At 48.8% G+C, this 47,246-nt stretch carries 47 protein-coding genes and 3 pseudogenes (1 of these 50 cut by a window edge); 30 read left to right on the top strand and 20 right to left on the bottom strand.

What is annotated here, in order from left to right:
* The 8 genes from BFC18_RS10090 to BFC18_RS10055 all read left to right on the top strand — a co-directional run.
* Nucleotides 1-807: reverse transcriptase domain-containing protein (locus tag BFC18_RS10090; protein ID WP_245680317.1), on the top strand; the 807-nt coding region annotated here is incomplete at its 5' end.
* Nucleotides 808-921: 114 nt separating this feature from the next.
* Nucleotides 922-1,761, top strand: coding sequence for an alpha/beta fold hydrolase (locus BFC18_RS10085; protein WP_070125419.1), 840 nt, complete (start codon nucleotides 922-924; stop codon nucleotides 1,759-1,761).
* Between the two features lie 122 nt (nucleotides 1,762-1,883).
* The gene (gene fadD / locus BFC18_RS10080) at nucleotides 1,884-3,536 is read left to right on the top strand and encodes a long-chain-fatty-acid--CoA ligase FadD (protein WP_070125418.1); all 1,653 of its coding nucleotides are present in this window, start codon (nucleotides 1,884-1,886) and stop codon (nucleotides 3,534-3,536) included.
* Nucleotides 3,537-3,595: 59 nt separating this feature from the next.
* Complete coding sequence (gene rnd / locus BFC18_RS10075) at nucleotides 3,596-4,756, top strand: ribonuclease D (protein ID WP_070125439.1); 1,161 nt, start codon at nucleotides 3,596-3,598, stop codon at nucleotides 4,754-4,756.
* 42 nt (nucleotides 4,757-4,798) lie between these two features.
* Nucleotides 4,799-5,095, top strand: coding sequence for a YcgL domain-containing protein (locus tag BFC18_RS10070; RefSeq protein WP_070125417.1), 297 nt, complete (start codon nucleotides 4,799-4,801; stop codon nucleotides 5,093-5,095).
* Nucleotides 5,095-6,096, top strand: coding sequence for a lytic murein transglycosylase (locus BFC18_RS10065; protein ID WP_070125416.1), 1,002 nt, complete (start codon nucleotides 5,095-5,097; stop codon nucleotides 6,094-6,096). Before BFC18_RS10070 ends, BFC18_RS10065 begins: the two co-directional genes overlap by 1 nt.
* Nucleotide 6,097: 1 nt before the next feature.
* Nucleotides 6,098-6,760 carry a fumarylacetoacetate hydrolase family protein gene (locus BFC18_RS10060; RefSeq protein ID WP_070125415.1) on the top strand — a complete coding sequence of 221 codons (663 nt, stop codon included), beginning with the start codon at nucleotides 6,098-6,100 and terminating at the stop codon, nucleotides 6,758-6,760.
* Complete coding sequence (locus tag BFC18_RS10055) at nucleotides 6,760-7,251, top strand: YcgN family cysteine cluster protein (protein ID WP_070125414.1); 492 nt, start codon at nucleotides 6,760-6,762, stop codon at nucleotides 7,249-7,251. The genes BFC18_RS10060 and BFC18_RS10055 overlap by 1 nt, the downstream gene beginning before the upstream one ends.
* A 73-nt stretch (nucleotides 7,252-7,324) precedes the next feature.
* On the opposite strand, the gene BFC18_RS10050 is transcribed toward BFC18_RS10055, so the two are convergent.
* From BFC18_RS10050 to BFC18_RS10025, 6 genes are all read right to left on the bottom strand, one after another.
* Nucleotides 7,325-7,876, bottom strand: coding sequence for a GNAT family N-acetyltransferase (locus BFC18_RS10050; RefSeq protein WP_070125413.1), 552 nt, complete (start codon nucleotides 7,874-7,876; stop codon nucleotides 7,325-7,327).
* Entirely contained in the window at nucleotides 7,873-8,394 is a 522-nt protein-coding gene (dsbB, locus tag BFC18_RS10045; RefSeq protein WP_070125412.1) for a disulfide bond formation protein DsbB, read from the bottom strand. Before dsbB ends, BFC18_RS10050 begins: the two co-directional genes overlap by 4 nt.
* Nucleotides 8,395-8,409: 15 nt before the next feature.
* Complete coding sequence (nhaB, locus tag BFC18_RS10040) at nucleotides 8,410-9,987, bottom strand: sodium/proton antiporter NhaB (protein ID WP_070125411.1); 1,578 nt, start codon at nucleotides 9,985-9,987, stop codon at nucleotides 8,410-8,412.
* A gap of 535 nt (nucleotides 9,988-10,522) precedes the next feature.
* On the bottom strand, nucleotides 10,523-12,712 hold the full coding sequence (amt, locus tag BFC18_RS10035) for an ammonium transporter (protein ID WP_070125410.1): 2,190 nt from the start codon (nucleotides 12,710-12,712) through the stop codon (nucleotides 10,523-10,525).
* 161 nt (nucleotides 12,713-12,873) lie between these two features.
* Nucleotides 12,874-13,323 (bottom strand): GNAT family N-acetyltransferase, encoded by a 450-nt coding sequence (locus tag BFC18_RS10030; RefSeq protein ID WP_070125409.1) that lies wholly within the window; start codon nucleotides 13,321-13,323, stop codon nucleotides 12,874-12,876.
* A gap of 159 nt (nucleotides 13,324-13,482) precedes the next feature.
* The gene (locus tag BFC18_RS10025) at nucleotides 13,483-13,905 is read right to left on the bottom strand and encodes a hypothetical protein (RefSeq protein WP_070125408.1); all 423 of its coding nucleotides are present in this window, start codon (nucleotides 13,903-13,905) and stop codon (nucleotides 13,483-13,485) included.
* A gap of 151 nt (nucleotides 13,906-14,056) precedes the next feature.
* Between BFC18_RS10025 and BFC18_RS10020 the strand changes: the two genes are divergently transcribed.
* From BFC18_RS10020 to BFC18_RS09985, 9 genes and pseudogenes are all read left to right on the top strand, one after another.
* Nucleotides 14,057-14,758, top strand: coding sequence for a response regulator transcription factor (locus tag BFC18_RS10020; protein WP_070125407.1), 702 nt, complete (start codon nucleotides 14,057-14,059; stop codon nucleotides 14,756-14,758).
* A 1-nt stretch (nucleotide 14,759) separates the two neighbouring features.
* On the top strand, nucleotides 14,760-16,172 hold the full coding sequence (locus BFC18_RS10015; protein WP_070125406.1) for an ATP-binding protein: 1,413 nt from the start codon (nucleotides 14,760-14,762) through the stop codon (nucleotides 16,170-16,172).
* A 69-nt stretch (nucleotides 16,173-16,241) separates the two neighbouring features.
* Nucleotides 16,242-16,799, top strand: a complete 558-nt coding sequence (locus BFC18_RS10010; RefSeq protein ID WP_070125405.1) for a DUF4136 domain-containing protein — start codon at nucleotides 16,242-16,244, stop codon at nucleotides 16,797-16,799.
* A gap of 71 nt (nucleotides 16,800-16,870) precedes the next feature.
* Entirely contained in the window at nucleotides 16,871-17,401 is a 531-nt protein-coding gene (gene gloA / locus BFC18_RS10005; protein ID WP_070125404.1) for a lactoylglutathione lyase, read from the top strand.
* Between the two features lie 158 nt (nucleotides 17,402-17,559).
* Nucleotides 17,560-17,679, top strand: coding sequence for a DUF7218 family protein (locus BFC18_RS22145; RefSeq protein ID WP_425388371.1), 120 nt, complete (start codon nucleotides 17,560-17,562; stop codon nucleotides 17,677-17,679).
* A 57-nt stretch (nucleotides 17,680-17,736) separates the two neighbouring features.
* Nucleotides 17,737-17,823, top strand: a pseudogene (locus tag BFC18_RS22035) (Rho termination factor); the annotation flags it as partial.
* Between the two features lie 297 nt (nucleotides 17,824-18,120).
* Nucleotides 18,121-18,831: a fatty acid metabolism transcriptional regulator FadR gene (gene fadR, locus BFC18_RS09995; protein ID WP_070125403.1), complete on the top strand. Its 711-nt coding sequence runs from the start codon at nucleotides 18,121-18,123 to the stop codon at nucleotides 18,829-18,831.
* 115 nt (nucleotides 18,832-18,946) lie between these two features.
* Nucleotides 18,947-19,306, top strand: a complete 360-nt coding sequence (locus BFC18_RS09990) for a phasin-related domain-containing protein (protein ID WP_070125402.1) — start codon at nucleotides 18,947-18,949, stop codon at nucleotides 19,304-19,306.
* Between the two features lie 71 nt (nucleotides 19,307-19,377).
* Complete coding sequence (locus BFC18_RS09985; RefSeq protein ID WP_070125401.1) at nucleotides 19,378-19,959, top strand: hypothetical protein; 582 nt, start codon at nucleotides 19,378-19,380, stop codon at nucleotides 19,957-19,959.
* A gap of 36 nt (nucleotides 19,960-19,995) precedes the next feature.
* On the opposite strand, the gene BFC18_RS09980 is transcribed toward BFC18_RS09985, so the two are convergent.
* Nucleotides 19,996-21,381, bottom strand: a complete 1,386-nt coding sequence (locus tag BFC18_RS09980; protein WP_070125400.1) for a hypothetical protein — start codon at nucleotides 21,379-21,381, stop codon at nucleotides 19,996-19,998.
* Nucleotides 21,382-21,406: 25 nt separating this feature from the next.
* Entirely contained in the window at nucleotides 21,407-22,888 is a 1,482-nt protein-coding gene (locus tag BFC18_RS09975; protein WP_070125399.1) for a patatin-like phospholipase family protein, read from the bottom strand.
* A 281-nt stretch (nucleotides 22,889-23,169) separates the two neighbouring features.
* On the opposite strand from BFC18_RS09975, the gene BFC18_RS09970 reads away from it, so the two are divergent.
* Genes BFC18_RS09970 through BFC18_RS09960 form a run of 3 tightly spaced genes read left to right on the top strand, consistent with a single transcriptional unit; the run spans nucleotide 23,170 to nucleotide 26,503 of the window.
* The gene (locus BFC18_RS09970) at nucleotides 23,170-24,387 is read left to right on the top strand and encodes a DUF445 domain-containing protein (RefSeq protein ID WP_070125398.1); all 1,218 of its coding nucleotides are present in this window, start codon (nucleotides 23,170-23,172) and stop codon (nucleotides 24,385-24,387) included.
* A 2-nt stretch (nucleotides 24,388-24,389) separates the two neighbouring features.
* On the top strand, nucleotides 24,390-25,067 hold the full coding sequence (locus tag BFC18_RS09965; RefSeq protein ID WP_070125397.1) for a TetR/AcrR family transcriptional regulator: 678 nt from the start codon (nucleotides 24,390-24,392) through the stop codon (nucleotides 25,065-25,067).
* Entirely contained in the window at nucleotides 25,067-26,503 is a 1,437-nt protein-coding gene (locus BFC18_RS09960) for a wax ester/triacylglycerol synthase domain-containing protein (protein ID WP_070125396.1), read from the top strand. The genes BFC18_RS09965 and BFC18_RS09960 overlap by 1 nt, the downstream gene beginning before the upstream one ends.
* A gap of 54 nt (nucleotides 26,504-26,557) precedes the next feature.
* Here BFC18_RS09960 and BFC18_RS09955 read toward each other — a convergent pair whose 3' ends face one another.
* A complete protein-coding gene (locus tag BFC18_RS09955) occupies nucleotides 26,558-27,277 on the bottom strand; it encodes a YceB family lipoprotein (protein ID WP_070125395.1) in 720 nt (239 codons plus the stop codon).
* Nucleotides 27,278-27,415: 138 nt separating this feature from the next.
* Between BFC18_RS09955 and BFC18_RS09950 the strand changes: the two genes are divergently transcribed.
* Entirely contained in the window at nucleotides 27,416-29,035 is a 1,620-nt protein-coding gene (locus tag BFC18_RS09950) for a GMC family oxidoreductase (RefSeq protein WP_070125394.1), read from the top strand.
* On the opposite strand, the gene BFC18_RS09945 is transcribed toward BFC18_RS09950, so the two are convergent.
* Nucleotides 29,004-29,618 carry a TetR/AcrR family transcriptional regulator gene (locus BFC18_RS09945; protein ID WP_070125393.1) on the bottom strand — a complete coding sequence of 205 codons (615 nt, stop codon included), beginning with the start codon at nucleotides 29,616-29,618 and terminating at the stop codon, nucleotides 29,004-29,006. The genes BFC18_RS09950 and BFC18_RS09945 overlap by 32 nt on opposite strands.
* 146 nt (nucleotides 29,619-29,764) lie before the next feature.
* Here BFC18_RS09945 and BFC18_RS09940 point away from each other — a divergent pair, with 146 nt between their 5' ends.
* Complete coding sequence (locus tag BFC18_RS09940) at nucleotides 29,765-31,789, top strand: NADPH-dependent 2,4-dienoyl-CoA reductase (protein WP_070125392.1); 2,025 nt, start codon at nucleotides 29,765-29,767, stop codon at nucleotides 31,787-31,789.
* A gap of 28 nt (nucleotides 31,790-31,817) precedes the next feature.
* On the opposite strand, the gene BFC18_RS21705 is transcribed toward BFC18_RS09940, so the two are convergent.
* The 5 genes and pseudogenes from BFC18_RS21705 to BFC18_RS09920 all read right to left on the bottom strand — a co-directional run bounded on the left by BFC18_RS21705 (nucleotide 31,818) and on the right by BFC18_RS09920 (nucleotide 34,676).
* Nucleotides 31,818-32,333: a nuclear transport factor 2 family protein gene (locus BFC18_RS21705; protein ID WP_342670039.1), complete on the bottom strand. Its 516-nt coding sequence runs from the start codon at nucleotides 32,331-32,333 to the stop codon at nucleotides 31,818-31,820.
* Nucleotides 32,334-32,381: 48 nt separating this feature from the next.
* A pseudogene (locus BFC18_RS22030) lies at nucleotides 32,382-32,525 on the bottom strand (LLM class flavin-dependent oxidoreductase); the annotation flags it as partial.
* 129 nt (nucleotides 32,526-32,654) lie between these two features.
* Complete coding sequence (locus BFC18_RS09930) at nucleotides 32,655-33,113, bottom strand: nuclear transport factor 2 family protein (protein ID WP_070125390.1); 459 nt, start codon at nucleotides 33,111-33,113, stop codon at nucleotides 32,655-32,657.
* Nucleotides 33,114-33,125: 12 nt separating this feature from the next.
* A pseudogene (locus BFC18_RS09925) lies at nucleotides 33,126-33,605 on the bottom strand (oxidoreductase); the annotation flags it as partial.
* 75 nt (nucleotides 33,606-33,680) lie between these two features.
* A complete protein-coding gene (locus BFC18_RS09920) occupies nucleotides 33,681-34,676 on the bottom strand; it encodes an LLM class flavin-dependent oxidoreductase (protein ID WP_070125388.1) in 996 nt (331 codons plus the stop codon).
* Between the two features lie 431 nt (nucleotides 34,677-35,107).
* On the opposite strand from BFC18_RS09920, the gene BFC18_RS09910 reads away from it, so the two are divergent.
* Nucleotides 35,108-36,019, top strand: a complete 912-nt coding sequence (locus tag BFC18_RS09910; protein WP_070125386.1) for a LysR family transcriptional regulator — start codon at nucleotides 35,108-35,110, stop codon at nucleotides 36,017-36,019.
* Here the strand turns inward: BFC18_RS09910 and BFC18_RS09905 are convergent.
* The 4 genes from BFC18_RS09905 to BFC18_RS09890 all read right to left on the bottom strand — a co-directional run bounded on the left by BFC18_RS09905 (nucleotide 36,016) and on the right by BFC18_RS09890 (nucleotide 39,242).
* On the bottom strand, nucleotides 36,016-36,888 hold the full coding sequence (locus tag BFC18_RS09905) for an alpha/beta hydrolase (protein ID WP_083273006.1): 873 nt from the start codon (nucleotides 36,886-36,888) through the stop codon (nucleotides 36,016-36,018). The two genes, BFC18_RS09910 and BFC18_RS09905, sit on opposite strands and share 4 nt — an antisense overlap.
* Before the next feature lie 77 nt (nucleotides 36,889-36,965).
* Nucleotides 36,966-38,075, bottom strand: coding sequence for a retropepsin-like aspartic protease family protein (locus BFC18_RS09900; RefSeq protein WP_070125384.1), 1,110 nt, complete (start codon nucleotides 38,073-38,075; stop codon nucleotides 36,966-36,968).
* Entirely contained in the window at nucleotides 38,072-38,530 is a 459-nt protein-coding gene (locus tag BFC18_RS09895; RefSeq protein ID WP_070125383.1) for an acyl-CoA thioesterase, read from the bottom strand. The genes BFC18_RS09900 and BFC18_RS09895 overlap by 4 nt, the downstream gene beginning before the upstream one ends.
* Entirely contained in the window at nucleotides 38,514-39,242 is a 729-nt protein-coding gene (locus BFC18_RS09890; RefSeq protein WP_425388370.1) for an FFLEELY motif protein, read from the bottom strand. Before BFC18_RS09890 ends, BFC18_RS09895 begins: the two co-directional genes overlap by 17 nt.
* Nucleotides 39,243-39,303: 61 nt before the next feature.
* Between BFC18_RS09890 and BFC18_RS09885 the strand changes: the two genes are divergently transcribed.
* The 6 genes from BFC18_RS09885 to BFC18_RS09860 all read left to right on the top strand — a co-directional run bounded on the left by BFC18_RS09885 (nucleotide 39,304) and on the right by BFC18_RS09860 (nucleotide 43,885).
* Nucleotides 39,304-39,975, top strand: coding sequence for an elongation factor P hydroxylase (locus BFC18_RS09885; protein ID WP_281182400.1), 672 nt, complete (start codon nucleotides 39,304-39,306; stop codon nucleotides 39,973-39,975).
* Nucleotides 39,972-41,099, top strand: coding sequence for an ATP-NAD kinase family protein (locus tag BFC18_RS09880; protein ID WP_070125381.1), 1,128 nt, complete (start codon nucleotides 39,972-39,974; stop codon nucleotides 41,097-41,099). The genes BFC18_RS09885 and BFC18_RS09880 overlap by 4 nt, the downstream gene beginning before the upstream one ends.
* 31 nt (nucleotides 41,100-41,130) lie before the next feature.
* Entirely contained in the window at nucleotides 41,131-41,439 is a 309-nt protein-coding gene (locus BFC18_RS09875; protein ID WP_070125380.1) for a YfcL family protein, read from the top strand.
* 191 nt (nucleotides 41,440-41,630) lie between these two features.
* Nucleotides 41,631-42,251: a FlgO family outer membrane protein gene (locus BFC18_RS09870; protein WP_070125379.1), complete on the top strand. Its 621-nt coding sequence runs from the start codon at nucleotides 41,631-41,633 to the stop codon at nucleotides 42,249-42,251.
* Between the two features lie 5 nt (nucleotides 42,252-42,256).
* Nucleotides 42,257-43,009, top strand: a complete 753-nt coding sequence (locus tag BFC18_RS09865; RefSeq protein WP_070125378.1) for a FlgO family outer membrane protein — start codon at nucleotides 42,257-42,259, stop codon at nucleotides 43,007-43,009.
* A gap of 3 nt (nucleotides 43,010-43,012) precedes the next feature.
* The gene (locus BFC18_RS09860) at nucleotides 43,013-43,885 is read left to right on the top strand and encodes a FlgO family outer membrane protein (protein ID WP_139138987.1); all 873 of its coding nucleotides are present in this window, start codon (nucleotides 43,013-43,015) and stop codon (nucleotides 43,883-43,885) included.
* Between the two features lie 193 nt (nucleotides 43,886-44,078).
* Here the strand turns inward: BFC18_RS09860 and mnmC are convergent, their stop codons facing one another.
* Entirely contained in the window at nucleotides 44,079-46,070 is a 1,992-nt protein-coding gene (gene mnmC / locus BFC18_RS09855) for a bifunctional tRNA (5-methylaminomethyl-2-thiouridine)(34)-methyltransferase MnmC2/FAD-dependent 5-carboxymethylaminomethyl-2-thiouridine(34) oxidoreductase MnmC1 (protein WP_070125376.1), read from the bottom strand.
* 252 nt (nucleotides 46,071-46,322) lie between these two features.
* Between mnmC and fabB the strand changes: the two genes are divergently transcribed.
* Nucleotides 46,323-47,246: the 5' portion of a beta-ketoacyl-ACP synthase I gene (gene fabB / locus BFC18_RS09850; protein WP_070125375.1), read on the top strand. The gene runs 291 nt beyond the window's last position; the window shows 924 of its 1,215 coding nt (coding positions 1-924); the start codon lies at nucleotides 46,323-46,325; its stop codon lies off the right edge, out of view.

Raw genomic sequence — 47,246 nt, 5'->3', positions numbered from 1 at the left:
ATCATAGAAAGCATTAAACGGCGGGTGCGTGATGGTAGCGTGCTGCGCTTAATCAGCCAGTTCTTAACAAGTGGGGTGATGGTTGAAGGCCATTGGCAGCAGACAGACACAGGGAGTCCGCAAGGTGGGGTAATCAGCCCCTTGATAGCGAACATCTATCTGGATGCGTTTGATAAGGAGATGATGCAACGTGGCCACCGCATAGTGCGCTACGCTGATGATATTCTTATCTTGTGTCGCAGTCGTTCAGCGGCAGAGAATGCGCAACGACAAGCGACCCAAATCCTTGAAGGTAAACTGAAGCTGACCGTGAACACAGAGAAAACCCACATCACACACAGTGATGCGGGTGTCAGGTTCCTTGGTGTGGAAATCGGGACGAAATATACCCGAATCCAAGCGAAGAAACTGGCATTGTTCAAAATGAAGCTAAAGGAGATGACAAAACGCAACGGGGGAAAACCGTTGTCACATGTCATCAACAGACTGAATCCACTGCTAAGAGGGTTCAGCCAGTACTTCAGGATTGCCAATGCCAGCAGGGCATTCAAGCAAATCGCGAGTTGGCTGAGACGCAGACTGCGCAGTGTTCAACTGAAGTTATGGAAAAAGGCGAGCCGCCTGCATCGCTGGCTACGACAGCGGGGCTACAAAGGCAAGTTCGCGTCCATGAGCATGACGAGTTGGCGCAGCGCAAGAAGCCCACTGGCAAGCTACGCGATGCCAAACAGCTGGTTTAACGAACTTGGACTGGTGAATCTGGAAGACGTTAGAACGGGAAATGTGCCCAGCAATTACGCTGGATAAACTGTACAGGAGCCGTATACGAGGCCCGTACGTACGGTTCTGTGAGAGGGATGAGGCGGTGATGCCTCACCCTACTCGATGTTATTTATTGCCGCATAGCTGGAGAGAATGGCGATGAAAGAAACAGAATTTCAACTGGGTGACATCAAACTATCAGCCTTGGATAACCAGGGGGCGGGCACGGTGGTGATAGGACTTCACGGCTTTCTGGATAATGCGGCTTCTCTTGCACCACTTGCCCCGTATTTACAGAACAGCCGGTTTATCGCGCTGGATTTAGCTGGCCACGGGCATTCTTCCCATCGTCCTGCTGGCGCGCATTACCATCAAGCTGATTTCCTGCAAGATTTGTATGCGCTGATCACAGAAAATGCGTTTTCAGACGTTATTCTATTAGGCCATTCCCTGGGAGGGATTTTGGCAACACTGTATGCCGCTGCTTTTCCCGACCAAATTAAAGCTGTTATTAGCATTGATGCCTGTGGACCACTCACAAAATCAGCGGACAGCAGTGCAGAACAATTGCGAGAATCGATTCAAAGTCGTTTTAAGAAGCGCAAAAACCGGCTAAATATCGTTGATTTAGAGGGTGCGGTTAAAGCACGATGTGCGGTATCAGATATTGATAAAGACAACGCCAGAGTGATTCTTTCCCGCAATCTCACGCAAGATGCATCGGGTCATTGTTTCTGGTCGAGCGATCCCAAACTGCGAACCAAGTCTACCCTGCGCTTTACTGAAGAGCAGGCCGAAGCGCTCATGCGAAATGTGCGTTGCCCGGTGTGGTTTGCTGCTGCGAGCAACAGCTTTAAGAAAATGCCGGATGTTTATAGCGTGCGTAAAGATTGGTTTGTTTCTAGCCAATGTGAAGTGTTTGAAGGGGGTCACCATATTCATATGGAAAAAACTGACGAAGTGGGGAGGGCAATTCGACAGTTTGTTGAACAATTGTAAACAGGAACGTTTATCTTTTTGTTGTCATCCTATAAGATACGCAACTAATCAGACCAGTTGTAAAATATTGGTTAAGCAGTATCTGTAAATCAACTATAAAAATAAACGTAACCGGAGGGTGTGTGGAAAAAATTTGGTTAGAGCATTACGACCCAAGTGTTTCGGCAGACATTGACCCTGACCGCTATGCCTCTATTGTCGATATCTTCGAGCAGTCTGTAACAACCTATGGCGATCAGGTTGCTTACATGAACATGGGGCACAGCATCACGTTCAGAGAACTTGATGAATTATCAGCCCAGTTTGCAGCCTATTTGCAACACAGTGGCCTGAAGCGAGGCGCTGCCGTTGCTATTATGATGCCCAACGTGCTGCAGTATCCTGTTGCCATGTTTGGCGTTCTCCGCGCCGGTTTAACCGTTATAAACGTAAACCCTTTGTACACTGCTCGGGAGTTGGAACATCAACTGAATGATGCCAATGCTCAGGCGATAGTGATTGTTGATAACTTTGCTGCCACGTTGCAGCAAGTGGTCGGCAAAACAAACCTTAAACATATTTATCGCACTGCCCTGGGTGATATGTTGCCTGCGCCAAAGCGTTGGGTGGTCAACCTGGGCGTTAAATATATCAAAAAACTGGTACCTGACTTCTCACTGCCTACTGCCGAATCTTTTATGTCGGCAGTAAAAGCGGGAGAAAAGCTAAGCTATCAACGTCCTGACATTAACGGTGACGATTTAGCCTTTCTGCAGTACACCGGCGGAACCACAGGCGTGTCTAAAGGGGCCATGCTGACTCACCGGAACATGATTGCGAATCTTGAGCAAGTTTCCGGTATTCTCGAAATCGTTATTGAGCCCGGTAAAGATTTAGTGGTTACCGCGCTGCCGCTTTATCACATCTTCGCACTGTTGGCGAACTGTCTGCTGTTCTTGAAGTTTGGCTGTCCTAATCTGCTTATTACTAATCCACGGGATATGCCAGGTTTTGTCAAAGAGCTGTCTAAACATCAATTCGCGATACTGCCTGGTGTAAACACCCTGTTTAACGGTTTGCTGAACACACCAGGTTTCAAAGAATTAGATTTCTCCCATTTCAAATTTGGTCTTGGCGGCGGTATGGCCGTTCAGCGTCCGGTGGCGGAGCGCTGGCAAGCTGTTACGGGAACGGTTTTGTTGGAAGGTTACGGTCTGACGGAATGTTCCCCAGTGGTTGCGGTGAACTCGCCTAAAATTAAGGCGTACAAAGGGGCCATCGGCATGCCTATTCCGTCAACAGACATTCGTCTGGTAGACGATGAAGGTAACGATGTGGCGCCGGGGGAGGCGGGAGAAATGCTGGTAAAAGGCCCTCAGGTGATGAAGGGATATTTGAATCGTCCTGAAGACACCGCGGAAATTTTAAAAGACGGCTGGCTGTCAACGGGTGACATTGCGAAGTCGGATGACGAAGGTTATTTCTATATTGTTGACCGTAAAAAAGATATGATTCTGGTTTCCGGATTCAACGTGTTCCCGAACGAGATTGAAGAAGTGGCAGCCATGCACGAAGGTGTTGTGGAAGCAGCTGCGGTAGGCATGCCTCACGATGTGAGTGGGGAAGTGGTGAAACTGTTCGTCGTGGCCAAAGACAAGAGTCTGACTGCCGAGCAGGTTATTGCCCACTGCCGCACGCATCTCACAGGTTATAAAGTACCGAAGAAAGTGGTATTTAAAGATGACCTGCCGAAAACAAATGTAGGTAAAATCCTGCGACGGGAATTACGGGATTAATCGCTCCTGCTCGAATAAACACTTGGGACAGCCGGCTACTTTGCCGGCTGTTTTATATGATGAAATATAAACTAATAACCGATGAAAAAGCGCTGAGAAGCGTGTGCGAAAAAGCGGCGGAAGCTGATGCGGTAGCCATTGATACCGAGTTCGTGCGAACCCGCACATTGACGCCTCTGCTAGGTTTGTTGCAGATGTTCGATGGCGAAAACCTGGTACTCATCGATCCGCTGGCGATTGACGATCTGTCTCCATTTGTCGAACTGATGGCCAACCCGAATGTGGTTAAGGTGCTGCACTCTTGTTCTGAAGATCTTGAAACGTTTCTGGCTGCCTTCAGCATGGTGCCTGCTCCCATTTTCGATACCCAGTTTGCCGCCAGTGTATTAGACATGGGGCCCACGTTGGGCTACGCCAGGTTGGTGGAATTGATGAGCAACGTGGTGCTGGATAAAGGTGAGTCTCGTACAGACTGGCTGGCACGTCCATTGCGCGAAGCGCAACTTAGCTATGCCGCCAACGATGTGCTTTACCTATTACCCGTTTACCGTCAGTTGGCTGAGAAAATTGCTCAGGTTGGTAAATACGAGTGGGTAACGCAGGAAATTGCTGCACTGGCAGAGAAAAAGAAAGCCCAGGTGCCTTTAGAGCAGGCATATCTGCATCTGAAAAATCTGTGGCGTTTAACACCTGAACAACTCACGGTATTTCGTCATCTTGCAGCATGGCGGCTAAAAGTGGCGCGGCAGAAGAATCTGGCATTGAATTTTGTGATTCGAGAAGGCCAGATGTTTGATATTGCTGTCAGAATGCCAGTAAGTCGAAGCGCGCTGAGTCGCACCGAGGGCTTGCAGCCCCAAACGCTGCGCCGCTATGGTGACATACTTATCAACCTGGTGGCTGAAGCCCGGGAGTTATTCGAGGATACGCCGGCTGACCGTAAGCTTGTACCTATACGCCGACTTATCGATTTTCCTGAATACAAGAAAAACCTGGCGGCAGTAAAACGGATCTGTGCGGAAGTGGCGCAAACACAATCCGTAACCGAAGAAGTCATAGCGTCGAAAAAACAAATCAATCAATTACTGAAATGGCAGTGGTTCGACTTAGATGAAACTCGATCGCAAGGTTTGTTACCAGATCTTCTCTCCGGATGGCGCCGGCCGCTGCTGGAGGAAAAACTGACCTCCCTGTTGGGCCCATTGGCCTTTGACAACTAGGCTTACGGCTTTCGAAAATACCGAATAAACCCAGGAAATTTTATGTTGTGTGCAGTGTATAAAACTCGTCGCAAAGAAGGCATGTATTTGTATGTGCCGGGCAAAAATGCCTTTGACGACGTGCCAGAAATTCTAATGCAAAAATTCGGCACTCCTGAATTAGTGATGCTCATTCCCCTTGATAAACGGCCTCAATTAGCCGGTGTGAGCAAAGCCGATCTCGAAGCCGCGTTAAAGGATAAAGGTTTTTATCTACAAATGCCGCCAAAGGAAGAAGACATGCTTGCGACCCATCGCGTAGAGCAGGGGTTAACCCCTGATGTGGATAACAAGCGCTAATGTTGTTCAATCAGACTAAACACTGCCTGATGGTGGCAGGTATGATGCTTTCGCTAGCCATACCCAGCGTGCGCGCCGAAGAAAAAACAGAAGCGGGTTTCAATGCTTATTTAGCCGACATCAAAACCGAAGCCGTAAATAAAGGCTTTGACGCCGCGTTGGTCGACAGTGCGCTGGATACCGCAACGTTCAGACCCACAGTGGTGAAAGCAGACAAAAATCAGCCGGAAAAGAAAATTACCCTGGATGATTACCTCGCCACCCGGGTACCAGACTGGAAAGTGAAGCAAGCACTGGATTTGTATAACCAGCACAAAGTGTTACTGGATGAAATCGGTGAGCAATACGGTGTACAGCCGCGCTTTATCCTAGCTCTGTGGGGGAATGAGTCTAACTTCGGCAAAATACAGGGTCGCTATCCGGTGTTTTCCGCACTGTTGTCGCTGGCTTATGAAGGCCGCCGAGAAACTCTCTTCAAAAAGCAGTTTTATGCCGCATTGGAAATTATTCAAGATGGTCACATTCACGTTGATGATTTAAAAGGCTCGTGGGCCGGCGCAATGGGACAAAGCCAATTCATGCCCACATCGTTTCTAACTTATGCTGTGGACTATGACGGCGATGGCAAAAAAGATATCTGGCAGACCCCTGCGGACGTGTTTGCGTCAATTGCCAATTTTTTGTCTAGTGAAGGGTGGAATGACGATTTTACCTGGGGGCGTCAGGTGAAATTTGTTGATGGCTATAAGGGTGAAAATGTTGGCTTAGGGAAAGCGGATTTTGTCCCGCTTGCAACTTGGCAACAACGTGGTGTGCGTAAATTTGACCTATCCAATTTACCAGATGCCGATATTAACGCGTCGTTAATTATGCCTGATGGCATCGATGGGCGACTGTATCTGGTTTACAATAACTTCCATACACTGATGAAGTGGAACCGGTCTTCCTATTTCGGCATTTCTGTGAGTTATCTTGCCGATCGCATTAAAAAAGGGCAATAGCATGTACCAGCATAAAACTTCAGATGGACAAGTCATTGATTTGCCAGTTACACGTGCGGTATGTATAGGCCGTAATTATCTCGATCACATTGCAGAATTAAACAATGCTGTTCCCGATGAAGCGTTGTTTTTCATGAAGCCGGCTCCCGCACTGTGCGATATGTCGCAGCCGGTAACAATTCCTGACGATTTAGGCGAATGTCACAACGAACTGGAACTCGCGGTTTTGTTGAATAAACCGCTGAAGAATGCGTCTGAAGAGGACGTGTTGGCTGCAATTGAAGGTTACGGTTTAGCGTTGGATCTCACCTTGAGAGACGTACAAAGTAAACTCAAGTCGCAGGGTTACCCGTGGGAACGTGCGAAAGCGTTCGATGGTAGCTGTCCTTTATCAGGCTTTGTTCCGGCGTCTACGTTTTCTGATCCTGCAGATATTCATTTTACCCTTCATATTAATGGTGAGATGAAGCAGCAGGGGCATACCGCTAAAATGATTCGACCTTTATTAGCGCTCATTGCCGAAATGTCGCGTGTATTTACGCTGACACCGGGCGATGTGATTCTTACTGGCACGCCAAAAGGCGTGGGTCCTTTAGTGGCCGGTGACAAGATTGAAGCTATTCTTGAGGGTGGCTTAACGGTTACAAGCCGGGTGGAAGCGTAATGGAACGTTTCTGGGAAACCAAATCGCTGGAAGAAATGAGTAACAGCGAGTGGGAATCGTTATGTGACGGCTGCGCAAAGTGTTGTTTGCACAAGTTCATTGAGGACGATGAGGCCGAAGAAGCTGCCCCAACAGACGTTATCAGTGAAGGCGAGGAAATTCATTACACCAATATCGCGTGCTCACTGTTGAACACCAAAACCTGTGCCTGTACCCGCTATGCCGAGCGAACTCAGTTGGTGCCTGATTGTGTAAAGCTAACGAAAGCAAACCTGAAAGACATCTTCTTTATGCCGCCAAGCTGTGCTTATCGTCGCCTGCATGAAGGACGTGGTTTGCCGTCCTGGCATCCGTTGCTGCATAAAGGCAAGAAAGCAAAGATGCATCAGCAGGGGATGTCGGTAAGAGGTAAAACGGTGTTTGAAACCGATGTCGATTTGGATGCCTTCGAAGATTACATCGCCAGCTGGCCATTAAAAGATATCGATTAATTACAGCGCTGGCTTCTTTCGAGGCAGAGCAATAGCGAGCAGTTTATTTAACTGCTCGCTTTATTCAATCATGCTATTCCGTTGTGACTGCATAAAGCAGTGCATTTCTTCCACTCACCCGTTTGCGTAAAAAACCCTCTTTTTCTGCCCCCAACTTTTCTGCCACCCGAAGGCTTGCCTTGTTGTTAGGTTCGATCAGAAGTTCCAGTCTGTGCAGGTTCATCTGAGTAAATGCCAGCTTTTTCAGTGCCTGACTTAATTGTACCGCAACGCCTTGTCCGCACGCCTCAGGGCGGATCCAGAAGCCAAGGTTAGCATTGCCATGCAGCGGGTGGATATAGTTAATAAAGCCCATGCCAAGACACTTTCCGTCCATCACAAGCAGGTAGGTAATGCCATAGCCGCTATCGCGTTGCGCTTTTAACGTCGCGATGCATTGACGGGCCTGCGGTAGGGTAACCGGGCACAGCGCAGTACCCATCCACGGACGTACGTGATTAATAGATAACTGTGCGGCTTCACAAAGCATCTCAGCATGCTTTTCACTGATCCGCTCAATACTAATTGGGCTGGCAGTGGTAGCAATAGCAGGAAGCCGGGAAGGGAGGGTTGATAAGTCGATCAAAAGGGTTTCTTGTCCAGAATACGGCTGCCAAACACGATTACGAATACGGTGGTGTAAACCCCGAAGATCACCATCATCCATTCAGGCATACCCAAACCGAACATGCGCCAGCCATCATCAAGACAATCGCCTTTCGCTTCAAAAATAGGCGGTAGCCATTCGTGCAGAGGCATAAATTCCGGGAAGTTAGGCACAATACCGCAGCGGGAAAAAAGGGAAAAACTATGGATGATTTCGTATTGCTCCTGGGCAATCATAAAACCCCATACTGAGGCTACGATCCAGCCAGCAAATGCGAGCATGCGGGTTACGCCGTTGTTCACGATTAATACCAGTAACGCCGACAGCATAATACTAATCACAGCGGTGCGCTGATAGATACACATAATACAGGGTTGTAAGCCGTTTACGTGCTGGAAATATAATGCGGTAGAAAAGAGCCCGAGGGCAGAGAGAAACAACAACAGCCAGGCGGGTTTGTGCTCCGCCTGGCTGCTAATCCATTGAATGACTTTCATTGTCCGATAATGACCTTAGTGCGATTCGCCACCCATCATCGGTGACGCAGTATGATGCTCAATAAGGTGCATATCATAAAGCCACTGGGTCGAGTCTGCCAATCCAAAATAGGTGGCTGCTAGTCCTACTAAGGTGAGTACAATGGTATAAGGCAGCGCCATCATCACCATTTTGCCATATGACAGGCGAAGGAGTGGGGCAATGGCAGAGGTGAGCAAGAACAGAAATGCCGCCTGACCATTAGGCGTCGCAACCGATGGCAGGTTTGTACCGGTGTTAATAGCAACCGCTAGCAAATCAAACTCGTCACGGGTGATTTGGCCTTCCTGAAGCGCAGCCATGACTTCTGTTATGTAAACAGAACCTACGAATACGTTATCACTCACCATAGACAGTGCACCATTGGCCAGGTAGAACATAACAAGCTGCATTTCGCCTTCGAATGACAGTACCCAATGGATAACTGGTTGGAACAGGCCCTGGTCGATAATAACGGCAACCACACCAAAGAAAACGCAAAGTAATGCAGTGAACGGCAACGCTTCTTCGAAGGCTTTACCCAAAGCATGTTCTTCAATGATGCCGCTGGCAGAGGTAGCCAGAACAATAACCGACAGGCCGATGAGACCCACAGACGCGAAGTGACCGGCAAGCCCAACAACCAGCCACACACCAATTAATGCTTGTACCGCCAGGCGCGCTTTGTCGCGATTCGTGCGGCCTTGGTCCATGTGTTTGTCGTAAGACACCAGAATGTCACGTACAGCTTCAGGTAACTTCGCGCCGTAGGAGAACAATTTTGCCTTCTCCAGAAACACGGTTGTGAGCAATCCACAAATAAACACAGGAACAGTGATTGGAGACATACGAACAAAGAACTCGCCAAAGCCCCAACTGGCTTTGTCGGCAATGATCAGGTTTTGCGGTTCACCTACCATGGTCATTACACCACCGAGTGCAGTACCTACTGCCGAGTGCATCATCAGGTTACGCAAAAATGCGCGGAAATTCTCAAGGTCATCGCTACCGAGTTGAACGTTGCCGTCGTCGGTGTGATCGTGGTCGTGGTGGAACTCTTTGCCCGATGCCACTTTGTGGTAAATCGTGTAAAAGCCTAAACCTACTGCAATGATTACCGCTACCACGGTGAGCGCGTCTAAGAACGCCGATAAGAAAGCAGAAGCAATAATGAAAGAAAGCGATAAGACCAGCTTGTTTTTTACCCTGATAACCAGTTTGGTAAACAGGAACAGCAGCAGGTCTTTCATGAAGTGAATACCGGCAACCATGAACACTAGCAGCAACAGAACCTCAAGATTAACCTCGATTTCGTGCATCATGTGTTCCGGCGAAGTCATGCCTATAAACATGGCTTCAATGAGCAACAGACCACCCGGCTGCAAAGGATAGCATTTCAGCGCCATCGCCAATGTGAAGATAAACTGGATTACCAGCACCCAACCAGCGGCGTATGGATCCACCATGAAAAGGAAGGGATTGATGATCAGAAACGCTACAATCGTTTTTTTGTACCAGTCCGGCGCATGTCCCAGAAAGTTCTTATAAAGCGCCATTGGTAGCGATGTTTGCATAGTTAATTTTCCTTTAACAACAAGTTGGCGGTGTGCCTGGCCCTATATTGATAATTATTCAGTGTAGCCGTTTTAAAAGACAAGTTATGGTTTTTAGTGGTTTTTTGTGACCAATGCCTTATCTGACATCTGACTCTACATCAAATTTTGACCCTGAGAAAGTCGGGCCAGATATCGATGTCGGCATGCTGCGGTGCAGCAGAGAAAGTGGTGGGTTGACCAAAATGCACCTAGTAATCGTAAGATTATTTAAACATCAATAAGTTACAAAAAAATTAATAAAAGCCAATTGGTTAACGAACAGGCAGACTGCTAGATATGTAAAATTAAAAAGAAATTCGGATAACTTTAATAACAATTCATTTACTGGCGAAAATGTAGCCGTAAAACGGGCGCAGACCCCGCCAGCTCTCACTTTTTGTAACGGGGTGCGTTACAAGCGTGCAGCTAATATCGACACTTAACTTAATGTTGCGGATTATGTTGTCCGCGCTAATTTTGTGAACATTTGTATGAGGTGTTAGTCATGTCGATGTTAGGCAAAGCGATATTGGCCAGATACCTTACCAAAAGTTACCGCAGCCCTTGATAGCGCCTCTGCTTCCTGTTTAATCGCCAGGCAATGATGGTGGTTCTCATCACTACCGTTTGAAATAGAGCGTAATAATTGCTCAGCATTTTCAACTGATGCCAATTGCGAATGCGTCGATTCAACAATTTTTTGGTTGAGTAAGGTTATCGCATCAATGTCTTCCGCCAGCTGGCGAAAAGAGTGAATCATGGTGCTAGCATCATCTGATGAGCGGGTGGCAATGGCTGCGCAACTGGACAATTGTTGTGCATTATTCAAACTTTCTCGTTGAAGTTGTTCAATTTCCATTTGAATTTTTTCAGTCGCGTCGTGGGTTTTCATTGCCAACTCTCGCACTTCATCGGAAACGACCGCAAACCCCCGGCCATTTTCGCCCGCACGGGCGGATTCTATGGCTGCATTCAACGCCAACAGATTCGTTTGCTCAGCAATTGATTGGATCAATTCAACCACGCTACCGATTGATACAATATGTTCTGACAAGGCTTGTGCACTCTTGCTAGATGCCATTAGTTCGTTGTGTAGGGTATGAAACTCATCGATAAATGATTGAATTCGCGTAATATTTGAAGAGGCTTGCTGATGACTGTTACGGGTGTTTGCTACCCCCTGATTGACAAGTTCATGAATTTGATTGGCTTTTTCCAGGATACTGCTGGTCATAGCACTCACAGAAGTCGTACTGTGTTTTTGTTCCGAACTGGTCGTTTCCGCATGATCGACTTCAGGTTTTACCTTTTCAACATGACTGAGAATGTCACTGGCCGTGGCAGACATCATGCGAATACTTTGTTCAAAATCGCCGAGTAACTGATTAAATGCCAGCGCGGTTTCTCCGGCTTCAGTGCCGTATTCTACTGGGGCACGAAGTGATAAATCCTTTTCTTTTACAATTTTGTCCATGGTTTGCATTGTGTCTAGCCACACGGTGCGGGCGCCATGTTCTACCACATTCAGACCTAAATCTTCATCACCACCTGAAACACGCAAATCATGAAGTTTGTTAAGAATGAAAAATACCAGGTATCCGAGTCCGAAAGCCCAGACAAAATAAGCGACAATACCGGTGACTTGCGTTGCAGCTTGAGAGAGGGTGCTGCCTGCAGGCAAAACTGAGGGATCGGCGAAGAATGCGAGTGCCAGTGTGCCCCATACGCCACCAAATCCATGAACTGCAATGGCTCCGACAGGATCATCGAGCTTAAATTGATAGATGAGCCAGTCTTCAGCGAAATATACGATGATGCCACCTAGCGCACCCACAATTAGTGCATAATTTGGTGAGATAAGCGCGCAGCCAGCGGTTATGCTAACCAGGCCTCCTAATACCCCATTTAGTGTTTTCTCGACGGCAATTTTACCCTTACCCAAGGCCGCCGCCATCACAATACAAGCAAGGCCACCGCCGGCAGCAGAGAGCATTGTATTGAGAATAATACCAGGAACAGCATCGTCGGCTGCTAATTGACTGCCGCCATTGAAACCGAACCAGCCAAAAAACAAAATAAAGACACCTAAGGTGGAAAGAAGCAAATTGTGTCCGGCAATAGGTTGCGGTTCTTTTTTCTCGTTGAACCGGCCTTTTCGTGCTCCAAGTACAATAACACCTGCCAGGGCTACCCATGCGCCTACTGAATGCACAACAGTAGAACCAGCGAAATCAACAAAGCCACGGGCTTCCAACCAGCCAACATGCTCAGCACCGGCAATACTGCCCCAAGCCCAGTGACCAGACACTGGGTAAATAATGGCACTTATCACAATGGTAACAATAAGATAGGCATTGAATTTCGCTCGCTCTGCTACCGCGCCGGCAACGATGGTGGCGGCCGTTCCGGCGAAAGTAGCCTGGAAAATAAAAAACGCAATCGTGGAAGGGGTGGTGACTTCGCTGCCCATAAAACCGGAAAACGCCACAAATTTCCCCCCGTCGCTGCCGAACATGAGAGCATAACCCACGCTCCAGAAGGCAATGACCGCTACGATGAAATCACTGACATTTTTTATTGCGACGTTGTAACTGTTTTTTGCTCGTACAAAGCCTGATTCCAACATGGTGAAACCTGCTTGCATAAACATCACTAGTCCAGCAGAAATAAGAACCCAAAGGATATCGATAGGTGCCAAATCCATTTTCAGAATTGTCCGGTTATAGAAGGAGAATTCTTTTTAGTGTAGAACAAAAAAAATACAGTGCGAGGGTTTGTTATTTTCCCGAATTACAACGTAAATCGAATTACTCTGTTAGCGTTGACGGTTGAATTTAGTTGGAACTAGAAGCACAAACACTGTGTTTATCTGACTCTCAGTTGCATCTCAACGCCATCTTCCTCATCTTCCCGGGTGACCACAAAGCCGAAATCGGCGTAGAAATTTCTCATTACATGATGGCCCGGCATGTAGAGGATTGAGATAATTTTACATTCCGGAATAGCACTGATTTCCTTAATAGCCAGTTCTGTGGCTTTTTTACCAATGCCTTGACCCTGAAGTTTTAGGTCTACCATAAACTGAGCGATATAAAACTCATCCGGCAAGCCTTCTTCCAACTCCTGATAATATTGCAGGAATCCAACAACTTCTTCGCCCCGATAAATGGCGCGATTTACATAATGATCGTAGAAACTTGATTCGGCAATCGACTCTGCATTGAGCGCCACATAGGCTTCCTGCTCTTTGGAGATTTCCAGTTCAATCACATCGACCCAATTGTCCAGCGTTACTTCCCGTAAACTGATTTCCATTTCAGCTCCCTTGGTGTAATTGTAATCAAACAGGGATATGGTGTTTCAGTTGAAGATTTCCAGTACTGGCATGAAGAAACTTAAAATGCTGTTTACAAACGAAAACGGGCCACCCAAGGTGACCCGCTAGTTTCATCTCACTTTTAATGAGGGCTGAGCTTACTGCTCTGCATCTGTTTTTGGCGTGTCTTCTGGCGCCGCATCACGCCAACGCTTACGCTCGCCCTTATCGCGTGGGCCTTTGTCATGACGACCTTCACCACGTGGACCGCCGCGCATATCTCTTTGTTCACGAGACATCATTTTTTGTAACATGGCCGTTTTCTGTTCGTCAGTGAATACCGTCCAGAATTCGTCGCGTAGCGCCTTTTGCTTCTCTTTAAGTGTCTCAAGTTTTTGCTTTTGCGCGTCGGTTAGCTCAATGTCTTTCATCATTTTGTGCATCATCGGCGGCACGGTTTGTTCCATACGATCCGCTTTGTCGTCGTCACTATTTGCAGCCAGCGCCAGCCCATTGATGCTTGCGCCCATGAACACTGCTGCGATGCTGACCAGACCAATCTTTTTAAGTGAACGTTTCATAATGTTCTCCTGGAAATTTGTTCAGCCTCTTATTGAGGACAGCTTCATACTAGCGCGCTGAATGTCACGAAACGTTAAGAAGTGCAAATCTGGTGTGAACATATGAAAAGTCAGGCATTATTACCCATGTTAGAGTAAAAACAGGGCGCCAATGAGCATTCTATTAATTGAAGATGATAAAGGTCTTGCTGAATTACTTACTGAGTTTCTCAGTATGTCTGGTTACGATGTTGTCCATTGTGCCGATGGTGAAGCTGGTTTGCAGGCCGCGCTTACCCAAACCGACATCGACTTGGTGCTGTTAGATGTAATGCTGCCGAAAATGAATGGACTGGATGTGCTCAAAGGCATTCGCCAGCAAAGTGAGTTGCCGGTTCTTATGCTCACGGCAAGAGGGGATGACTTAGATAAAGTACTTGGCCTGGAGTTGGGGGCAGATGATTATCTGGCAAAACCGTTCAACGACCGTGAACTGTTGGCAAGAATTCGGGCCATTATTCGACGGACCGGCGATAAGCCATCATCATCCTCAGATGCTGCGCGCGAAAACAAAAAAATGTTACTTCAAGTCGGTGACATTGAAATTGATACACAAAAAATGTCAGTCAGTTGTCATGGTAGCGAGATGGAGCTAACAGGCAGCGAATACGCCTTACTTAAGTATTTAGGAAGCAAGGCCGGCGAACTTATCAGCAAAGATGTGTTATCAGAAACTTGTCTTGGCCGCAGGCTGCAAGCGTTTGATCGCAGTATCGATACGCACATCAGTAACCTGCGCAAAAAGCTCAATGCAGTGAACTCCTCGGTGGATATAAAGAGCCAACGCGGCCGTGGTTACGGAATTTTCGTCTGATATGCGCTCCATTCGTAATTTTAATCTCAAGGTGTTGAGTTGGTTTTGGCTGACTATTCTGGTTTGCTTACTTTCTATTGCCATCCCTGCCTACATCATGCAGGAGCTTTCAGATAACTCTCATCTCACTTCCCGTGAAAACCACCTGCTGGAAAATTTTGCTAAAAAAATGAATGCTGTGGTTGCAGAAACAGGGGATAACCGCCGGGCAATCCGCTCACGTTATCGAGATCTGGATGAAAGAATGCCATTCCAATGGTTTATCATTAATGAAGAGCTTGAGATCGTTGCCAGCAGTGCGCCAGTAAGAGATTCGTTAAAGAGCCGTTTTGATAGCCGACGTTTCTGGTTATTTGCCCGCGGTGAACATCCACGCGACATCAACATGGAATGGACACGCATGATTGGGCCCGCGACACTGAGTTCTCGCCCCGATTGGAAGCTCATCTTATGGCGTCCTGAGCGGCCACGCCCAGAAGACATTTTTCAGGCAATGCCTTGGTGGTTAATGGCGTCAATCTTTGTACTTGTGACTTCTGTAATGAGTTGGCTATTGGTGCGCTCAATCGCTCGCCCGTTAAACCGGCTAGGCACAGCCTTCTCAACCGTGGGAAATGGCGGCTTGTCTCATCGTATTGAGTTCGATATTGCCAGCAGTAAAGACAGTGAGTACGCATCTTCTGCGCCTTTCACCCGGCTTTTTGCCCAGTTTAATGAAATGACAGCGAAAATTGCTGCTCTTATTCAAAATCAAAAACGTCAGAGTGCCGATATTTCACATGAGCTTAGAACGCCGTTAACCCGACTGCAAATGACCTTAGCGTTGGTACGCCGCAAATGTGAAGATCCGGCATTATTCTCTTTGCTAGAGCGTGCTGAGCGGGAAAATGAACTACTTAATTTACATATTCAACGGCTATCCGACCTAACCACCATGGAGGCGAGGGCGATTCAGCAGGGCATGGTAACCTTGAGTGTTTCCTCGTTGCTCGATGCGCTCTGTGAAGACGCGGCATTTGAAGCCGAAGGGCTGGACATGCAGTGGCAGCATACGTTATGTGATGCCACTCTTACCGTGTATGAAGAGCCGTTTATCACCGCGATTGAGAATGTGGTGCGCAATGCGTTCAAATATGCAGCATCATCGGTATCATTACGTTGTGCTCTTGAGAATAACGAAGTCATCATTGTGATCGATGATGACGGCCCCGGAGTGGAAGAATCTGATTTAGCGCGACTTACCGACGCATTCTATCGAACAGATAGTGCGAGAAGCAGCGAGACTGGTGGTCTTGGACTCGGTTTGGCCATTACTGCAGAGGCAGTGAGACTGAACAGCGGTAAACTCTTGTTCCGCCGAGCCGACAAGGGTGGGTTGCGAGTGGAAATGCGTTTTCAAACAGCAGTGAACTAAAGCGATCCTTTTTCCTGTCTCACTTCGTTTAACTCATATCATCAATACTTTTAAGTGGTGGAAGCGATTATGTCTTCAGCGCCGGTGCGATTTTTTCTGTTCGCCGTTATGTCTCTCATGTTGTTATCAGGCTGTGCCTCTAATAAGCCCCAAATTAATATGGATGAGCAACAAAACTTTGCTGCTATTAAAACCTTCTATGTGAAGCCTCCGTTGAATTCCGTTAACGTCACTCTTGAAAATCAACTCGAATCCGCCATTACTTCCATCATGCGGGGTAAAGGTTTAAGCCCAGTTGCTCAGGCTGATGCCGACATAGAAGTCGCATTTTTGCCGACAACAGCGCGAAAGCAAGATGGTAAATCGGTAAGCTTGGGATTGGGCACCGGCGTATTTGGCCGTACCACCGGTATTTCGCTAGGGAGTATCTTCAGTGTGCCTGTGGGTGAGCAGGTCTCTGAATATCAAAACTTGCAGATTGATGTCATAAAAAATGGCAGCTTTATTTATAGTGCGGCCGGTAGTGCAGAACTGGATGCCAGCGACAATATTAGTGTACAGCGTGCACTGTCAGATTTAGTCCGTGAGCTTCTCGAGCCTTATCCGGCAACAAATAAAGCGCAGTAAGTAAAAAGGTTGCGTTGGCATATTTTGCCCCCAATTCGATTAATTCAACTCGTTATTACAAAGGTAAATGAATGACTCGCCATTTCGAAAAAGCAGACGGTTTATGTGAACACAAAGATCCGGCAACGAACGGCTTCGTATTTAACCAAACCATGCTGCGTATTGCTGATCCCGAACGGTCACTGGACTTTTACACTCGGGTGATGGGCATGACGTTATTGAAAAAGTTGGATTTTCCAGACATGGCGTTCAGTTTGTATTTTTTGACGCACGGAGAAGACTTTTCTGATATCAGCAGCGATGAAGCTGAGCGCACGGCGCAAACCTTTGGACGTCCTGCCATGTTAGAGCTCACCCACAACTGGGGCGATACCGCAGAGAATAAAACGTACCACAATGGAAACACTGAACCTCGGGGCTTCGGCCATATCGGTTTTCATGTCCCCGATCTCGAAGGCGCATGTGCTCGTTTCGAAGAACTCGGTGTGGCATTTCAGAAGCGTTTAGCCGACGGCAAAATGAACAATATTGCTTTCATTAAAGATCCCGATGGTTATTGGATTGAAATTTTCGACGCCAACCGGGTTGCTAGCGGAAAGTAAGATACCCTCAAATTTTCAATTCGTTCTTCCTGCATTTTGCCTGCTCAAGTACTTTGAGCAGGTCATAAATCCCCTCTAATTTATCTAATCTTTAGCTGCTTATCTTGCGTAACAAATTTGAATTCAAGGTTTTTTAGTTCAAGTTTGAGGAGACGGTAATGTCCACTGACCATGGAAATCAGATTAAAAACGATGATCGTTACGAAGCACTAAGAGACAAAGGCTACAGCAAGGAAAAAGCCGCGCGGATTTCAAATGCGCAGGCGAACCCTAATTAGCACCCGTCTGAGAAGGGCGGTAAAGCCAAGAAATACGAAGAGTGGACCAAAGATGAACTTTATGAGCGTGCGCAGGAAATTGATATTGATGGGCGTTCGAGCATGTCGAAAGATGAGCTTATTGATGCGTTGAGGAATCATTAAATACTAGAATAGAGGGCTTACGGCTCTTCTGGGTTGGTTGTTTTTTGATCTTTTAGAGTGGGTGTTGGTGCGCAACTTAAGTTTTTTTCGATATGCTAAAGTACTTTCTTTTCTGATAGCCAACGCGTCAAGTTTATGATTTCTTTGTCAATTAGTGCCTTTGGCAAGTGTTCTTGCCTCGCACTTATTGCTAATTTAGATAGCAATCACCGCATATCACTATCTATATAATTGTCTTAAGGAAAATTCCTCTGGTACAATCAGTTCGATAATAAGAGATATTCAGACGAGACACCGATGATATACAAAGCCCAGAGCCCGGCAGGTTTTGCTGAGGAGTACATTGTTGAGTCAATTTGGAGCGGCCGCTTTCCACCGGGAACGATTCTTCCGGCAGAACGAGAACTGTCCGAACTGATTGGCGTCACTCGCACCACATTGCGCGAAGTACTACAACGTTTAGCCAGAGATGGCTGGCTGACTATTCAGCACGGCAAGCCGACTAAGGTAAATAATTTCTGGGAAACTTGCGGCCTGAATATTCTTGAAACGCTGGCTCGCCTGGATCAAGACGGTATTCCCGAGTTGGTTGATAACCTGTTAGCAGCACGCACTAACTTAAGTGCGGTGTTCATCCGCATGGCTATTCGGAACAACCCTGAAGACTCGGCAGAAATCATTGCTCGTTATCTGGAAGTGGAAGAAGACGGTAAAGCCTTTGCGCACTTCGATTACCAGCTCAACCACGATCTAGCGTTGGCATCGGGGAATAAAGTCTTCGTGCTGATGATGAATGGTTTCAGAGGATTGTATTCCCGTATTGGTGGATACTTCTTCTCACACCAAACTGCCCGTGATGTGGCGAAAGACTTTTACAGCAAGTTACTAGAAACGGCAAAATCCGGTGAACATGAGAGTGTACCGAATCTTATCCGTCAGTACGGTATCGCATCTGGCAAGGTGTGGTCGCAGATCCGCGAAGACATGCCAAAAGATTTGGTTGATTGATTTAAAAGAAAGAGGCGAATGCCTCTTTTTTTATTTTTGCAGTTTAGTATGTGATTTCTAACTTTATGTCTTAGTTTAACGAGTAGTTAAATAGCTTATTAAAGGAGACAGAGTGATGTCCAAATCAGATACCATCAAAAGTAAACTGAATGACGCTGAAGATTTTGCCCGTAAAGTTTGGCTTGCTGGCTTAGGCGCCTATGGTAAAAGCGTGGAAGAAGCGCAGGGCCGTTACGAGAAGCTAAGCACGGAAGCGTCGAAAGTATTCGATGACTTAGTGAAAAAAGGTGAATCGTTAGAAGACGATGCCCGTACCAAGTTCAAAGAAACATCCGACGATGTAGAAAACCGTGTTAGCGATGTGCGTAAAAAGCTTGGCCTCGATGTTGACAACACCGATCAGCGCATCGAAGAATTGTCTGCGAAGATCGACGCCCTCACCGAGGCGGTAGCAAAGCTGGCTGCCAGTAAGTAAGTCGATTTGGCGCTGGTAACACGCCGTTATCAGCGCACTCGAGGCGTAATTTACTGACAAAGGGCATTATCATGACAGCGAGAAATAAACCCAATGGTCCATTAACGGGTTGGTTAGAAGCGGGTAGTGAGCTTGTGGCAGAGCAACTAGCCGGTGTGACCAAACAGGTTAATGCGCACATTGAAAATCAGCAGCGCACCATCGATGAGCTTCAAGCTAGAGGCGCGGTGCTGGATGCAAAAATAAAGCAAGCGCTTTCACCCGCAACCGTTTTGGACAACGTTGAACAAATGGTTAAAGCGAATCCGCTTTGGTCGTTGGTGCCTACGTTTAATAACAAGGGTGCAAAGAGGGCTGAGCAGCTTGATGCACTATCTGCCAAAGTGGATTTGTTGGTCGAGCAAGTGGCTCTGCTTGCTGCGAAAGAAGCTAAAGTCAAAGCAGAAAAGTTGGCCGCCGAAAAGCTAAAACAAGCTGAGGCAGAAGCTGTATCATCAGCATCCACAGAGACGGTTGTAAAACCTGACGACGATAAACTCGCTACGCCAGAGAAACCCACTCGTCGACCTTCTACCCGCAAGAAGACGGTAGCGACGACGCCGAAAGTGAAAACACGCTCAGTGTCGACGGCAAAACCACCAACAAGAAGTTAAGTTAACGCCGGCTAGATGTCGGCGTTTTCAACATATCTAACGCCAAATGATTTGGTTCTTCTTATCAGCATAGAACTCATGGGCTTCCCAATATGCCGGAATATGATTATCCACATCGTCCATGGTGAAGTTCTTGCGAAGCAAGCTCATGATCTCCGCCATTCTCTCCCGGTCCATGGTCATCAGCTTTTGTTTGCTTTTGTCGTAATAGAGGTTGCGTTCGGCAGGAATGCGCACCTCTGTTGTGGGTGAACAAAACTGCTGCTGTCTGGAAACGACCTTACAGATAGGTTCATCCGGTTTTTCCGGATTCAGTCTTGTTACGATGGCATATTCATAATGATCTTTCTCTTTACCATCGTCACCCACAGGAATAAAACACACCCCAAATCCAATGGGGAAATGTCCCACCATGGATATGAAATATTCAGTAAGGCGTCGACTCACATTTTGCTGCTTAGATAATTGCTCGATGAGAATATAGCTTTTCGGAATAGAGGCTCGGCTGTAAGCCGCTTTTGTTGATAGCACAAAGGAGGCATACACTTGCGGTATTTTGATGATGTCGCCAATGCCGATTTTACCAATAAAGGTGTTTTGAATGATTTCGAGGGCGAAAGCGTGACCTTCCTTGCTGCCAAAAGCCTCTTCTGGGGTGAGGGCATCCTTCAGGTAGGTCACCGTGTATTGATAATTTAATTGCAGCAGTTGTTTTCTTTCGGCATCGCTGATTTCCCTGAAGGGATCAAGCTTACCTTGTTTGCCAACCAGGATATCCTGCGCGGCTTTATGGTTGAGGCCAATATCTTGCAGAAGCGCAGCCGTAATAACAGGAACCGCAATGTACTGCGTCCACTCATACATCTTCTCGTGGTCATCAAATCGTCCTAGTAACCCTCTATGCTTTAGCAGGTAAGGGTGCTTTAGGGCATCGTCGGCCAGTATTTTATCAACCAAACGCAGTGCAAGAATCGCTTTGTAAAGGGGTCTTAGGCGCTGATGTTGGCGGGCATAACCAGGATTATTTTCCCTTGTAAGAAGGAATAAGGTTCCGAGTACACGTGCCGTGGAATTCTGCGTTTCGAAGTAAGTTTCACCCTCACAGAGGTCTAAAATGATGCGAACTACCCGCTGCAAATGCTGGTTGCGTTCAAGCAGCGCTTTATCGTGTAACGCGACTTTTTGATTGTACTTTTCAGTCAGTTCATCAAGCAGCTTTTGATTAGCACGATGGGTTTTTACTTCGTTTATTTCCAGCGCAAGGGTATTGATCTCAGCAGTGAGTGCCGGCGCTGTCTCGAAGTAATGTTGAGCAAGGGAGACTAAGGTAGGTTTGGTTTTCCCGTTAGCATCGACAAGCTCTGTCAGATTTTTAATTCTAACGACTAACGGACTATCAGCTTGTTCAAGTTTGCTATTCACAACAACCTTCTGAATGACGTTCCATCTAAGTAGATTCCGTTCTGGCTGATGATGTTGCGTGACCCGATACCCTGGCTTCACGTTCTTTCAGCTTAGCTAATAAACGCCTTAAAGTCTCACTAATTTTTGTATTTCTCTCAATATTATCAATGTGTTCCCACGTGGCTCGCTCACCGTCTGAAATAAGGTTGGTAACGCTTTCCAAAGTTGGGTTCGCCATAATTTGCGTCAGACTTCGCAACTGCCGTTGCGGGAGAATGTTGATATTTCCCACATACTGTTGATCGATTATAGACCGCACCTTGTGGATTGCGAGTTTGGTACCGCGGTGATTGACCCACTTCTCCAGAACATCAAACGCAAACACACTGTTACTTTTCGCCAGTTGCCTTACATGTCGGAAAGTCAGGCCGGTAATGCTGGTTTCTTCGCTTCGGTTGGCGGGCACGAAAGGGATCGCAAGGGGATTTGTTTGGCTGACAATGCTGTGGTTAACGCCGTAAAGGCGTGATAATTGTTTATAGGGCAAATCGGCCATCATCGAACCGTCGACAAAGCGGCGATTTGGAATGTAGGGCACAATATCGCCCAGAAGATTTTTCGCTTTTAATTGCACAGGGCTGAAAAACACCGGCACGGCGGTTGATGCCCGAACCGCTTGTGTAATAACTGCTCTGGGCGAGGTTTTTGCATTGAGCACTCTTGACTGCTGATGTAAATCTGCTGGAGATACGCTTACGTTTATGTGCTTACCGGAAAGCGCAAAAGCTTCGTCAAAGGTCATAATGTCGAACAATTCAATTAACGTGTTTTCCAGCGCCCGACTGTCGAACAGTGATTTTTTACCGAATCCCGACCAGTGCCGCCAGTATCTGAATTTTTCCAGAATAAATTCCGGGGCTAAACACGCCTCTAATTCTGATTGTTCTCGTGTGCCAATAAGGGCGGCGATAATTGCACCTGCGCTGGCACCGGAAATCACGCCGGGCAGCAGGTTTTGCTGGTTCAGTGATTTCACGACTCCAGCATGAAAAATACCGAGTCCGGCACCGCCAGACAGCATCAGACACGATTGACCAAATGCGTACGTTGTCTCTTCAAAAAAGCGTTTTTTCTCATAGAAATCTACTAATGATTCGTCGGCTTCATAAATGGTGTTAAGGGCGGTGACGACTTCATCGATAAAAGTCTGGATAAGATTCTTTGTCCCTATTCGGCAGTGGCCGAGCAGAGCGGGATTGGCGATATTCCCAAGATTACCATGCAGCCCCTCATGAATAATGGACATCAGGCCGTATACATCCTGCAGCTTTCTTGCTGCCTGCATTCTTTCTACCCGTTTACGAATGAGGCGGTAATCATAATGCTGACTCACGACTTCGTTTTTCCACGCATCGGCGCCAGATAGCGCATCGTGAGCGAGACTAGCTTCACGGTAAGTGGGGTAATCCGCAGCATTCGCTATCTCTTTTTCAATTGCAGATAGTCCGGGGGTGAAAATGGCCATACTTTACCTCTTTAACGATGCTACCCAAGCCCGCCTGTGCTCACACGCATGATCTTCCTCTATGCCACTTTCGTAACGGTTTGCAAGCAACGAGTACAAGCCTGATAGCAGGATTATTAAGAGTGTAGGAAGCCTGATTTGAAATTACACCCTAATTTCGTCCCCTGGATTTATCCGCTGCGCTATCCAGATCATGTTATGCTGATAAATGTTTGCTAATTCGCGGTTCTGCCTTTAGCCTGAACCTATGTTGATAAAATAACCAGAACACAATAGCTTGCATGGAATGGAACGCTGAAACGCTGAGCTTGCTGTCTATCCCGCTGATCAGTGCGATAGTTGGTTGGTTAACAAACTACCTTGCCGTTAGGATGATGTTTTATCCTATCGAGTACGTGGGTTACCGTCCTTGCTTTGGTTGGCAGGGCCTGATCCCGGCCAAGCGCAGGGAAATGGCTGAAATTGAAGTCGAGCTGGTGCTCGGTAAGCTGCTTAGTGTTGAGGAATTGGCGGGGCGCTTAGAGGGCGACGTGCTGGCGCTGTCTATCGAGCGCAGGCTCAAACAGGTGTTACGCGCCGTGGTTAACGAGGTCATGGAAGAGTCTGCACCGGATTTATGGGCGGCCATTCCTGTGCAAGGCAAAAATCTGGTTTATCGTCGCATCGAAAACGACATGCCTCACGTGGTGAAAAAACTGGTCACCGATTTTCAGCTCAATATCAACGAAATCTTAGATATTAAGGAGCTGGTGGTAGAGCAACTGGTGAAATCTCCTGAACTCATTAATGAAATCTTTCTTACTGCTGGTGAAAAAGAATTCCCCTTCATTGTTCGTTCTGGGTTCTATTTCGGCTTTCTGTTTGGCTTACCTACCATGTTGTTGTGGCACTACTTTCAGGCCTGGTGGCTGCTTCCTCTGGGCGGGTTGCTGGTGGGATATATCACCAACTGGATTGCCATCAAAATTATTTTTCAGCCCAAGCGTCCTATCAAAATTGGCCCCTTTACGTTGCAGGGCATGTTCCTGAAACGGCAGCAGGAAGTGTCGAAGGTTTATGCCGATATCATAGAGCGAAAACTGATCACGCCACAAAATATCACGCATGTGATCTTGCATGGTTCAGGTTCGGCGCAGTTGCTAGAGCTTATAGAGCTGCATGTGAATGATGCTATTGAACGCTATGTCGCCGTTGCCCAGCCGTATTTCGCATTAGGCGTGGGGTCAGATAACTATTTCCGCATGAAGTCACTCGCGGTGAAGCGCATCTTTGAAAATTCCGATAAGTACTTGTTCTATGCCTACGATTACGCCCATGGCGCACTACGGGTGGGCGATGATTTATGTTTGCGCATGCAGGCGCTGTCTCCCGAAGAATTTGAAGGGGTGTTGCGGCCGGCTTATAAGCAGGATGAGTGGAAGCTCATTGTTACCGGGGCATTGTTAGGGTTGGCTGCCGGTATTGCTCAGCTAACATTCATTTTCGGAGCGCCATTCTGATTATGAAAACCGCTGAGCGCATTTTGTATACGGCATTGAGCTTGTTCAATGAACACGGTGAAAACAGTGTAACCAGTGTTGATATCGCCTTGGAGCTCGATATCAGTCCGGGGAATTTATACTACCATTACAAAGGCAAAGAAGTGATGGTAGAAAAGTTAATCGCGTTGCACAAAAGCCAGATGTTGCAGGTATTACGGCGTGATTTGCTCGACAAAGTGGAAGGTGCTGAGGCCTTTTACTACCTGTACCTGATTATCGAAAAAATGCATGTTTTCCGTTTTTTTTATCGCAGCCCGGGGGATTTGGCAGAGAAATACCCGCATAGTCACAAAATAAGAAACAACGTAATAGATGCATTGGAGTCACAGCTGCATAGACTGCTGCAACAAATGACGGTGCGAAATGAATTACTGGTCAGTAAAAGTGAACTGCCTCTGCTTACAGAACTGCTGTCACTCATTCTTACCCAATCATTCCAATATGATCAGCTGAGCCGCCCGCTCGACGAAGATGCGCAGCGCTATCATTGTTTATCGTTGGTGCTTACCAGTCTGTTACCTCGTCTACGTTTACCGGAAGAAGAGTTGTGGTCTCTGCAAAAGGGCATCGACAGCCATAGTTTGGCCAATCTTCGACGCCCTCACTGGCAAAGCGCGCCACCGAGCGAGTCAGACTGATGTCCCGATCCCTGTCATTTCTTGATAAATCCTTTTGGTTGGCGGAATCTGACGCCAGCCCCAAGCATGTGGGTTGTCTGCAAATTCTTGCAATGCCAGACGACGCAGACCCGACGACCTATGTGGATGCACTTTATCGGGAAGTGAAAGCGCATGATAAAGTTACGCCGCCGTTTAATTGCCGGGTGAAAACGTGGCTATCGTATCCGCTGGGATTACAGCCGGTTAAACAGATGGACATGGACTACCATGTGCAGTGCCATCATATTGAAGATGTGCACGACAGACAGAAGCTGGATGCGCTAATTGAAACCCTGCATGCTTCGCGGTTAGATCCAAACAAGCCATTATGGCAGTTCGTATTCATGCATGACGGCAAGAGTCGAAAATTTGTGATTTACGCCCGGGTTCACCATATGTACGGCGATGGCGCCACCTTGGTACGTTGGTTTCAGGCCGGCTATATGGCGAAGCCAAATCACGATGACTTCGTGCCAGTGTGGGCGCTTAAACGGTTGCGGCATAAACGTAAAAGCCTGGTGCGTTGGCGCGACCGCGCTTATGCCAGCCTACAGTTTTTAAAGGCGGCGTGGGAATGTTGCTGCATCGTTGTGCGGCTGTTGATGAAAATCATGCGCATCAACACCCACTATATGCCTGTGCCATTTACCGGTACGAAAACCCCACTAACCGGTCAGTTAAAGCCGGGTAGGGCGGTAACGACCATGGATATTGATTTTATTCGTGTGCGCGGATTGGCCAAACGAACCCGGTCTTCGGCCAATGAAATATTGCTCTGTATTTTTGATATTGCCGTTCATCGATTTCTGCATGATTACGGGCAAACCTTTAGCCGACCACTTTACACCAACATTCCCATTAATCTTCGCAAGCCGGGAGAAAAAACCACCGGCAACAAAATTGCCATTGTGCCCATTGAACTGGCTCACGGCGAGCGAGATCCGTATCTTCGTTTACGGCAGATTATTGTGAACCACAGAATTGTCAAAAATGCTGCTCAGTCGGCCACACCGAGGGCCTTCAGCGGTTACACAATCGCTATTCAAGCGGTATCACTGGTTTTTGAGTGGTTACGTCTGTCCGACTGGGTAAAACCCATCGCCAACATTCTTATTTCAAATCTGCCTGGCCCTGTGGAACACAGGTACTTAAAAGACAGCAAGTTGCTAGCCTGTTATCCGGTATCGACCATGACGCCGGGCGGGGGTGTGAACATTACCGTGATGACATACAGCGGCAAAGCAAATATTGGTCTGGTGTGCTGTAATCGTCATGTGAAAGATTTAAACCCACTGGCAAAATATGCCCAGGAAGCGCTGAATAAGCTTGAGCAGTCTGTAGATGATCCTACTGTGGGTATTGATGATATTGGTGAACAAATTCACCGTTATCCGCCCTCTATCGTCAGTGAATAGAGAGTGTCACCGATTAGAAAAAATCAGCGAAAAGAAAGTATCAGCGGTTAACGGCTAAAAGCTAAATCGTAGGCTGTCTTTTTCTACTGATACCTGTTTCCCCCAACGTAAAAAGGTAAGCTCACGCCACCCTTCGCTAAGTTTATAGTACAAGGTATCTTCATCAAGCAGGGAAAGTAACCGACGGGTGATATCCGGTTTATGGTGGTCGAGAATTTTCTGCTTATCGGCACTGAGAAAAAGTTGCAGGTAATTCACGATTTTATCGCTGCGCCCCGTAGTTGCCACACTGGCAACGCTGATCAAGGGTTGCGTAAGCAGATTACTAAGACTTTTCCCTAACGTGAGGCCAGGCAAAATTTGTGAAATGAGATCTTGTGTGTCTTTGATAAAACTAAAATTATCGTTAACCAATTGAATCACATCAACATCCACATTGGTTAATCGCACAATGCCCTCAGCAGGAACGTAAACCGGCACTGCACTTACCACCAATATGACATGGGCGCGGTAGATTTTTGCATCGAGAACGTTCAGTTCCAATTCGGCAAAGCATTCCAACGCTAAACGCTGTTGTTGCGCGTTAAATTGTACCCGGGCTTCAGTAACGTGCACTGAACCGGCGCCGGCGGGCACATCAATGTGAAACAGGCGGGGGAAATGGGGCTGAATTAACGCGTTGAGTTCGTCGCGGCTGCAATCATCATGGGTGAGTCGGCCGATTTTTATCAGCATACCACATACCCATATTTTGCTTCGCTCCTGCCAGCTCATGGTGTCGACTGTCCTTTAGCTGTGACGTGTATTTATGACGCGTTTCGAATTAACCGCTCAACAGTAACACAAATAAAACAGACAACGACGTTAAATTTGTTAAACTGGTACGAGCAGTTGGCGCTGACGGATTGAACAATGAATGAAGAGAAATTCGATTACGTAATTGTAGGTGGTGGTTCGGCCGGGGCCGTCATGGCTGCCCGTTTGTCAGCAAATCCATCCCTGTCAGTGTGTTTGATTGAAGCGGGAGGCGCCGACACTAATCCGCTTATTCATATTCCTTTTGGCCTTGCTTTGCTCAGCCGCTTCGACAACATCGGCTGGGGCTATTTTACTGCAGAGCAGCAGGCTTTATCCCATCGCGAGTTGTTCTGGCCGAGGGGGAAAACATTAGGCGGCAGCAGTTCGGTTAACGCCATGTGCTACATTCGAGGGCAGCGAGAGGATTACGACCGCTGGCATCAGGAAGGGGCACATGGATGGGCCTATCATGATGTATTGCCATGGTTTCGCAAGGCTGAAGATTTCTTCCGGGGCGCAGATGCTTATCATGGTGCCGGCGGCCCGCTGCGAGTTGAAGCGTTAAAGCATACCGATCCGCTTTCCGATAGATTTATCGCCGCCGCTGAAGAAGCTGGGCATTCGCAGAGAGATGATTTTAATCGCGAGCAGCGTTGTGGCCTTGGCTACTACCATGTTACTCAAAAAAATGGGCGTCGGTGGTCTACTGCACAGGCTTACCTTAAACCGGTGCTGAACCGACCGAATCTTACGGTTTACACCAAAACCAGTGCAGAAAAAGTCTTGTTTAATCACGGCACCGCGACGGGTGTGCAAGTGCGGTTTAAGCGCAAAAGTCGCAGAATTCTAACTACCCGGGAAGTGCTGTTATGCGGCGGTGCAATCAACTCTCCCCACTTGCTGATGCTTTCTGGTATCGGCCCCGGGGAAATGTTGGCCGACAAAGGAGTTCACGTACAGGTGGATTTACCTGGCGTGGGCTGTAACCTGCAAGATCACCTGGATGCCATTGTGCAGTATCGGGCGAAAGGACATCACGGTTATGGTGTGGCGCTATCGGCAGTACCAAAGTATGCCGGTGCCACCTGGCGATATTTAACCGGACGTCGAGGGGCGTTTTCTTCAAACATTGCCGAGGCGGGAGGCTTCTCTTGTTCGTCACTTGCTTCAAATGGTTTACCAGATTTACAGTTTCACTTTTTGCCTGCCATCCTCGCTGACCACGGACGACGCATGGTGCATGGCTATGGTTTTGGCGTACATGTATGTGCACTGTACCCAAAATCCAGAGGACGACTGCTGCTACAAAGTAGTCATCCTGATGACCATCATCTAATCGATCCGAACTACCTCGCTCATCCCGATGATCTCACAGTATTAATAGACGGCGTGCGACAAGCGCAGAAAATTGTGTCCTGTTCTGCATTCGATTCGGTGAGAGGAAAATCCGTGTCGCCGGTTTCACATTCGTCTACAGACGAAGAGATTGCGCAGTTTATTCGTGATCATGCTGAAAGTATTTACCACCCGGTGGGTACCTGCAAAATGGGCCAGAACGATGACCCTATGGCGGTGGTAGACAATCAGTGTCGGGTACGGGGGGTTAACGGACTTCGGGTCATTGATGCCTCGGTAATGCCAACACTGGTGGGCGGCAATACCAATGCTCCTACTGTCATGATTGCTGAGCGGATGGCTGATCTTATTCTTCGCGGCTTGTGGCAGAACGCATAAAGACCTCTGCAGCACAGTCACACATTTCTGCCACATGGCTGGCATCGGCATAGATACCGTCAATCAATAGCCGGGCAATACCGTGCAGGGTGCTCCAGGTAACCTGGGCCAAGCGCAACGCATCTTGATCGTCAGGCAGTAAACCGAATTCCTGCCAGGTGCGGGTCATCGTAAGTTGATATTGAAAACACGGATAGGCCACTTCTTTTAATTGGTCGGTGGCTTGATGACTATGCCACAGTGTTCGACCAAACATCAGTTCATACACTTGCGGGTGGCGGGCAGCATAGCCCACATACTGGTGAATGAATTCCCTAAAGCGCAATCCAGGCGCTTTATCCTGCTGCTCAAATATGGTTTTTGCTGATGTGTGCCAATCGTCAAAACCCTTCGCGGCAATAGCGCATAACAAGGCGTTTTTATCTTTGAAATGATGATAAGGGGCAGTACGTGAAACGCCCACTACCTCTGCGAGCTTGCGCAGTGAAAGGGCGTCTATGCCATGCTCCTCAATAATCGCGTTGGCGGCATTAAGCAGTGCTGTACGCAAATCTCCATGATGATATTTTGAGCTGTTAGCCATAAGTCACCGTATCGCTGCTAAAGTGAGGGAAGTGTCCTTTTTAATCTTGACACTGTCAACTTTGATGTTATCTTGACGCTGTCAAGTTTGTGCAGTAAACAATTTGTTAAACTAATATCAACGTTTGGATATACAGAGGGCAAGTCATGAGCACCACACATTACCCCCATCTTTTCCGTCCACTGGAACTGGGCTTCACTCAGTTAAAAAACCGTATCATTATGGGGTCTATGCATACTGGGTTGGAAGAAATGCCCGGCGGACACAAACACATGGCCGCCTTCTACGCAGAACGTGCGCGCGGTGGCGTGGGGCTAATCGTGACCGGGGGCATTGGGCCGAATGAAGAAGGCTCTACTCACCCGATGACCCGACGCTTAGATTCCGATAAAGCAGTTGCACACCATAAAGAAGTCACCGATGCGGTGCATGCCGAGGGTGGGAAAATTTGTATGCAGATCCTGCATACTGGTCGCTACGCGTATTCTGAAAAGCTGGTGGCTCCTTCCGCTATCCAGGCACCCATTAATCCGTACAAGCCAAAAGCGCTTACAGAAGACGAAATAGAATCGCAGATCAATGATTTCGTATTTGCCGCCACACAGGCGCAAAAAGCGGGTTACGACGGCGTGGAGATCATGGGCTCTGAAGGGTATTTTCTGAATCAGTTTATCGCCGTACGAACCAATCAGCGTACCGATGACTGGGGCGGCAGTTATGAAAACCGTATTCGCTTGCCTGTGGAAGTGGTTCGCCGTGTTCGTGAGGCGGTGGGAGAAGCTTTCATTATTATATTCCGCCTGTCCATGCTGGATTTGGTCGAAGGCGGTTCTACCTATGATGAAGTGGTTACACTAGGGTTAGAAATCGAAAAAGCCGGTGCCACCATTATTAATACCGGGATCGGCTGGCATGAAGCCCGTATTCCCACAATCTCCACCCGTGTCCCCAGAGCGGCATTCACCTGGGTTACGGCTAAATTTAAAGCCGCACTCAATGTGCCTCTTATCACGTCCAATCGCATCAATACGCCAGAAGTGGCGGAAGCTGTGCTCGCCCGGGGCGATGCCGATATGGTGTCCATGGCGAGACCGTTTCTCGCCGATGCGGAGTTTGTCACTAAGGCGGAACAGAATCGCAGTGACGAAATCAATACCTGTATTGGCTGCAATCAGGCTTGTTTAGATAACATTTTCAACGGCAAACTCACCAGTTGTTTAGTCAACCCCAGAGCATGCCACGAGCTGCAATTGCAAATTGCCCCCACAGACGCGCCGCAACATATTGCCATCGTCGGCGCAGGGCCAGCCGGATTAGCCGCAGCAGTAACGGCAGCCCGCCGTGGGCATCGTGTCACCCTGTACGACAAAGCCAGCGAGATTGGCGGTCAGTTCAATATTGCGCGTCAGATCCCGGGTAAAGAAGAATTCAGTGAAACGCTACGCTACTTCAGCAAGCAGCTTGAGATTTACGGTGTAGAAGTAAAACTGGGTGTTGAAGTGACGGCTGAAATGCTGAACGACTCGTCAGCCGACAGCGTACTGCTTGCTACAGGTATTGAGCCACGGGTACCGGATATCGCAGGCGTCGATCATCCCAGCGTGATGACCTATCTCGATGTGATAAAAGCGAAAAAGCCCGTGGGTAAACGGGTCGCGATCATTGGTGCGGGTGGTATTGGTTTCGATGTGGCTGAGTACCTGTCTCATGGCAAGGATTCTCCAAGTCTGAATATTCCCCAGTTCATGAAAGAGTGGGGCATTGATATGACCTTAACTGCACGGGCCGGTGTTGAAGGTGTAAAACCCCAGCCAGAGCCGTCGCCGCGACAGATTTTTCTGCTTCAACGTAAATCATCAAAAATTGGAGCTGGCCTTGGCAAATCCACAGGGTGGTCTCACCGGGCTAATTTGATGATGAAAGGGGTGAAAATGATCCCCGGTGTGCAATACCAACGCATTGACGACAACGGTATTCACTGCATCATCGATGGTGAATCCACCGTGTTAGCGGTGGACAACGTGATTGTTTGTGCCGGTCAGGAGCCGCTGCGCGCACTTCAGGAAGGCCTGAAAAAGCCTTGTCACTTGATTGGTGGTGCCGATGAAGCCCGGGAGCTTGATGCGAAGCGGGCTATTGAACAAGGCACGAAGGTGGCGGCGTCGCTATGACGCGCCGACGGTTACGTTGTTTTGCCATTCAGGCAGTTGCATTACCGATATCAAATTCCGGCAGGCTGTGTTCAGTGAACCAGCCGGGACGGTAATCGGTCCAGCAAAACTGCCACTGGCCGGTTGACGTTTTACGCGCCCGCAGCTGATAGTGGGCGCCGTAAACGGTATTTCCAGCTTCGTCCACCGGGCGCTCGGGAATGATTCTCGCAACAATCAGTTTCACATGCTGACCATCAGGTTCTTCCTCGAAGCGCACAACCTCGGCAAAATGCTGCCAGTAAGGTGCCAGATGACGGAAATTTTTCAGCGTGCCAATCACCTGCTCACGCCCTGAGAGATTCCCCACGGGCGCAAAGCCACCGGCGATATCTTCGCTGTATGAAGACTTCAGCAACATCATATCGTTCTGATCGACGGAGAATGCATAGCGGCAGTAAAGTTCTTCCAAAGCCTCCTGCAAATTATCAGGTGGAGGAACATCCGGCAGGACCACCCAGGGGGCATGCAACTCACTGACCATGGCAGGGGCGTCGAATCCCATTTGCCAGCCACTCTGCACCCGGGGAAAGCGTTTCTGATGCAGTTCGTTAATCAGCGCAACAGATTCCCGGTACCGTGCTCCGCGGGTTTCAAAATCAACGCCGAACGCCGGATATTCAACCGGACGGTCACCGGTAGAGAGCCCCAGCATAAAGCGTCTGCCGGTGAGTACATCGGTTGTCACCGCCTGTTTGGCAAGGGAAACGGCGAATCAGGGTAGGCTTCAATGGGCGTTAATAATCTTACAGACAGTTTGCCGGGACTGAATACCCGTTTCCATGCGTTGGTTTGCGGTAATGATTTCATTGTCATAACCCCCGTGCTACGCATTTTCAACGGGCCAGACAACATCCAGCTCGGTTTTTTCAATTCGCCATTCACCCTCAACTCTCACGTAACTGTCGAGGTATCGTCCCAGCAGCAGTACCGGATGGGATTGCTGAGGACGGTCGGTAACAAAGTCGAGCAGATAGCAACTACCGGTTGCTGTGTCTTTGCCGGTCAGCGTAATGTGATGATTGGTTACTGCATGCATAAACGGAAAATGTTCCCGTGCCTGAGTATCGAATGAGCGATAAGCTTCTTTCAGGCTGTGGCTGATTTCCGCCAGGCCCTTCATGCTGCCAACGGTGACTTTTACTTCCGCATCCCGGGTGAAGACTTCGCTCATTCTGTCTGCTTCACCACTATCAAGTAATTCGCTGTAGTGGTGGCGTAGTGCACGGATTTCTTCTTTATCGAGCAATGCGTCGATTTGTTGCTGCTGATGTTCTGTTGTCATAATCAGGTTCCTTTATTCAGGCTGAAAAGGGGGGAAATCGATGTAGCCTTCAGCGCCACCGCCATAAAAGGCTTCACGGGTGACCTGGGTGAGTGGCCAGTCGTGACGAATGCGTTCTACAAGGTCCGGATTGGCAATGTAAGGGGTACCAAAAGCGGCGACATCTATGAGGTTATCCCCCAGTAAGTATTCTGCGCTGTCCCTGGTTAGTCCGCCCGCAGCAATGAGCACGCCATGATAAACCTGGCGGATTTTGTTCAGCAGGCCGGATGGGATAGTGTCATTTTCAAGACTGATATAAAGGTATACACAGCCTTTCTCATTCAGTGCTTTCGCAACGTAAAGATAGGTTTCTTCGGTATCCGCCTGAAATGGCATATCGAGGTTGCGGTGGAACGGTGACAGGCGAACACCTGTTTTTTGCGCCCCGATTTCGTCAATGACGGCATCGACGGTTTCCAGTAATAACCGGGCCCGGTTTACCACCGCCGATCCGCCATAGCGACACGGTTATTCAGCGCGAGTGACGGCGTATTTAATTCATCAAGTAAATGCATAATTACCTCCTTAAACCCATGCGTCAGCAATGACCTGATGCGAGTAAATTCGTGCTTCAGGATCGTGGATCCAGGAGTTCACCATCACTTCATCGGCGCCGGAGCGGTTCACCAGATCGGTAAGACGATCACGAATTACCTCGCGCGTACCCCAGACAGATTCTCTAAGCTGGCTCTTAACGCGCATCGCTTCAGACGGGCTCCAGATTGCATTCATGTCATCAACCGGCTTCGGCAGGTATTGTTCTGTACCGCGCCCCAGTGACAGGAATTTCTGCAATTCAGTAGTGGCCAGGTAATCAGCCTGTTCCTGCGTGTCTGCCCCCAAAGCGTTAATACAGACAATCACATACGGCTCAGGGAACTGCTGCGACGGTTGATAGTTTTCACGATAATGGTTGATGGCTGCCTGCATGGCATCCGGAGCGAAGTGGGCAGCAAAAGCCATAGGTAAGCCTTTTTTCGCCGCTAACTGTGCGCTAAATGTGCTGGAGCCCAGCAACCAGACAGGCACCGACGAGCCAGCTCCGGGCACCGCCTTAATGCGCTTATTGGCGCTTTCTGCAGAAAAGAAATATTGCAGCTCTTCCAGCATTTCGGGGAAGTCTGTGCCTTTGGTTTTTAGATCCCGGCGCAGTGCGCGGGCCGTTTCCATATCCGTGCCGGGGGCTCTGCCGAGGCCGAGATCGATGCGGCCCGGATACAGTGCATCCAGCGTAGCGAACTGTTCTGCAACCACCAGTGGCGCATGGTTAGGTAGCATAATGCCGCCCGAACCCAGTCTGATTTTCGATGTCTTCGCGCCAATGTGACTCAGAATGACAGAGGTAGCCGCGCTTGCGATATCTTTCAGGTTATGGTGTTCGGCCACCCAGTAACGGTTAAAGCCGGCCGCTTCAACCGCCTGCGCAAGACGGGCACTGTTAGCAATTGCCTCGCTGATTGAGAAACCTTCGCCGATAGGTATAAGGTCAAGCACGGAAAGAGGAATATTTTTACTTTGCACAAGTTTCTCCGGAATCGTTCATTGATTAGCGGAGACTATTCTGGTTGCAAAGATAAATTCGATAAACAGGCTTGATGTATTCATTATGTAGAAAAAAATTCTACAATTGAATTGCTATCTTACTTTCCCTGAATAAAAATAGTGAGAGTAAATATGAGCCGAACGTTTTCTGGTGCAATCGTCCACCCAGCCATTAAGGAAATCATCCATCTCTGGTTTGCCTTTTTCGAAGGATTGACGGTGCCCGCCTCGAGGCAGCTGGACATTTTTGAGAACGATATTCAACTGGTTCATGCCGGGCAGCACATGCCGGCGCCATTATTCGTTACTACACGCTGGTGACACTGAATAGAAATGGATGGTATCCGTTGATAGAGAAAGTCGTGCCCGTCGATTAGCTGTTACCAGAACTCTTTATAAGCAGGTATGCAATGCAGAATATAAATAATATCGGCAGTATTACCGCCTTTGTAACCACAGCAAAAAGCGGCAGTTTCACCGCGGCAGGTGAATTACTGGGACTGACAAAATCAGCTGTGGGGAAATCGGTAGCAAGGTTAGAAGAGCACCTCGGTATCACGCTTTTTCACCGTACCACCAGACGGCTGAGCCTGACGCCGGAAGGCGAACGGTATTTTGAAAGCTGTCAGAATGCATTGGATATTCTGCAGCATGCCGAGCAGGAATTAACGTCCCGTATAGCCCGCCCGTCGGGTCGTCTGCGGGTTGATTTACCCGCCGCATTCGGTCGTAAAAGGTTGCTGCCGGTTCTGCTGGAAATCGCCAGACGCTATCCGGAACTCACTCTGACATTGTCGTTCAGCGAGCGCTTTGTTGACCTGATTGATGAAGGCATCGATTTGGTGGTGCGCATCGGAGAACTGGATGACAGCAGTACGTTGGTTGCCCGTAAACTCACTACACAAAAGCTGGTGGTTGTCGCCTCAAAAAGCTACCTGAATTATCATGGTATACCCGAAACACCGGATGAGCTGAGTCACCACCGGACCGTGGTCGGCTTTCGTCGTAATCAGCCGGTGTCGTGGCTCCTGAAAAATACTGCAGGTGTACTGAGCCGAATCACGCCGCCAGCCACCCATGAGTTTGCTGACGGTGATGCCATGTTAACCGCTGTACTCAACGACGCTGGTTTGTCTCAGTTACCGCTGTGGCTGGTGGGTGAGCATATCGCCAGCGGCGAGCTTGTCACCGTGCTGGATAACTATGCCGGTGGTGAAATGCCCATCAACGCGCTGTGGCCGAAAAGCCGCCAGCTTTTGCCAAAAATTCGCTATGTAGTGGATGAACTGGTCGCAAGGGCGGCGGCAGGAGAGTTTGACTAACCCGCATCAAGCCCCTCATTTTTTGCCAATACAAAACGGGCAATTCTCTGCAGCGCTTCTGCGCCTTCGGGCAGGCAATCTGGCCAAAGTGGAAACATGTGAAATAACCCTGGTGTGACATGCAACGATGTTTCCACGCCTGCAAGGGCTGCTTGCCGCGCCAGCAGTAAACTGTCATCCAGTAGCACTTCAGTGGCAGCGACTTCAAGGTGCATAGCCGGCAGCTTGCTAAGGTCGCCCAGCAACGGTGATGCGTCTGGGTGAGTCGGGTTAACATTCGGCATGATCATCGATGCCAGCGCAGCATCGGCACTGTCTTCGTTCATGATGTCGGTAGTCCGTCTACGGGTAGTGCTTTTTCCCGACCGGTCGGTGTTTGGCGCCACGAGGGCAAGACAGTCAGCCTGCTGTCTGAGTGCAACACAAATCGCCAAGTGTCCGCCGGCGCTGTCGCCACCTAAGTTGAGCGAGCCTGTGGTGGCAAGAGTGTCTTCTGTAACAGCAACGGCATCCTCCAGCGGCGCTGGCCAGTGGTATTCGGGCGCCATTCTGTAGGCGGGTAATATAATCCTTAATCCATAACTTGCCAGATCACGAGCCAGAGTCAGGTGGGTTTCCGGGCTGCCAAATACATAGCCGCCTCCATGGAACCAGATAAGTTCTGGGCCTACTCCAATTGCAAGACATCGAACACCGCCGCGGTCAATTTCTTCCACGTCGCTGGTGTCGTGTAATCCGGCAATGTGTGCAAACGCTTTACGCATGGCTTCCGGTGAGCCTTCTACCGGCGTGCTGGTGATGAGCTTTCTGAGCTGGGTTTCATTGGTTGGACGATGGCTCATGGCGTAGTCCTCGTTTTTGGATTTCATGGCGTAGATACGCAATCCATGAATTTTCAGTTTTTACGGCGTATTGAATTAATATGAAGTGACTGATATCCGAGATATCAGTGAATGGGGTCGAGCAGTAAGGCGCTTTGATATTGATCAATGCGAAAATCGAAACGCTTCAGAATATTCATGCCTAGCAATCCTTCTGCACCGATTAACGTATCTTCGGGTAATACCATCAGAGCAAGGTCACTCAGAGTGAAAGGCCCGAACTCGACTTTTTCCAAAGTAATCATGCGGGCTTCAACCTGCCCTCCGGCGGTATTCAACGTAAACTTGCCAAGGTCGCGGTAATTCCCCCGTTGTCTTAACTGCGCAAAGACATCAGCAGTAATCGTGGTTATGGATGCACCAGTGTCGACGAGTAAGCGTGAATAGCGGCCGTTAAGCCTAATTGGGGCAAGGAAATGATCACCGGTCTGTTCGAGATCCATCACGAATGCGTGCTGTGAAACCGCAGCCCTTCGGGACAGCGCATCATCATTGTTTGGCTGTTGCGAGGCCAGATTTTTATATACCGACGCACGAATAGCCTCCGCCTGAGGGTCATCAGGTTGCACCGACGCCAGCACATTTTCCATTAGCGTCATTTTATTTTGCCGGCCATAGGATTCAGCCAGTTGCATAATAAATGTGCGGTTCTGCGGCGCGTACTGAAAAAGTGGCTCGATAAATTGAGCCAGGGTATCCCACTCACCGGCAAGGCGCAGTTTGTCCAGGGCGTTATCAATTAGAGGGGGAATAATACCGCGAATTTCTTTTGCCAATTGCGCTGGTGGATTGCGTTCCAGTAAGCTGTAATAGTGAATAATGGCATCGCTTAGTGGCTTTTCTTGTTTTATCCATTCCGCTTCCAGCATCAGCAATTCCCAGTTTTCAGGCTCTGCCCGTAATGCAGCACTTAGCGCAGGATAAAAATCCGGGTCGTTGTCGGCAAACAATTGTCTCAGATGGGGAATTGGGCTAACAGATGCCGAAGTGGGTTGGGAATACACTGCCGCTGATGAAGGGGCGCTTGCAACAGGCACTGCTGTTGGCTTCTTTGCCGACGGCGTAAACGTTAATTCGGTGAGTTCGGCGGAGGGACGAGTCTGAGTGATAAACCACAACAGCGCGGCATTCAATGACAGAGAAACAAATAACGCACCTGCCAGCCATTTCTTCATGCGTTTACCGCGGCAGTGGTATAGATATCGCGAAATAAAGCGGGCATGCGAGCGGGGGCGCCGGTTTGCATGTTAACGCACACAAACTGTGTTCTCGCCTGGAATACCGTTTTATTGCGGCGTGGGCAAACAAACTGAAACTGTCGGGTCAGGGTAATTTTGCCATCGCATTGTTTGATCCAGGTGGCGCACAAGAGCTCGTCATTCAAATGACTGGGTTGTAGATAATCCAGTTCATGGCGGCGAATAACCATCCCTTTGCCCACATCCTGATAGTCGGCAAACTTAAGGCCTAAGTGATTAGAGTGGGCCCAGGCGAGGGATTCTAACCGACTAAGATACGCCACATTATTGACGTGATTATAGTGATCGATGTGTTGCGGCTCTATCTTCCAGGTTTGCACGAAGGGCGAGGGCAGCAACCAGCTGACGGTAGTTTCACAAGGTTGGGACATGAGGGATCGGGTTTTCGGTTTCTAAGTCGAAGTTGGTTTGGAACAGTTGTAGCATTATTTGCTCTTCCCGGGCAATAACCGGGTCGATAAAGCTGTTCACGTCTCCCAGTTTCTTAAACGTCTCGTAGCCACGTTGCAAAAACTCATGTAGCGACAATAACCCTGCTAGTTTTGCTGGCCGACGAGAGAGGGGTATCAGCATGCCGATACCGCGAATATTAATTACGTCTGCCAATTGGTGACCCAGGTCGCGAATGATGGCTATCTGCCGTTCTCTGGCTTCCTGTTCACCCACTTGCCGGTATGCCATGGCATAAATGTCATTATTACGCGGCTCATCATGAAGTGACTTCCCCTCCAGCGCGCTAACCATTTTTTGGTCTAGCTCGAAGGATAACGCATTGAGTGCTAAGGCATCGTTCAGCGCATTCATGGCGGTATTGGGGAGTACCTTTGCAAGCTTAGGCACCACTCTGGCGATATCGGCATCCCGCTGGCTAAAATCTTTGGGGCCATACAATTCTTCTACGAAAAATGCCATCGCTTGTTGATAGGCGGGTTGCTGCGCCAGGTCGCTGTGGGTTACCAGCAATCGTTCGCACTGCCACTGTTGCAGTTGATGAATTGCAGGCATCTGGCCCATTTTTTCAGCGAGATTTTTAAGTGCGTTTACCCGATGTATGTGCCCGACAATGTCTTGAGTGGCCGCCAAAATAGTCCCCTGTAAGTTTCACTCAATGTGAATAAGCATACCATACGTGGGGAACAGTGAATTGTCTCACCATTTGGCGGAACGTGTGGCTTTTGGTACTATTCGCCACCTTTCAGTCACCCGGTTAGTATCAGGATATATGCAGCAGATATTTGTCGCCAATGCTCAAGTGAACAACACGGTTTCCACGCTTGATGAAGATTTCGACCCACAGGTCGATGAACTCATTGCGTTGTTCGACAATACCTTCGCCGACACTTTCAATACTCGCCTGATCCGCGGCGAAGATGAGCCGATATATCTGCCTGCAGATAAAGACACGCCTTACCACCGAATCGTATTTGCCCATGGTTTTTTTTCCAGTGCCCTGCACGAAATCTCCCACTGGTGTATCGCGGGGAAAAAGCGCCGATTACTCGAAGATTACGGTTACTGGTACTGTCCCGATGGACGGGACGAATCTCAGCAGAAAGCCTTTGAACAGGTGGAAATTAAACCCCAGGCTGTGGAGTGGGCGTTAACGTTAAGTGCAGGGCGCTGTTTTCGCGTGAGTACCGACAACCTGAATGGCGCAGAGCCTGATCGTGAAGGGTTTACCGAGGCGGTCTATGCGCAGCTTTGTCAGTACGCCGAAACCGGTTTCCCGCCACGGGCAATGACTTTGATGAAAGCGTTACAATTGCACTTTAACACCGCCCCCGTTAACGCAGAATTGGTGAGGAATTTACGATGAGTAAACACTTTCGCCTTGGCGTTTTGATAAATCCTTACGCCGGTATTGGCGGTGCATTGGCACTTAAAGGAAGCGACGGTAAGGAAATCCGTGAACAAGCGTTGTCAGCCGGTGCAGAAAAACTTGCTGGCGCTAAAATGGCCCGTGCGCTGAAGCTTGTGGAGCCACTTGCCGAACACGTGCAAGTGGTAACGGCAGCAGGTGAAATGGGCGAAGATATTTGTCAGCAGGCCGGACTTCACACCACAGTGGTGTTCACACCAGAAAACCCACAAACAGAAGCCGAAGACACAGAAGCTGCGGTGAATGCGATGCTGGCATCGGGTATCGACCTGCTGTTGTTTGCCGGTGGTGATGGCACCGCTCGCAATGTGTGTGGTATTGCGCAGCAGCGAGTACCAGTGCTTGGTGTGCCAGCAGGCTGTAAAATCCATTCCGGCGTTTATGCGGTTACCCCAGTGGCGGCGGGGGAAGTGGTGGCGATGATGGTTCGTGGTGAACTGGTGAGCGAAACCGACGCAGAAGTCCGCGACATCGATGAAGATGCCTTTCGAAACGGCAAAGTATTGGCCAAACATTTTGGTGAAATGCGGGTGCCAGATGCACTGACCTACGTACAGGCGGTGAAAATGGGCGGCAAAGAAAGCGATGAGTTAGTCCTCGAAGATATTGCCGCAGAAGTCAGTGAAATGATGGATGACGAGCCAGAAACTTACTTCGTCATGGGTTCAGGTTCCACCGTTGCCTACATCATGGAAAGACTCGGTCTGAATAACACGTTGCTAGGGGTGGATATCGTCAAAGGCGGCGCGCTTGTGGCTTCGGATGTTACGGCTTCGCAACTTCTTTCCCTCACTGAAGGTAAGCCGGTAAAACTTGTGATCACCGTGATTGGCGGGCAAGGCCACATATTTGGCCGCGGCAATCAGCAGCTATCACCGGCATTCCTGCGCAAAATTAGCAAAGAAAATATGCTGATTTGTGCCACAAAAACGAAACTACAGTCATTGGAAGGGCGCCCGCTGCGGCTTGATACCGGCGACGGTGAACTCGACAGCAGTCTTGCAGGATATTTCTCTGTGATCACCGGTTACCGAGACAAAGTACTTTATCCGGCAGAATGACTTACCAGCGAATTTTATAACAGGAGCAGAAATGCAGTATCCGGCAGCGGCTTCCACCGCGTTTATTGAACAAATCGGACAAATTGAAGAAGCACTAGACGGTGTGGTTGACCACGGTGACGATGATGAACTGTTCATTGCCAGTTATTTGCAAGGGCATTTTGCTGTTATCGCCCGTCAGCAGGAAATGGAATCAGACGCAACCTTGTCATCGTTAGACGATGCCATGCAAGGTAGCCTTCAGGCAGCGTTTGATAATAAGGAACTGGACGATGGCGATCAGCAAAAAGTCTTAGCCTTATGGCAACGCCTGCTACACCAATCTCAATCGGCCAACTAACGTCTTCAATCACCCGAAAGCGGCAGGGCCTTGCCGCTTTCACTATCTTTTTCTGACCTGTATTTCCTTCATCAAATATTGGCAACACGCCTTTTTCTGCGTGTTTCCGGCGTCATGTCTCTGACATGGCTTTATGGTACGAATATTGCGAATAGTCGGATAAGAACGTCGTCTCTGACAGGTATTTGACTATGAAGGTAATCCCTCATGCCCGCCGGCTTACCATGCTGGCAGCATTATCAGCCCTATTGCTAGGTGGTTGCGCCAGTGAAAACAGTGCCACCGTGCTGCAGGAAGAAAATATGGCCGTGCCGGCACTGGGCAACATGGAATACCACACCTACGTACTGGCAAATGAACTGTTTGCTAACCTCCGTCCATCGCGGCAGGCCAAGTACGCCGTTGTGGGTTTCGTGCCTGCTGATTCAATGGAATACAACCCGAATAATCAAGACCCGCTGATGATGCTAAGTCATCAACTGGAAGAGGGGTTAATCACAGAAGCCACAAAACGGGGCTATACCACTCAAGAGTTCAAACTCACGGACGATATAATAATGGGAGAGCGTGCAGACCGCGTGCTAACCCGTGATGTTGATTTATTGCCAGGCATAGAGCGGGTCGATTTTTATATCACCGGCACGGTGATCCGCCAACAATCAGGCGCCATGGTAAATGCCCGGGTTATCAACGCGCGCACCAAAGATGTTGTTGCAGCTGCCACCCGTTTTTTCCCGGAAGGTCTATTCTGGGATGAAGAAAAGGTGACCACCCGAAATGGGCGGCTGTACAGAAACGAAGATAAGGGGTAACACCAATGACTTTCCGCCGTAACCTCACCGCCACTGCGGTGCTGCTTTCCTGTTTGTCAGGTTGTTCGTTGCTAAGCGATGAACAAACCGAAACTGCAGAAAATACTCCGTCACTGCCGGTGATGAATGTCATTGATGTGCGCGCCGAAGATCGCGCGCCTTCTCCCGCGGCCAATGAAGCCGACGCTGACAGCACAGACAGCTTCGGCGCGGTAGGTCAGCCTCAGCTTTATAGCAGTGTGCAGGGCGCCTATCAGGGCCGGCCGCTCACCCATCATGTCGGGGATTACGTACGCAATATGGCCCAGGATCTGGTGTCTAATATGGAGTACGTCAGCAATAAAACCCCCGTTGCAGTGACTAACTTTGCACTGCTGGATTCAGACTTGCAGCACACCAATTTACTGGGTCACCAGATGGCGGAATCGTTTATGCACGAACTGCATAAATACCGCATTCCAGTCGTGGATTTCAAAGCCACAGACTACATTCGCGTGACTGACGACGGCGATTTTCTGCTGAGTCGGGATTACCTTGATTTAAGCAGCAGCCTGCCAGTGGACTATGTGTTAACTGGCACCATGGCCAAACACCAGGGGGGCGTGCTGGTTAATGCGCGTATTCTTGGAATTGAAAGTCGCGCGGTAGTGGCTTCTGCCCAGTTACTAATTCCATTCTATGTAGTGGATGCCCTTATCCCGAGCGATAGCAACGGGAAAAGTGGTATTCGAGATGGCGTTAAACTAACCCGAGGATAAGCCGTGTCTCGTTCGATTTGTTCGCAATCTCTTTCGCTGGCTTGTCTCGTGACTGTTTTGGTGATGTCTGGCTGTACTGCCTTGGATAACCAGTATCATGCGTTTACCGACAAACATGAGCATGATCCCGAACTCATGAAGGCTGATGATGCCACTCAAGGTGAAGACATGCCTGAGGCTGGGCTTGTAGCGCAGGATGAGCAGACAGAAACCCAGCGCGAACCTGTTAAATCCGCTCCCGTAGACGGCATAGCGCTTAAAGCAACCACAAGTCAGGCGATTAACACATCAACGCCAGCTAAAACGGGGGGCTGGGAGTATCATCCCGATTCTCGTGACGAATACCTGGCTGCGCAAGAGGCTTCCACAGAAACCACCACCGGCCGGGTGTGGCAAGACCCGCTCATTACCGGTTATCAACCCGATAGTACACACAAAGCGTTGAACGATTACGCCGCTCAACTGGCTATGAAATTAATGCGTTCTGCAAAAACGCTGAGCACTAATGATTTAATCGGCGTAGCCAGTTTTGTGAGATTAAATACCAGCCTGCAAGAAACCACTATAATGGGAAATCAACTGTCGGAACTGTTGATTGCAGAACTGCAAGGCGCGGGTATGAGTATCGTCGACTTTAAAATTGCCGGCGGACTGACTGTTACCCCTCATGGCGATTTGGCAATGACTCGCAGTGGTGAAGCCCTTTCAAGACAATTGGAAATGGACCATATTCTCACGGGAACGTTAATTGAAGAGCCCCGTGGCGTGCGTGTTAATGCGCGAGTTGTGTCGGTAAAAACCGGTCGCGTAGTGGGCAGTTCAACATTAGTTGTGCCAGCGTTTATGGTAGCCAGACTGAACAATCACCAAGGGTAAATAAGATCTTTGACCGCGTGAGCGCAATCGGTTAGTATGATTTTTGAGCGAAATGGTTGATTTTGACAAGTAAATCAACCCAAATGCATTATATTATTTGATAAATTCAGGATAAGGGATATCCTGTATAACGCTTGCTGCCCTGGGCCTGGATGGCATTGTGTTATACCATCTCCATAATGCTATTGATGGTTCAGGGCGCTTCCCCTCGAATGCAGTTTCTAATCATAAAGCGTTGCGGCGCCACAGCTTGAAGTAATTTCTCCGGCATTGGCATCGGCTGATGCAGTAATTGCGATGCTAAAACCTGCGCCATCAGTGGTGCCGTGGTTAATCCTCTTGAACCTAATCCGGTTAACGTAAAAATTCTGCCTTCAGGCAATTCAGCCTGTCCGTCAATGGGTTTGCCCACGGTGAGCTCCTGATAACGTTCCCAAAGCACGTTTACTTTCGTGAGCTGACCACTGGCAGGTTGATGATCTGGTAGCGACAGGCGTACAGATGCGCGGGCGTCGCCATCATGTTCCAGTTCTCTTATCCAGCTTTCGTTACTAAGCGCCTTCTGGTGGGTTGCCAAATTTGTCTGGGTGTCGACTTCACGTACATCCGTTGCGGTATCGCCTTTGCCATACGTAGAGCCCAGCGCATGACGACTATCCATTTGAGGGGTCATGTAGCCTTTGTGGCAAAGTACAGTATTGAGTTGATCAATGGGCGCTTGGGTTGCTATTGCTTCCACCTGCCCGCGCACAGGGCGTAAAGGCAACGCATTCATCGTGTCAATCAATACGCTATCGGCGCCAGTCGCCATAATGATGCGGTCGAAGGTGTAGCTTTCGTTATTTACAGAAAACGTGACGTCTGTGGATGATTCGCTGATGTTGTGGACCTTCGCATTCAGGTGCAGTGTCACTTTATCACCGCATGCATTAATCAAGGCGTGTACCAAATCCGGCGGGCTTAGCCAACCGCCGAGGGGAATGAATAAGCCGTTGTCAGACAAGGGTAACCCAGAAATAGAAGTGGCTTCTTCGGCACTTACGGGGCGAACAAGTTCATCAGGCCATACTCCACCATCGGCCAGTTTTTGTTGACGGTCTATTACGGCATCACTGAATCCCAGTTGTAGTACACCGCACCATTGATGACGATAATCGTCAGAAGGTAAGGCATTGTAATAGCGTCTGGCGTACAGAAAACTGTGTGCCTGAATTTGACTGGCAATACTGGCTTCACTATGAAGCTGCGGATAAAATCCGCCCTGACGATTTCCCGAGGCTCCGGTAGCTAGAGTTTCATCGGCGCAAAAAACGGTCGAGGCCACGCCTTGCTCTGCCAGGGCATGGGCAAACGTGGCTGCGGCCAAACCACCGCCCACAATCGCGATTCGTTCACCATCTCCTAGTGGCGCATTGTTATAGCGGGAGTAGGGAGGCGCAGGTTGTTTGCCTTTTTCACTGTCAAAATAGCCGGCTAGCATGTCTCGCTTACGGCCGAAACCTTTTCGCTTTTCCACCACGAAGCCAGCATCTCTCAGGCCTCGTTTAACAATGCCTGCTGCGGTAAAAGTGCCAAACGTGCCACCTTGGCGGGTTAATCTCGCCATTTGCAAAAACAGGGCATCTGTCCACATCTCCGGATTCTTACTTGGCGCAAACCCGTCGAGGAACCACGCATCAATCAAACCACTACGAGGACAATGCCATTGGGGGAGCAGTTCATGTACGTCGCCCATCCACAAATCCAGCGTGCAGGAAAAGTCAGTAAAATGCATGCGGTGACACCCTTGCAAAGCAACGGGGTACTGCTCGGCTAATGCATCGGCTGCCTGATTCAATGCTGGGAAGGCGTTTAATGCCTGCCGCAGGTCTGCTTTTTTCAGTGGGAATTTTTCGGTGGTGAGTATAAAAAGGTGTTTTAGCGGGTGCGCGGGGTTGGCGTCGCGGAACTGCTTGAAAGCCTGCATGGCAACCAGACAATTCAAACCGGTGCCAAATCCGGTTTCTGCAATGACAAAGTCCCGGCGATTATGTGAATGCCAGCGCTCACTCAGATCATTACCCCCAATAAAGACATGCAGGGTTTCGTCGATACCGCTGTCGTTAGAAAAATAAACATCATCAAAGTGATCGGCGACTGGGGTGCCGCTATCATTGAAATGGACCTGAGCTGACTGGGATTTCATCAAACAAAATTCATGCATACAAACGTTGGGGCGATGATACCTTGCATGCTACATTGAAAAAAGGTTTCGCTAAGTTCCTCGATTAAAAGCTGAACGTTTGCCACATTCAGCACTCGAAGCCTGTGAATATGCGTTCCCGGTATGGCCGGGAACAGATTTGGTTCTGCTCATAATAATGGTTAACTAAAAAGAGCAGACCAGTTTACCGACGAAAATCGTTACCATATGCCCCATCAAAATAAAGGGTTAGTTATGAGAAGAGCAGTTATTACCGGTCTGGGCATCGTATCCAGCATCGGTGTAAATCAGGATGAAGTACTGGCATCGCTGAAAGCGGGCAAGTCTGGTATCACTTTTTCTGAACAGTTTGCCGAAATGGGCCTGCGTAGCCAGGTCTGGGGTAAGCCGGATATCGAGCTGTCCGAACATATTGACCGTAAAGCAATGCGCTTTATGGGTGACGCCGCTGCATTCGCCTATGTCGCAATGCAGCAGGCTATTGCAGACTCAGGTCTGGAAGAGAAAGATATTTCAAATGAACGTACCGGTATCATTGCTGGCTCGGGCGGTGCATCGTCACTGAACCAAGTGTTGTCGGCAGATATTCTGCGTGAAAAAGGCGTAAAGCGCGTCGGGCCTTACATGGTGCCACGTTGTATGGCGTCAACGGTTTCAGCCTGTCTGGCAACGCCGTTCAAAATTAAAGGCGTAAACTACTCAATCGCTTCTGCCTGTGCGACCAGCGCACACTGCATCGGCAATGCGTTAGAGCTTATTCAGTTAGGCAAGCAGGACGTGGTATTTGCTGGTGGCGGTGAAGAACTGCACTGGTCGCTGTCGAGCCAGTTCGACGCCATGGGCGCGTTGTCTTCTAAGTTTAACGACAATCCTTCTGTTGCTTCTCGTACCTACGATGCCAATCGTGACGGCTTTGTTAGCTCTGGTGGTGGCGGTATGGTTGTGGTTGAAGAGCTGGAACATGCTCTGGCACGTGGCGCAACGATCTACGGTGAAGTTGTCGGTTACGGTGCAACCTCAGACGGTTACGACATGGTAGCGCCATCTGGTGAAGGCGCTGTGCGCTGTATGAAGATGGCCATGCAGAACGTGGAAGGCGGAATCGACTACCTCAACACCCACGGTACATCAACACCAGTAGGTGATGTAAAAGAACTG

This window comes from Alteromonas confluentis, assembly GCF_001757105.1.
Taxonomy (GTDB): Bacteria; Pseudomonadota; Gammaproteobacteria; order Enterobacterales; family Alteromonadaceae; genus Alteromonas; species Alteromonas confluentis.
The sequence above is the reverse complement of the archived record's forward strand: the minus strand, read 5'-3'. Positions and strand labels throughout refer to the sequence as shown.

What these genes read in the sequence shown, in the direction of transcription:
- BFC18_RS10085 (WP_070125419.1), top strand. Translation starts at nt 922, where the DNA reads ATGAAAGAAACAGAATTTCAACTGGGTGACATCAAACTATCAGCCTTG.
- rnd (WP_070125439.1), top strand. Translation starts at nt 3,596, where the DNA reads ATGAAATATAAACTAATAACCGATGAAAAAGCGCTGAGAAGCGTGTGC.
- BFC18_RS10070 (WP_070125417.1), top strand. Translation starts at nt 4,799, where the DNA reads ATGTTGTGTGCAGTGTATAAAACTCGTCGCAAAGAAGGCATGTATTTG.
- BFC18_RS10065 (WP_070125416.1), top strand. Translation starts at nt 5,095, where the DNA reads ATGTTGTTCAATCAGACTAAACACTGCCTGATGGTGGCAGGTATGATG.
- BFC18_RS10060 (WP_070125415.1), top strand. Translation starts at nt 6,098, where the DNA reads ATGTACCAGCATAAAACTTCAGATGGACAAGTCATTGATTTGCCAGTT.
- BFC18_RS10055 (WP_070125414.1), top strand. Translation starts at nt 6,760, where the DNA reads ATGGAACGTTTCTGGGAAACCAAATCGCTGGAAGAAATGAGTAACAGC.
- dsbB (WP_070125412.1), bottom strand. Translation starts at nt 8,394, where the DNA reads ATGAAAGTCATTCAATGGATTAGCAGCCAGGCGGAGCACAAACCCGCC.
- nhaB (WP_070125411.1), bottom strand. Translation starts at nt 9,987, where the DNA reads ATGCAAACATCGCTACCAATGGCGCTTTATAAGAACTTTCTGGGACAT.
- amt (WP_070125410.1), bottom strand. Translation starts at nt 12,712, where the DNA reads ATGGATTTGGCACCTATCGATATCCTTTGGGTTCTTATTTCTGCTGGA.
- BFC18_RS10030 (WP_070125409.1), bottom strand. Translation starts at nt 13,323, where the DNA reads ATGGAAATCAGTTTACGGGAAGTAACGCTGGACAATTGGGTCGATGTG.
- BFC18_RS10025 (WP_070125408.1), bottom strand. Translation starts at nt 13,905, where the DNA reads ATGAAACGTTCACTTAAAAAGATTGGTCTGGTCAGCATCGCAGCAGTG.
- BFC18_RS10020 (WP_070125407.1), top strand. Translation starts at nt 14,057, where the DNA reads ATGAGCATTCTATTAATTGAAGATGATAAAGGTCTTGCTGAATTACTT.
- BFC18_RS10015 (WP_070125406.1), top strand. Translation starts at nt 14,760, where the DNA reads ATGCGCTCCATTCGTAATTTTAATCTCAAGGTGTTGAGTTGGTTTTGG.
- BFC18_RS10010 (WP_070125405.1), top strand. Translation starts at nt 16,242, where the DNA reads ATGTCTTCAGCGCCGGTGCGATTTTTTCTGTTCGCCGTTATGTCTCTC.
- gloA (WP_070125404.1), top strand. Translation starts at nt 16,871, where the DNA reads ATGACTCGCCATTTCGAAAAAGCAGACGGTTTATGTGAACACAAAGAT.
- BFC18_RS22145 (WP_425388371.1), top strand. Translation starts at nt 17,560, where the DNA reads ATGTCCACTGACCATGGAAATCAGATTAAAAACGATGATCGTTACGAA.
- fadR (WP_070125403.1), top strand. Translation starts at nt 18,121, where the DNA reads ATGATATACAAAGCCCAGAGCCCGGCAGGTTTTGCTGAGGAGTACATT.
- BFC18_RS09990 (WP_070125402.1), top strand. Translation starts at nt 18,947, where the DNA reads ATGTCCAAATCAGATACCATCAAAAGTAAACTGAATGACGCTGAAGAT.
- BFC18_RS09985 (WP_070125401.1), top strand. Translation starts at nt 19,378, where the DNA reads ATGACAGCGAGAAATAAACCCAATGGTCCATTAACGGGTTGGTTAGAA.
- BFC18_RS09975 (WP_070125399.1), bottom strand. Translation starts at nt 22,888, where the DNA reads ATGGCCATTTTCACCCCCGGACTATCTGCAATTGAAAAAGAGATAGCG.
- BFC18_RS09970 (WP_070125398.1), top strand. Translation starts at nt 23,170, where the DNA reads ATGGAATGGAACGCTGAAACGCTGAGCTTGCTGTCTATCCCGCTGATC.
- BFC18_RS09965 (WP_070125397.1), top strand. Translation starts at nt 24,390, where the DNA reads ATGAAAACCGCTGAGCGCATTTTGTATACGGCATTGAGCTTGTTCAAT.
- BFC18_RS09960 (WP_070125396.1), top strand. Translation starts at nt 25,067, where the DNA reads ATGTCCCGATCCCTGTCATTTCTTGATAAATCCTTTTGGTTGGCGGAA.
- BFC18_RS09955 (WP_070125395.1), bottom strand. Translation starts at nt 27,277, where the DNA reads ATGAGCTGGCAGGAGCGAAGCAAAATATGGGTATGTGGTATGCTGATA.
- BFC18_RS09950 (WP_070125394.1), top strand. Translation starts at nt 27,416, where the DNA reads ATGAATGAAGAGAAATTCGATTACGTAATTGTAGGTGGTGGTTCGGCC.
- BFC18_RS09945 (WP_070125393.1), bottom strand. Translation starts at nt 29,618, where the DNA reads ATGGCTAACAGCTCAAAATATCATCATGGAGATTTGCGTACAGCACTG.
- BFC18_RS09940 (WP_070125392.1), top strand. Translation starts at nt 29,765, where the DNA reads ATGAGCACCACACATTACCCCCATCTTTTCCGTCCACTGGAACTGGGC.
- BFC18_RS21705 (WP_342670039.1), bottom strand. Translation starts at nt 32,333, where the DNA reads ATGGGATTCGACGCCCCTGCCATGGTCAGTGAGTTGCATGCCCCCTGG.
- BFC18_RS09930 (WP_070125390.1), bottom strand. Translation starts at nt 33,113, where the DNA reads ATGACAACAGAACATCAGCAGCAACAAATCGACGCATTGCTCGATAAA.
- BFC18_RS09910 (WP_070125386.1), top strand. Translation starts at nt 35,108, where the DNA reads ATGCAGAATATAAATAATATCGGCAGTATTACCGCCTTTGTAACCACA.
- BFC18_RS09905 (WP_083273006.1), bottom strand. Translation starts at nt 36,888, where the DNA reads ATGAAATCCAAAAACGAGGACTACGCCATGAGCCATCGTCCAACCAAT.
- BFC18_RS09900 (WP_070125384.1), bottom strand. Translation starts at nt 38,075, where the DNA reads ATGAAGAAATGGCTGGCAGGTGCGTTATTTGTTTCTCTGTCATTGAAT.
- BFC18_RS09895 (WP_070125383.1), bottom strand. Translation starts at nt 38,530, where the DNA reads ATGTCCCAACCTTGTGAAACTACCGTCAGCTGGTTGCTGCCCTCGCCC.
- BFC18_RS09880 (WP_070125381.1), top strand. Translation starts at nt 39,972, where the DNA reads ATGAGTAAACACTTTCGCCTTGGCGTTTTGATAAATCCTTACGCCGGT.
- BFC18_RS09875 (WP_070125380.1), top strand. Translation starts at nt 41,131, where the DNA reads ATGCAGTATCCGGCAGCGGCTTCCACCGCGTTTATTGAACAAATCGGA.
- BFC18_RS09870 (WP_070125379.1), top strand. Translation starts at nt 41,631, where the DNA reads ATGAAGGTAATCCCTCATGCCCGCCGGCTTACCATGCTGGCAGCATTA.
- BFC18_RS09865 (WP_070125378.1), top strand. Translation starts at nt 42,257, where the DNA reads ATGACTTTCCGCCGTAACCTCACCGCCACTGCGGTGCTGCTTTCCTGT.
- mnmC (WP_070125376.1), bottom strand. Translation starts at nt 46,070, where the DNA reads ATGAAATCCCAGTCAGCTCAGGTCCATTTCAATGATAGCGGCACCCCA.